The sequence below is a fragment of the Enterobacter sp. TMH.L2 genome (assembly GCF_050847315.1).
Taxonomy (GTDB): domain Bacteria; phylum Pseudomonadota; class Gammaproteobacteria; order Enterobacterales; family Enterobacteriaceae; genus Cedecea.
Window position 1 is genome coordinate 1,600,036 of the sequence record NZ_CP193791.1, and the last position, 57,671, is coordinate 1,657,706.

General features: G+C 52.0%; 54 protein-coding genes and 1 other annotated feature (2 of these 55 only partly in view). Of the genes, 43 read left to right on the forward strand and 11 right to left on the reverse strand.

The window, feature by feature from the left end; genetic code table 11:
• Positions 1-1,188, forward strand: partial view of a polysaccharide biosynthesis protein gene (locus ACREYP_RS07615; RefSeq protein WP_498881395.1) — the 3' portion only. Its footprint begins 711 nt before the window's first position; 1,188 of the gene's 1,899 nt are visible here — the last part of the coding sequence; its start codon lies off the left edge, out of view; the stop codon is at positions 1,186-1,188.
• A 123-nt stretch (positions 1,189-1,311) separates the two neighbouring features.
• Here ACREYP_RS07615 and ACREYP_RS07620 read toward each other — a convergent pair whose 3' ends face one another.
• On the reverse strand, positions 1,312-4,644 hold the full coding sequence (locus ACREYP_RS07620; RefSeq protein ID WP_336817962.1) for a diguanylate cyclase: 3,333 nt from the start codon (positions 4,642-4,644) through the stop codon (positions 1,312-1,314).
• A 355-nt stretch (positions 4,645-4,999) separates the two neighbouring features.
• Here ACREYP_RS07620 and udk point away from each other — a divergent pair, with 355 nt between their 5' ends.
• The 3 genes from udk (at position 5,000) to asmA (ending at position 8,246) form a co-directional block, all read left to right on the forward strand.
• On the forward strand, positions 5,000-5,641 hold the full coding sequence (gene udk / locus ACREYP_RS07625; RefSeq protein WP_008455103.1) for a uridine kinase: 642 nt from the start codon (positions 5,000-5,002) through the stop codon (positions 5,639-5,641).
• A gap of 123 nt (positions 5,642-5,764) precedes the next feature.
• On the forward strand, positions 5,765-6,346 hold the full coding sequence (dcd, locus tag ACREYP_RS07630; protein ID WP_008455101.1) for a dCTP deaminase: 582 nt from the start codon (positions 5,765-5,767) through the stop codon (positions 6,344-6,346).
• A 46-nt stretch (positions 6,347-6,392) separates the two neighbouring features.
• Positions 6,393-8,246 (forward strand): outer membrane assembly protein AsmA, encoded by a 1,854-nt coding sequence (asmA, locus tag ACREYP_RS07635; protein ID WP_336817964.1) that lies wholly within the window; start codon positions 6,393-6,395, stop codon positions 8,244-8,246.
• A 30-nt stretch (positions 8,247-8,276) separates the two neighbouring features.
• Here the strand turns inward: asmA and ACREYP_RS07640 are convergent, their stop codons facing one another.
• Positions 8,277-9,860, reverse strand: a complete 1,584-nt coding sequence (locus ACREYP_RS07640; RefSeq protein ID WP_336817966.1) for a TerC family protein — start codon at positions 9,858-9,860, stop codon at positions 8,277-8,279.
• Between the two features lie 726 nt (positions 9,861-10,586).
• On the opposite strand from ACREYP_RS07640, the gene ACREYP_RS07645 reads away from it, so the two are divergent.
• The 34 genes from ACREYP_RS07645 (at position 10,587) to wzzB (ending at position 47,839) form a co-directional block, all read left to right on the forward strand.
• Positions 10,587-11,726: a polysaccharide export protein gene (locus ACREYP_RS07645; RefSeq protein WP_008455095.1), complete on the forward strand. Its 1,140-nt coding sequence runs from the start codon at positions 10,587-10,589 to the stop codon at positions 11,724-11,726.
• A 6-nt stretch (positions 11,727-11,732) separates the two neighbouring features.
• Positions 11,733-12,176, forward strand: coding sequence for a low molecular weight protein-tyrosine-phosphatase Wzb (wzb, locus tag ACREYP_RS07650; protein ID WP_008455093.1), 444 nt, complete (start codon positions 11,733-11,735; stop codon positions 12,174-12,176).
• 2 nt (positions 12,177-12,178) lie between these two features.
• Positions 12,179-14,347, forward strand: coding sequence for a tyrosine-protein kinase Wzc (gene wzc, locus ACREYP_RS07655; protein ID WP_008455091.1), 2,169 nt, complete (start codon positions 12,179-12,181; stop codon positions 14,345-14,347).
• 10 nt (positions 14,348-14,357) lie between these two features.
• Positions 14,358-15,206 carry a colanic acid biosynthesis glycosyltransferase WcaA gene (wcaA, locus tag ACREYP_RS07660; protein WP_008455089.1) on the forward strand — a complete coding sequence of 283 codons (849 nt, stop codon included), beginning with the start codon at positions 14,358-14,360 and terminating at the stop codon, positions 15,204-15,206.
• A gap of 2 nt (positions 15,207-15,208) precedes the next feature.
• Complete coding sequence (wcaB, locus tag ACREYP_RS07665) at positions 15,209-15,694, forward strand: colanic acid biosynthesis acetyltransferase WcaB (protein WP_336817968.1); 486 nt, start codon at positions 15,209-15,211, stop codon at positions 15,692-15,694.
• The gene (locus tag ACREYP_RS07670; RefSeq protein WP_008455085.1) at positions 15,691-16,908 is read left to right on the forward strand and encodes a glycosyltransferase; all 1,218 of its coding nucleotides are present in this window, start codon (positions 15,691-15,693) and stop codon (positions 16,906-16,908) included. Before wcaB ends, ACREYP_RS07670 begins: the two co-directional genes overlap by 4 nt.
• Complete coding sequence (gene wcaD, locus ACREYP_RS07675) at positions 16,883-18,115, forward strand: colanic acid polymerase WcaD (protein WP_008455083.1); 1,233 nt, start codon at positions 16,883-16,885, stop codon at positions 18,113-18,115. The genes ACREYP_RS07670 and wcaD overlap by 26 nt, the downstream gene beginning before the upstream one ends.
• A complete protein-coding gene (gene wcaE / locus ACREYP_RS07680; protein ID WP_008455081.1) occupies positions 18,115-18,867 on the forward strand; it encodes a colanic acid biosynthesis glycosyltransferase WcaE in 753 nt (250 codons plus the stop codon). Before wcaD ends, wcaE begins: the two co-directional genes overlap by 1 nt.
• Before the next feature lie 17 nt (positions 18,868-18,884).
• Positions 18,885-19,424 carry a colanic acid biosynthesis acetyltransferase WcaF gene (gene wcaF, locus ACREYP_RS07685; protein WP_336817971.1) on the forward strand — a complete coding sequence of 180 codons (540 nt, stop codon included), beginning with the start codon at positions 18,885-18,887 and terminating at the stop codon, positions 19,422-19,424.
• Positions 19,425-19,527: 103 nt separating this feature from the next.
• Positions 19,528-20,649 carry a GDP-mannose 4,6-dehydratase gene (gmd, locus tag ACREYP_RS07690; RefSeq protein ID WP_336817972.1) on the forward strand — a complete coding sequence of 374 codons (1,122 nt, stop codon included), beginning with the start codon at positions 19,528-19,530 and terminating at the stop codon, positions 20,647-20,649.
• 2 nt (positions 20,650-20,651) lie between these two features.
• Positions 20,652-21,617: a GDP-L-fucose synthase gene (gene fcl / locus ACREYP_RS07695; RefSeq protein WP_166991250.1), complete on the forward strand. Its 966-nt coding sequence runs from the start codon at positions 20,652-20,654 to the stop codon at positions 21,615-21,617.
• A 2-nt stretch (positions 21,618-21,619) separates the two neighbouring features.
• A complete protein-coding gene (locus ACREYP_RS07700) occupies positions 21,620-22,099 on the forward strand; it encodes a GDP-mannose mannosyl hydrolase (RefSeq protein ID WP_008455075.1) in 480 nt (159 codons plus the stop codon).
• Positions 22,096-23,316, forward strand: coding sequence for a colanic acid biosynthesis fucosyltransferase WcaI (gene wcaI, locus ACREYP_RS07705; RefSeq protein WP_336817973.1), 1,221 nt, complete (start codon positions 22,096-22,098; stop codon positions 23,314-23,316). Before ACREYP_RS07700 ends, wcaI begins: the two co-directional genes overlap by 4 nt.
• Before the next feature lie 3 nt (positions 23,317-23,319).
• Positions 23,320-24,762, forward strand: a complete 1,443-nt coding sequence (gene cpsB / locus ACREYP_RS07710; RefSeq protein WP_336817974.1) for a mannose-1-phosphate guanyltransferase — start codon at positions 23,320-23,322, stop codon at positions 24,760-24,762.
• A 74-nt stretch (positions 24,763-24,836) separates the two neighbouring features.
• Positions 24,837-26,207 (forward strand): phosphomannomutase CpsG, encoded by a 1,371-nt coding sequence (cpsG, locus tag ACREYP_RS07715; protein ID WP_336817975.1) that lies wholly within the window; start codon positions 24,837-24,839, stop codon positions 26,205-26,207.
• A 195-nt stretch (positions 26,208-26,402) separates the two neighbouring features.
• A complete protein-coding gene (gene wcaJ, locus ACREYP_RS07720) occupies positions 26,403-27,797 on the forward strand; it encodes an undecaprenyl-phosphate glucose phosphotransferase (RefSeq protein ID WP_166991262.1) in 1,395 nt (464 codons plus the stop codon).
• A gap of 12 nt (positions 27,798-27,809) precedes the next feature.
• The gene (locus ACREYP_RS07725; RefSeq protein WP_336817976.1) at positions 27,810-29,288 is read left to right on the forward strand and encodes an MOP flippase family protein; all 1,479 of its coding nucleotides are present in this window, start codon (positions 27,810-27,812) and stop codon (positions 29,286-29,288) included.
• Positions 29,289-29,344: 56 nt separating this feature from the next.
• On the forward strand, positions 29,345-30,625 hold the full coding sequence (gene wcaK, locus ACREYP_RS07730; protein WP_498881229.1) for a glycosyltransferase family protein: 1,281 nt from the start codon (positions 29,345-29,347) through the stop codon (positions 30,623-30,625).
• Positions 30,622-31,842 carry a colanic acid biosynthesis glycosyltransferase WcaL gene (gene wcaL / locus ACREYP_RS07735; RefSeq protein ID WP_498881230.1) on the forward strand — a complete coding sequence of 407 codons (1,221 nt, stop codon included), beginning with the start codon at positions 30,622-30,624 and terminating at the stop codon, positions 31,840-31,842. The genes wcaK and wcaL overlap by 4 nt, the downstream gene beginning before the upstream one ends.
• Before the next feature lie 26 nt (positions 31,843-31,868).
• Positions 31,869-33,293 (forward strand): colanic acid biosynthesis protein WcaM, encoded by a 1,425-nt coding sequence (wcaM, locus tag ACREYP_RS07740; RefSeq protein WP_498881231.1) that lies wholly within the window; start codon positions 31,869-31,871, stop codon positions 33,291-33,293.
• A gap of 174 nt (positions 33,294-33,467) precedes the next feature.
• The gene (galF, locus tag ACREYP_RS07745) at positions 33,468-34,367 is read left to right on the forward strand and encodes a UTP--glucose-1-phosphate uridylyltransferase GalF (RefSeq protein WP_336981521.1); all 900 of its coding nucleotides are present in this window, start codon (positions 33,468-33,470) and stop codon (positions 34,365-34,367) included.
• A 399-nt stretch (positions 34,368-34,766) separates the two neighbouring features.
• The gene (gene rfbB, locus ACREYP_RS07750; protein WP_498881232.1) at positions 34,767-35,849 is read left to right on the forward strand and encodes a Rossmann-fold NAD(P)-binding domain-containing protein; all 1,083 of its coding nucleotides are present in this window, start codon (positions 34,767-34,769) and stop codon (positions 35,847-35,849) included.
• A 56-nt stretch (positions 35,850-35,905) separates the two neighbouring features.
• Positions 35,906-36,298, forward strand: a complete 393-nt coding sequence (locus tag ACREYP_RS07755; RefSeq protein ID WP_498881233.1) for a hypothetical protein — start codon at positions 35,906-35,908, stop codon at positions 36,296-36,298.
• A 52-nt stretch (positions 36,299-36,350) separates the two neighbouring features.
• The gene (gene rfbC / locus ACREYP_RS07760) at positions 36,351-36,890 is read left to right on the forward strand and encodes a dTDP-4-dehydrorhamnose 3,5-epimerase family protein (RefSeq protein ID WP_498881234.1); all 540 of its coding nucleotides are present in this window, start codon (positions 36,351-36,353) and stop codon (positions 36,888-36,890) included.
• On the forward strand, positions 36,887-37,705 hold the full coding sequence (locus ACREYP_RS07765) for an NAD-dependent epimerase/dehydratase family protein (protein ID WP_498881235.1): 819 nt from the start codon (positions 36,887-36,889) through the stop codon (positions 37,703-37,705). Before rfbC ends, ACREYP_RS07765 begins: the two co-directional genes overlap by 4 nt.
• A 25-nt stretch (positions 37,706-37,730) precedes the next feature.
• The gene (locus ACREYP_RS07770; RefSeq protein ID WP_498881236.1) at positions 37,731-38,957 is read left to right on the forward strand and encodes an MATE family efflux transporter; all 1,227 of its coding nucleotides are present in this window, start codon (positions 37,731-37,733) and stop codon (positions 38,955-38,957) included.
• The gene (locus ACREYP_RS07775) at positions 38,944-39,918 is read left to right on the forward strand and encodes a glycosyltransferase family 2 protein (protein WP_498881237.1); all 975 of its coding nucleotides are present in this window, start codon (positions 38,944-38,946) and stop codon (positions 39,916-39,918) included. The genes ACREYP_RS07770 and ACREYP_RS07775 overlap by 14 nt, the downstream gene beginning before the upstream one ends.
• A 1-nt stretch (position 39,919) precedes the next feature.
• Complete coding sequence (locus ACREYP_RS07780; protein ID WP_498881238.1) at positions 39,920-41,068, forward strand: O-antigen polymerase; 1,149 nt, start codon at positions 39,920-39,922, stop codon at positions 41,066-41,068.
• On the forward strand, positions 41,061-41,597 hold the full coding sequence (locus ACREYP_RS07785; protein ID WP_498881239.1) for a serine O-acetyltransferase: 537 nt from the start codon (positions 41,061-41,063) through the stop codon (positions 41,595-41,597). The genes ACREYP_RS07780 and ACREYP_RS07785 overlap by 8 nt, the downstream gene beginning before the upstream one ends.
• Before the next feature lies 1 nt (position 41,598).
• Positions 41,599-42,588: a CgeB family protein gene (locus tag ACREYP_RS07790; protein WP_498881240.1), complete on the forward strand. Its 990-nt coding sequence runs from the start codon at positions 41,599-41,601 to the stop codon at positions 42,586-42,588.
• A 65-nt stretch (positions 42,589-42,653) separates the two neighbouring features.
• Complete coding sequence (gene rfbA / locus ACREYP_RS07795) at positions 42,654-43,523, forward strand: glycosyltransferase family protein (protein WP_498881241.1); 870 nt, start codon at positions 42,654-42,656, stop codon at positions 43,521-43,523.
• A 69-nt stretch (positions 43,524-43,592) separates the two neighbouring features.
• Positions 43,593-45,059, forward strand: coding sequence for a glycoside hydrolase family 1 protein (locus tag ACREYP_RS07800; protein ID WP_498881242.1), 1,467 nt, complete (start codon positions 43,593-43,595; stop codon positions 45,057-45,059).
• 143 nt (positions 45,060-45,202) lie between these two features.
• Complete coding sequence (gene gnd / locus ACREYP_RS07805; RefSeq protein ID WP_498881243.1) at positions 45,203-46,612, forward strand: NADP(+)-dependent, decarboxylating phosphogluconate dehydrogenase; 1,410 nt, start codon at positions 45,203-45,205, stop codon at positions 46,610-46,612.
• 231 nt (positions 46,613-46,843) lie between these two features.
• Positions 46,844-47,839: an LPS O-antigen chain length determinant protein WzzB gene (gene wzzB / locus ACREYP_RS07810; RefSeq protein ID WP_498881244.1), complete on the forward strand. Its 996-nt coding sequence runs from the start codon at positions 46,844-46,846 to the stop codon at positions 47,837-47,839.
• Between the two features lie 59 nt (positions 47,840-47,898).
• Here wzzB and hisIE read toward each other — a convergent pair whose 3' ends face one another.
• The 9 genes from hisIE to hisL form a co-directional block, all read right to left on the reverse strand.
• On the reverse strand, positions 47,899-48,510 hold the full coding sequence (gene hisIE / locus ACREYP_RS07815) for a bifunctional phosphoribosyl-AMP cyclohydrolase/phosphoribosyl-ATP diphosphatase HisIE (protein ID WP_008455044.1): 612 nt from the start codon (positions 48,508-48,510) through the stop codon (positions 47,899-47,901).
• Positions 48,504-49,280 carry an imidazole glycerol phosphate synthase subunit HisF gene (gene hisF / locus ACREYP_RS07820; RefSeq protein ID WP_213712473.1) on the reverse strand — a complete coding sequence of 259 codons (777 nt, stop codon included), beginning with the start codon at positions 49,278-49,280 and terminating at the stop codon, positions 48,504-48,506. Before hisF ends, hisIE begins: the two co-directional genes overlap by 7 nt.
• Complete coding sequence (hisA, locus tag ACREYP_RS07825; RefSeq protein WP_008455040.1) at positions 49,262-49,999, reverse strand: 1-(5-phosphoribosyl)-5-[(5-phosphoribosylamino)methylideneamino]imidazole-4-carboxamide isomerase; 738 nt, start codon at positions 49,997-49,999, stop codon at positions 49,262-49,264. Before hisA ends, hisF begins: the two co-directional genes overlap by 19 nt.
• A 3-nt stretch (positions 50,000-50,002) precedes the next feature.
• Positions 50,003-50,593 carry an imidazole glycerol phosphate synthase subunit HisH gene (gene hisH / locus ACREYP_RS07830; protein ID WP_039295104.1) on the reverse strand — a complete coding sequence of 197 codons (591 nt, stop codon included), beginning with the start codon at positions 50,591-50,593 and terminating at the stop codon, positions 50,003-50,005.
• Positions 50,593-51,660, reverse strand: coding sequence for a bifunctional histidinol-phosphatase/imidazoleglycerol-phosphate dehydratase HisB (gene hisB, locus ACREYP_RS07835; protein ID WP_498881245.1), 1,068 nt, complete (start codon positions 51,658-51,660; stop codon positions 50,593-50,595). Before hisB ends, hisH begins: the two co-directional genes overlap by 1 nt.
• Entirely contained in the window at positions 51,657-52,739 is a 1,083-nt protein-coding gene (gene hisC / locus ACREYP_RS07840) for a histidinol-phosphate transaminase (RefSeq protein ID WP_498881246.1), read from the reverse strand. The genes hisB and hisC overlap by 4 nt, the downstream gene beginning before the upstream one ends.
• Complete coding sequence (gene hisD / locus ACREYP_RS07845; RefSeq protein ID WP_498881247.1) at positions 52,736-54,043, reverse strand: histidinol dehydrogenase; 1,308 nt, start codon at positions 54,041-54,043, stop codon at positions 52,736-52,738. Before hisD ends, hisC begins: the two co-directional genes overlap by 4 nt.
• A 4-nt stretch (positions 54,044-54,047) precedes the next feature.
• Complete coding sequence (hisG, locus tag ACREYP_RS07850; protein ID WP_008455029.1) at positions 54,048-54,947, reverse strand: ATP phosphoribosyltransferase; 900 nt, start codon at positions 54,945-54,947, stop codon at positions 54,048-54,050.
• Positions 54,948-54,984: 37 nt separating this feature from the next.
• Positions 54,985-55,107, reverse strand: a sequence feature (His leader region).
• Positions 55,083-55,133: a his operon leader peptide gene (hisL, locus tag ACREYP_RS07855; protein ID WP_126358378.1), complete on the reverse strand. Its 51-nt coding sequence runs from the start codon at positions 55,131-55,133 to the stop codon at positions 55,083-55,085. Its footprint overlaps the feature before it by 25 nt.
• Positions 55,134-55,333: 200 nt before the next feature.
• Here hisL and ACREYP_RS07860 point away from each other — a divergent pair, with 200 nt between their 5' ends.
• The 5 genes from ACREYP_RS07860 to ACREYP_RS07880 all read left to right on the forward strand — a co-directional run.
• The gene (locus ACREYP_RS07860) at positions 55,334-56,161 is read left to right on the forward strand and encodes an SDR family oxidoreductase (RefSeq protein WP_008455027.1); all 828 of its coding nucleotides are present in this window, start codon (positions 55,334-55,336) and stop codon (positions 56,159-56,161) included.
• Positions 56,162-56,187: 26 nt separating this feature from the next.
• Positions 56,188-57,102, forward strand: a complete 915-nt coding sequence (locus tag ACREYP_RS07865) for a LysR substrate-binding domain-containing protein (protein ID WP_008455025.1) — start codon at positions 56,188-56,190, stop codon at positions 57,100-57,102.
• Between the two features lie 36 nt (positions 57,103-57,138).
• Complete coding sequence (locus ACREYP_RS07870) at positions 57,139-57,375, forward strand: hypothetical protein (RefSeq protein WP_166991324.1); 237 nt, start codon at positions 57,139-57,141, stop codon at positions 57,373-57,375.
• Positions 57,376-57,477: 102 nt separating this feature from the next.
• A complete protein-coding gene (locus tag ACREYP_RS07875; RefSeq protein WP_494493252.1) occupies positions 57,478-57,540 on the forward strand; it encodes a hypothetical protein in 63 nt (20 codons plus the stop codon).
• On the forward strand, positions 57,530-57,671 hold the 5' portion of the coding sequence (locus tag ACREYP_RS07880) for an APC family permease (RefSeq protein WP_166872643.1). The gene runs 1,223 nt beyond the window's last position; the window shows 142 of its 1,365 coding nt (coding positions 1-142); its start codon is at positions 57,530-57,532; the stop codon falls past the right edge of the window. The genes ACREYP_RS07875 and ACREYP_RS07880 overlap by 11 nt, the downstream gene beginning before the upstream one ends.

The window sequence follows — 57,671 nt, forward strand, 5'->3', positions numbered from 1 at the left end:
GTTGATCTGGTGGAAGGGAAAGCCAGCATTGCTACGCTGAAAAAAGTCTCTATTACCGACCTTTTAGGACGTGACCCCGTGGCGCCTGTACCTGAGTTAATTGCCCGGAATATCCAGGATAAGTCGGTCATGGTGACAGGGGCGGGTGGATCCATCGGCTCAGAACTTTGTCGCCAGATTATTTTGAACGGGCCGAAAGCGTTAGTTCTCTATGAGATCTCTGAGTTTTCGCTTTACGCTATCGAGCGCGAATTATCTGAGATGATCAAGAGCAAGGGATTGACGATCAAACTCTATCCTGTGCTGGGTAATGTGCAAAACCAGGCTCATCTGGAGCGGGTTATCGGGAGTTTCGGTATCGAAACTATCTACCACGCCGCGGCTTATAAACACGTACCTTTAGTTGAGTATAACGTTGCCGATGGCGTCAGAAATAACGTCTTTGGTACGCTGGCCTGTGCACAGGCAGCAATCCGCTGCGGTGTCCCGAAATTTGTATTGATCTCTACGGATAAAGCTGTTCGCCCGACCAACACGATGGGGGCAACAAAACGCATGGCGGAGCTTGTGCTGCAGGCATTGGCGGTACAGCAGTCAGGTACCTGCTTTAGCATGGTGAGATTTGGTAATGTGCTGGGGTCTTCAGGTTCTGTTGTTCCACTCTTTGAAAAGCAGATAGCTAAAGGGGGGCCAATTACGTTGACACACCCGGACATTATTCGCTACTTCATGACGATTCCAGAGGCCGCGCAGCTGGTTATACAGGCTGGTGCGATGGGCAACGGCGGAGACGTTTTTGTCCTCGATATGGGCGATCCGGTAAAAATCATCGACCTGGCAGAGCGTATGGTTTCTTTAAGTGGCTTTACCTTACGTGATGATTCGAATCCGGAGGGTGATATTGAGATTAAAACCACCGGATTGAGACCAGGTGAGAAGCTCTTTGAGGAACTCCTCATTGGTGACAATGTGATGACGACGCAGCACCCACGAATCATGGCCGCCAGTGAAGTGAAGCTTTCATGGGAGGAGCTTAACGTTTATCTCACCGACATGAACGACGCCTGTGGACATTATGACATGGATACCATTCGTTCCATTTTGCTCAAGGCGCCTACAGGCTTTAATCCTAGCGATGATATTTGCGATATCGTATGGAAAAATGCTTCCTGCAATATGCCCAATTAAAGTCAGGATGAAGGTCACGAGCTGAACTCAGCGGTGACTAAGCCAGTTCTGGCTGGCAGACGCTAAATAAAAACCCCTGAATCGGTCAACCGGACAGGGGTTTTTTTATTGGGGTGGGGCTGGTCAGTTAATGCCAAAATAACTATTCGTCAGCAGCAGCTCCAGCGGCTGCGGCTGGGCGATGGTTTCCCCATAGATTAAATCAATGCCAATGCCCGACAGCGTATCCATTACCAGAGGCATATCCGCCGGACCGGCGATAGTTTGCAGCGCCATGCGTTGGGCGTGACCATGCACAATCGTCACCATCATTTCGTCCATCAGATTACAGTGCACGTTGAGGATCAGGTCCGGGTCTAACATCACGTAGTCGAACAGATGATGGCTCAGGGTATTAAACAGTTCCAGATCGCGCCCAACGTGGCTCAGCACCATGCGGCAACCGGCTTTGCGCAGCCGTTTCAGGCTGGCATAAGCGCGCTGTGGCTCGGTGAGCAAGTCGCTGCTTTGAATCGTCAGGTGCAGCAGACGGGCCGGCATTCTGCTGGAGGAAAGCTGTTCCAGCAGCTCATTGACGAAGGTGTCGCTGGCCAGGCCCGCACCGGAAACGGGCAGCGCGACGCCAAAACCTTTCCTTGCGACCTGAGCGGCATACTTGTCAAAAAATTCGCTAAATACGCGGCGATCCAGCGCATGGTGAAGTGCCGGGTCGGCGAGGCCTGAGCGGAATGCGGGTTCGTTGATAACGTCCCCTTCGTTGCCCCAGAAGCGCAGGGTCAGGAGATAGAAACAGGTCGATTCCGGGATGCGCGGCGGCGCAATCGCCATCGCTATCATCAGCATGGGATTGTCTTTGATCACCTGCCACTGCTCGTCGAGGGGCATGGTGTCTCGTCCTTGCTCCATGTAGTGGCGATGCGGTTCATAAACCGTGACCTGGCCGCGGCCGTTGTTCTTCGAGGCGTAGCAGGCGATATCGGCCTGGGAGAGCACTTCAGACGCGATAGCATTATCGCCGTCAATGTGCGTGATCCCGGCGCTGGCGCCGATGCGGTGCAGACGGCCATCCCACATAAAGTGGTAGTCGTTGATACTGCGAATAATGCGCTCAGAAATATAACGTGCGTTTTCAGTGGAACAATCTGGCAGCAGCAAACCAAATTCGTCGCCGCCGAGGCGAGCAAGGAAATCCCCCGTGCGCAGCATACTCAGCATCATCGCCGCCAGCTCCCGCAGCAAAGCATCACCTGCGGCATGGCCCGCGGAGTCGTTTACGGCTTTAAAACGGTCGAGGTCAATGAACACCAGGGCATGGCGCTGACGGTGTTCAACCGCACCCTGCAGTAAGCGCTTCAGGTGATTCTCAAAGCTTACCCGGTTGGCCAGGTGCGTCAGGCTATCGTGCGAGGCGCTGTAGCTCAGCTGTTTGAGCATTTTCCGGGACTCAGTCACATCCTGGATAACCAGCACGGAGCCAATGCTTTGGCCGTCCAGCGTAGTCAGCGGCGTAATGGTGTAGTGGATGTCGTAGCTACCGCCGTTGCGGCAATGCAGCACGACATCCTGCTCTATAGCGCTCCGGGAAAAATCGCCGCTGTGTATGTTTTCCATCACCGGGCCGTTATCACCGAAGGTGATGCGCAGAATCGCCAGAATGTGCTGGCCGATGGCCGCCTCCTGCGCCCAGCCGCTGAGCTTCTCGGCAATCGGGTTCATAAAGGAGACATTCATGTCGACGTCGGTGCAAATTACCGCTTCGCCGATCGAGTCCAGCGTGATGTGCAGCCGCTCTTTTTCCTGGTACAGCGCTTCGTTGAGCTGCTTAACTTCGGTCATGTCCATATTGATGCCCAGCAGCCGTTCCACGTCGCCGTTCTTATTCAGCACGCGGTTAGCCAGGGAGCGGATATGGCGGATACCGTCTTTGACATGGATACGAAATTCAAGCTTAAACGGCAGGCGATTTTTTAACGACTCGCGAATAACGGTTTCCGAGTGGGCGAGATCTTCTTTCACCAGCCTGTTCAGCCAGAGCTGGTAGGTGGGTTTGGTATGCGGCGGCACGTCGTAAAGCTCAAACATCCGCTTATCCCAGCTGATGACATCGTTGGTCAGATCCCACTCCCAGATGCCGATGCCGCCGGCTTCATTGGCAAGCGTAATCCGCTCCATCAGCCGCTTGTTGATCCACTCGGTATGCTTCAGGTCGTTGATGTCTTCAATCTGGGCGATGTAGTAGAGCGGCGTGCCGTCGGTATGACGCACAACGGACGCCGTGAGCATGGCCCACACGACATTGCCCGCGCTGGTGTAATAGCGCTTTTCCATTGAATAGCTATTGATGTGCCCGGCCTCGAGCTTGCTCAGGTGCTGAAGATCGAGATTCAAATCTTCGGGCCAGGTAATTTGCTGGAAGGTGAGATCGCTCAGCTCTTCGCTGGAATAGCCGAGGAACTTACATAATGACTTATTGACCTGCAGCCATTTGCCCTCGGTAGAGACCAGCGCCATGCCAATAGCCGAGTATTCCATGGCGTTACGAAAGCGCGTTTCGCTTTCGGTGATGTGTTTACGCTCTGTGCGGGAGGAGTACATCACCATTGTGATGACGTTTGCCGGCAGCAGAATCAGCAGAAACGGCAGCCACGGCGCATATTCCAGCACGCGCGGGTGGGGCGTTAACATCGGGAGCTTGCCGATGGCTATCATCGCCGAGACCATCATCAGCGTGGCAAGGAAAATAATAAAGGCTTCCAGACGCGGCAGCCGAATGGCGCTCCACATCAGAATGACGATGATAAAAGTGAACGGCCAGGGCAGATAAATTAATGAAAAATAGCTGAGTGCCAGCGTGACGGCGAAGGTTGCCACGGTTTCGAACAGCAGGGCCGCTTTGCGGTGACGAAGCAAATAATAAGGTTTAAACAGCAGCCCTGCCGGCATCAGCGCCAGCGCCCCGATGGATTCAGACAGCACCCATATAAAGAAGGTTTTCAGCGACGAGGAGTCAACCGGTATCGGCAATAGCGTCACCAGCAGGCCGCCGACCAGCGGAGGGATTACCGCACTGCACACGGCAAGTCGTGACCAGTTATTGAGGTTTTGTAAGGGGTTTTTCCGCGGCAAAAAGCGACGTAACAAAAGCGCGCCCAGCAGAGCCTCAAACAGGTTTATTGCGGTTAACGAGATATTCAGACCGCTAAATGAAAAAACGGCGGCGCTGGCTGCCATGCTGCCCAGTGCACAGACGGCGGCAATGAACGGCCATTGATGGAGAGGAGAACGGAAAAATGCCGCCATCATCACCGAGGTGGTAAACCAGATAGGCACCAGATCGGTGCCTTTTAACGTCAGCTCAAGGGAATAGAGGGTGAAAACAAAGCTGAGTAACCCCAAGCCAGCCAGCAGTATCAGTGAATGGACGGCGGCTTCTGTTTGTCTGTTTTTTCTAATCATTACCGCAAATCCGCTTGGACACTGCCGCCAGGAGTCATGCCCGGATGCATATAAATAAAGAATCGGTTTATGCTAGTACAAACAATTTACAATTCCTATGCTCGGTTGTCAGAATTTACCTACAGAGTGTCAGAAATTGCGTAGTCAAATCACGTAATTAAATAATTCCACTTTACCCGTTGCCTGGCGATGGTGCGCTGTCATGCCTTTGTCACTTTGTTGGCCCTTTGCCGCGTAATTTCACGATTGCAGGGGGTAAGAGGCTGGTATCAAAAGGCGGTTGTCCCTATAATTGCGGCGTTTGACGCCTCCGCGTCGTCCTTCCAACACTTTTCGTATTCAGGCCGTAAATAATATGACCGATCAGTCTCATCAATGCGTCATCATCGGGATAGCCGGCGCATCGGCTTCAGGGAAAAGCCTCATTGCCAGCACGTTGTATCGTGAACTGCGCGAGCAAGTCGGCGATGAACACATTGGTGTCATTCCAGAAGACAGTTACTACAAAGATCAAAGCCATCTGTCGATGGAAGAGCGTGTTAAAACCAACTACGATCACCCCAGCGCAATGGACCACAACCTGCTTTTCCAGCATTTGCAGACGCTGAAGTCCGGCAAAGCTATCGAACTGCCGGTTTATAGCTACGTGGAGCACACCCGCACCGACCAGACCGTGCATTTGGTCCCGAAGAAGGTGATCATTCTGGAAGGCATCCTGCTGCTGACCGATGCGCGCCTGCGCCAGGAAATGAACTTCTCTATTTTTGTTGATACACCGCTGGATATCTGCCTGATGCGCCGTATGAAGCGCGACGTTAACGAGCGCGGCCGTTCAATGGACTCCGTGATGGCGCAGTATCAAAAAACGGTACGCCCAATGTTCCTGCAGTTTATTGAGCCTTCCAAACAATACGCCGATATTATCGTGCCGCGCGGGGGCAAGAACCGCATCGCAATCGATATTCTGAAAGCCAAAATCAGTCAGTTCTTTGAATAAAGACCTTTGCGGGCGCGCGTAAGCCGCTCGCTTTTACGTTGAATCCCTCATCCATTGCCAATTGGCTATCGTCGACGCTCTGTGGCAGTGTGTGTAAACTGAGATTGATAAGGAGAATCTGCGATGCGCCTTTGCGATCGTGATATCGAAGCCTGGCTGGATGATGGCCGTTTAGCGATTACCCCCCGTCCTCCGGTTGAACGCATTAACGGTGCCACCGTGGATGTGCGCCTCGGCAATAAATTCCGCACGTTTAGCGGGCATACCGCACCTTTTATCGATCTCAGCGGCCCTAAAGATGAAGTCACCGAAGCGTTAGAGCGCGTGATGAGTGATGAGATTGTGCTGGAAGAAGGTGAAGCTTTCTTTCTACATCCCGGTGAACTGGCGCTGGCGGTAACGCTGGAATCTGTCACGCTGCCGGACGACCTTGTGGGCTGGCTGGATGGGCGTTCCTCGTTAGCGCGCCTGGGCCTGATGGTACACGTCACCGCCCACCGCATCGATCCGGGCTGGCATGGCTGTATCGTGCTTGAGTTCTACAATTCAGGGAAGCTGCCGCTGGCGCTGCGTCCGGGCATGATGATTGGCGCGCTGAGCTTTGAACCCCTCTCCGGGCCAGCGGCTCGCCCTTATAATCGCCGTCAGGATGCCAAATACCGCGACCAGCAGGGTGCGGTAGCAAGCCGTATCGATAAAGACTGAATTGCAGTGAGTTGTTCGCCCTCTGGCGAATGATATGGAGAATGTTATGAGACGACTATTAACCACGTTGATGATTCTGCTGGTTGTGCTGATAGCCGGCCTGACCTCACTCGTGTTGTTGGTTAACCCTAACGACTTCCGTGGTTATATGGTTCGTCAGGTTGAGGCCCGCAGCGGCTATCACCTTGAGCTGGAAGGGCCGCTGCGCTGGCATGTCTGGCCGCAGCTGAGTATTTTGTCTGGCCGCATGTCACTGACTGCGCCGGGTGCCAGTTTGCCAATGGTTAGCGCGGAAAATATGCGTCTGGATGTAGCGCTGATTCCGCTGCTTTCTCACCAGCTTCAGGTTCGCCAGGTCATGCTGAAAAGCGCGGTGATTCAGATGACGCCGCAGGCTGAAGCGAAGCTTTCGGCTAACGCGCCGGTAGGGCCAAAAGACACCATTAGTGAACCGGATACCGGGCGTGGCTGGTCCTTTGATGTTGCGAAGCTTAAGGTCGTCGACAGCGTGCTGGTCTTCCAGCATATCAATGACGAGCAGGTCACCGTCCGCAATATTAACCTGCAAATGACGCAGGATGATAAGCGCCAGGCGCATATTGAACTCAGCAGCCAAATCAACCGTGACCAGCGGGATTTAACGCTTTCGGTCACCGCAGATATCGATCTCCATGACTATCCGCAGCAAATCAACGCCACGTTAAGCCAAATTGACTACCAGCTGCAGGGCGCCGACCTTCCGGCTGGCGGCATCGGCGGCTCGGGTTCGCTTCAACTGGGCTGGAAAAACACGGGCAGCCAGCTTTCGCTGTCAAATATGCAGCTCACGGCCAACGACAGTGATTTACAGGGCAATGTCAGCGTGGCGATGCAGGATAAACCGCAGTGGACGGTGGATCTGCAATCTCGCCTGCTCAATCTCGACAAACTGGTGGCCAATGCACCCGTTGCGGATACCTCGATTAACCAACAGGCCCAGCAGGCTCAGCAACCGTCCCGCCCGGGCCCGGTGATTGCCGAACAACAGGGTGAAACCAACTACCACAGCCTGCGTAATTTTAATGCCGTACTGAATATCAAGGCCGGTGAAGTGCGCTGGCGCGGCCTGGCGTTCAGCGATGTGCAGACCGCGCTGGTGAATCAGGAGGGTAAACTCAGTATTAACCAGCTCAACGGCAAGCTGGGGCAGGGCACGCTCTCGCTGCCGGGCTTCCTGGATGCCAGCGGCAAGACGCCTGAGCTTGCCTTCCAGCCGCAGGTGAAAAATATTGAGATCGGCAAAATTCTGACCGCGTTTGATTACCCGATTGCGTTAACCGGGCAGTTTTCTATGACGGGTGATTTCAGCGGTGAACGCCTTGATGCGGAGGATTTCCGCAGTAACTGGCAGGGAGACGCCCAGCTTGAGCTGGTCCATTCCCGCCTCGAGGGGATGAACTTCCAGCAGCTGATTCAGCAGGCGGTCAGTCGGAACAATGAGGGCGTGGATGCGCAGCAGAATGTTCAGAACGTCACCGAGCTTGATCACTTCTCCACGTCTGCGTCGCTGGATAACGGGCTTCTGACGATGACGAAGATGGTCGGTGAGTCCAGCGTATTGTCCCTGACCGGCGAAGGCACGATGGATCTGGTGAAAGAGGTCTGCGACACCAACTTTGCAATTAAAGTCGGCGGCGGCTGGCAGGGCAGCGACAGTAAACTGATTGAAGTGCTAAAAAACACGGCCGTTCCGCTCCGGGTTTATGGCCCGTGGCAGCAGCTGAATTACACGCTGCAGGTTGACCAGGTGCTGCGTAAGCAGCTGCAGGATGAAGCTAAGCGTCGGCTCAATGACTGGCTGGATAAGCATAAAGAGAGCGACAAGGCGAAAGACGCTCAGCAGTTACTGAATAAGCTTTAACGACAAAAAAACCGGCTCTCGCCGGTTTTTTTATACCTCATAATCCAGCAGAGTATCGTCTTGTTCGAGCGGGATGATTTGTACTTTGTTGACCCTGTGATTCACCACCTCCAGCGTTTTGAGCAAATAATTCCCCACTTCAACGCTCTCGCCTTTGGCTGGAATATGCTGCAAATGCTCCATCAGCAACCCGGCAATGGTGTGGTATTCCCGTTTCTCATCCAGGGGAAGGGCGATGTACTGCACCAGGTCGTCCAGCGGCATGTGGCCGTTAGCCGTCCAGCTGCCGTCCTGATTTTTCTGGATATCGTGGCGGGCATCTATCTCTTCCACTTCGTTCGGCAGATTACCGGCGATGGTTTCCATCACGTCGCTCAGGGTGACAATGCCTTCCACCGAGCCAAACTCATCGACGACAAAAGCAAAATGGGTGCGCGCGTTACGGAACTGTTCTAACGCCTGCAGCAGCGGTAATGCCTCCGGGAAAACCAGCGGCTGACGAATCAACGGCGTAATATTCAGCGCTTCGCCGTGCAGCGATTGCTGCAATAAATCGATAACGTGCACCACGCCGAGGATGTCATCGTCATTGTCCGTGACCACGATACGCGTGTGCTGGTTTTTATTCAGAAGTTCGCGAACCTCGGCTTCCGGGGCGGTAATGTCCAGATGCTCGACGTCGTGGCGGGAGGTCATGATACTGCTGACGCTGCGCTGGTTCAGGTGCAGCACGCGCTCGATCATCCGCGTTTCCTGCGGGTTAAAAACATCGCTGTTAATGCCGCTGTCGGCAATAAGTGAGGCGGTCTGGGCATCCAGTTCCGCGTCTTCTTTCTTGCCGTTCAACAGCCGCAGCACGGCTTCGGCGGTGCGCTCCCGCAGCGACTGATTTGCGGAAAGAAAACGTCGGCGGTTAAATATCGCCAGCTGATTGAGTGATTCAATCATCACCGAGAATCCGATGGCAGCATAGAGATAGCCTTTCGGGATTTGATAGCCAAAGCCGTCGGCCACCAGGCTAAAGCCAATCATCAGCAGGAAACTCAGGCACAAAATCACGATGGTCGGGTGGCTGTTCACAAACCGAGTCAGCGACTTGCTGGCCAGCACCATCAGCCCGATGGCGATGATAACCGCGACCATCATGACCGCCAGATGGTCGACCATGCCAACGGCGGTGACCACCGAATCAAGGGAAAACACGGCGTCAAGAATGACGATTTGCGCCACAACGGGCCAGAATTTGGCCCCCCGTTTTTGCGTGTGATGCTCGCTGTCTTTGCCCTCCAGCCGCTCATTCAGCTCCATCGTGGCCTTGAACAGCAGGAACATACCGCCCAACAGCATGATCAGATCCCTGGCGCTAAAGCTAAGGTCGTGAAGGGTGAATAGCGGTCGGGTAAGCGTCACCAGCCACGAAATGGAGGCCAGCAGCAGCAGGCGCATAACCATCGCCAGCAGTAAGCCCGTGACGCGGGCACGATCGCGCAGTTTAGGAGGCAGCTTTTCGGCGAGGATGGCAATAAAAACGAGGTTATCAATGCCCAGAACCAGTTCTAAAACGACCAGGGTAACTAACCCGGCCCAGACTGAGGGGTCGGCAATCCATTCCATACGGGGTTTATAGCCTTTAACTTACGGGCAAATGCCACACGGAAATGATGGATAATTGTCGGACAAAAAGCAATGTTTGTCTGAGAATAATCCGTAATGACTTATAGAATTTTCAGCATTAAATGAATGCCCGGCAAATTATTGCGGATAATATTTAAAGAAGCATTTGAGTTATATATTTTATATATGAATACGCCGCTATGAGATAGTTCTGCATATTTTCCCAGGCATTGTCTTATTATTTTTATTGTCAATATAAAGAAAATCCTAAAATGTTATTATTGCGTGGTTCATATTATTCTTAAAAGTCCGCCTCCAGCCTTTTGTCTCCTTGCCTGCTGAGTTTTAAGCTGCAACAATCTTTGGCGATGATTAGCAATGAATGTGTGATTACTCGTTTAGTAATAGTTTGTCCCAGCATTGTCATAAGACCTGATTCATTTTTTTCAATATTTTTCGGATATTAGAGAATCTCAGGTTATTAGGATTATTTACCTTTTTCAGTGGGTTGGTGACTGTGAGCCAGGGGCGGTAGCGTGCCCGGATGCGGCCAGATAACAGCAAGTGATGGCGTCATCAGAATGTCGGGGAATAAGCTTATTTTAGGAATAATGCCAGTTTTCTCATTCTCTGAATATATTCAATTCTGCACTTCGTTCTCACGGTTAATTGCTTGCCTGTTTTATTCGCTCAGGATAATTACTCTGCCATAGTGATAAATATTCAATGATAAAATACAAACTGAAGTTGATGCCATTATTGGTGTCAGTCACCCTGATGAGCGGCTGCACGATATTTCCCGGCAGCAATATGTCTACGTCGGGAAAAGACGTCATCAAACAACAGGATGCCGATTTCGACCTTGACCGAATGGTCAACGTTTATCCTTTAACGCCGCGACTGGTAGAGCAACTGAGGCCTCGTCCAGTGGTTGCCCAGCCGAATGCCGGGCTGGATAAAGATATCGCCAATTACCAGTACCGCGTCGGGCCGGGGGATGTATTAAACGTCACGGTCTGGGATCATCCGGAACTCACCACGCCTGCGGGGCAATATCGCAGTTCAAGCGACACCGGTAACTGGGTACAGCCCGATGGCACCATGTTCTATCCGTATGTGGGCAAAATCAGCGTGACCGACAAAACGCTGGCAGAAATTCGCAGCGATATTACCAGCCGTCTTGCGCAGTACATTGCCCAGCCGCAGGTGGACGTTAATATCGCTGCCTTCCGCTCGCAAAAAGCCTATATCTCCGGGCAGGTAAATAAATCCGGCCAGCAGCCCATCACTAACGTACCGCTGACTATCCTCGACGCGATCAATGCCGCAGGCGGTTTAACCGAAGTAGCCGACTGGCGTAACGTCGTTCTGACCCATAACGGGCAGGAAAAACGCATTTCTCTACAGGCGCTGATGCAAAACGGCGACCTCAGCCAAAACCATTTGCTCTACCCCGGCGACATTCTGTTTGTGCCGCGTAATGACGATCTGAAAGTGTTTGTGATGGGGGAAGTGAAGAAGCAAACCACCCTCAAAATGGACTTCAGCGGCATGACGCTTACCGAGGCGCTCGGCCAGGCCGAAGGTATCGATCTCACCTCGTCCAACGCCAGCGGCATCTTCGTGATCCGTCCGCTCAAAGGCCAGACGCAGCAAAACGGCAAGATTGCCAACATTTATCAGCTCGATATGTCCGATGCGACTTCGCTGGTGATGGGCACCGAGTTCCAGCTCCAGCCGTATGACGTGGTGTACGTCACTACCGCCCCAGTTTCTCGCTGGAATCGCCTGATCAACCAGCTTCTGCCAACCATCAGCGGCGTGCGTTACATGACCGATACCGCCAAAGATATTCACACCTGGTAACGCGCTATGTTCAACAAAATACTTGTGGTTTGCGTGGGGAACATCTGCCGTTCCCCCACGGCTGAACGGCTGCTCAAACGTTACCATCCGGAGCTTAGCGTCAGCTCAGCCGGGCTGGGAGCGCTGGTCGGCAAGGGCGCTGACGCCGGTGCTGTTGAGGTTGCCGGGCGGCACAACCTTTCGCTTGAGGGGCATTTAGCCCGCCAGGTTTCGGGGCGTCTATGCCGGGAGCACGATCTGATTCTGGCGATGGAAAAACGCCACATCACCACGCTGTGCGAAATGGCACCCGAAATGCGCGGCAAAGTGATGCTGTTTGGCCACTGGGATGCCGGCAGAGAAATTCCTGACCCCTATCGTAAAAGCCGTGACGCCTTCGAAGCGGTCTACAGCATGCTCGACCTTTCTGCCCAAAAGTGGGCTAACGCACTCAACGCTCATCAGGGATAACAATGACAGAGAAAGTACGCCGTTCGAGCGCCCCGACCGAGGGCAATGACGAAATTGATATTGGCCGTTTGTTTGGCACCGTGCTGGAGGCTCGCTGGTGGGTGATCGGCATTACGGGGCTGTTTGCCGTGCTGGCCGCGGTTTATGCCCTGTTTGCCACGCCGGTCTACAAGGCCGATGCGCTGGTGCAAATCGAACAAAATGCCGGTAACACGCTGGTGAACGACATCAGCTCCGCGCTCAGCAATAAGCCACCGGCGTCTGCCGCAGAAATTCAGCTGATCCAGTCCCGCATGGTGCTTGGGAAAACCGTTGATGACCTGAATCTGGACATCTCGGTGACTAAGAACACCTTCTGGCTGTTCGGCGCCGGCTGGGACCGCCTGCAGGGGCACCAGAACGACACGGTGAATGTCACCACGTTTACGCTGCCGGCAGCGATGAACAAAGACACCTTTACCCTGGAAGTGCTGAACGATAAACAGTATCAGCTGACCAGCGACAATGGCTTTAGCGCCAAAGGGGAAGTGGGCAAGCTGCTGAGTAAATCGGGCGTCACGATGCAGGTGGAGGGCATCCAGGCGCAGCCTGGTGACAATTTCACGGTGGTGAAATATTCCACGCTGGGGATGATCAACCAGCTGCTGGGCAACCTGACGGTGACTGAAAACGGCAAAGATACCGGCGTGCTTAGTTTGTCCTACACCGGGGAGGATAGAGATCAGATCCGCACCATTCTCGACAGCATCACCCGCAACTATCTGGCGCAGAACGTGCAGCGCAAATCGGAAGAGGCGGCCAAAAGCCTGAAGTTCTTGGCCGAGCAGTTGCCTGAAGTGCGTCGCAATCTGGATGCCGCAGAGAACAAACTGAATGCCTATCGTCAGCGCCAGGATTCGGTGGATCTTTCTCTGGAGGCCAAATCGCTGCTGGATTCCGTGGTCAACATCGACGCTCAGCTGAATCAGCTGACCTTCAAAGAAGCTGAAATCTCCAAGCTGTACACCAAAGCCCACCCGTCCTACCGCACGTTGCTGGAGCAGCGCCGAACGCTGGAAGATCAGAAAGCTCGCCTGACTAACAGCATCGCCGCGATGCCCAAAACCCAGCAGGAAATTGTGCGCCTGACCCGCGATGTGGAGTCCGGGCAGCAGGTTTATATGCAGCTGTTGAACAAGCAGCAAGAGCTGAAAATCACCGAAGCCAGTACGGTGGGTGATGTGCGCATCGTCGACCCGGCGATTACGCAGCCTGGCATGGTTAAACCTCAGCGCGTGCTGGTGGTGCTGGGCAGCATCATTCTGGGCCTGATTGTGTCTGTGATCGGGGTGCTGCTGCGCTCGCTGTTTAACGGCGGCATTGAAAGCCCGACCGTGCTGGAAGAGGCGGGGCTCAGCGTGTATGCGAGCATTCCGCTCTCCGAATGGCAGAAAACCCGCGACCAGGCCAACCTGCGCAACGTCAAAGGCACTAAGCGCTTCAAACAGAGCCAGTTGCTGGCGGTGGGTAACCCGACCGACCTGGCCATTGAAGCCATTCGCAGCCTGCGCACCAGCCTGCATTTCGCCATGATGCAGGCCCCCAACAACGTCCTGATGCTCACCGGCGTTAGCCCGTCTATCGGTAAAACCTTTGTGTGCGCCAACCTCGCGGCGGTGATCAGCCAGACCAACAAGCGCGTGCTGCTGATGGACTGCGACATGCGCAAAGGCTATACCCACGAACTGCTGGGGACCACCAACGTTAACGGGCTGTCCGATGTGCTGTCAGGGCAGGGGGATATTACCCGCTGTGCGCAGAAAACCTCCGTGCCGAACTTTGACCTTATCCCACGTGGGCAGGTCCCGGCTAACCCGTCCGAACTGTTGATGAACGAGCGCTTCTCTCAGTTGGTGAAGTGGGCCAGTGAAAATTATGACCTGGTGCTGATAGATACGCCGCCGATTCTGGCCGTCACCGATGCGGCGATTGTGGGGCGCCATGCGGGCACCACGCTGATGGTGGCTCGCTACGCGGTGAACACGCTGAAAGAAGTGGAAACCAGCCTGAGCCGCTTTGAGCAGAACGGCATTGCCGTGCGCGGCGTGATCCTTAACTCGATTTTCCGCCGGGCCACGGGCTACCAGGATTACGGGTATTACGAATACGAATATAAGTCGGATGCTAAATAAGGTGATAGCCATGAACAGCAGCGCAACTCGCCCGCTTATCTCTATATATATGCCGACGTGGAACCGCCAGCAGTTGGCCATTCGCGCCATCAACTCGGTGCTGCGGCAGGATTATGACCACTGGGAAATGATCATCGTCGATGACTGCTCCGCCAGCTTCCAGCAGCTGGAGCAGTTTGTTGCAGACCTCGGCGATCCTCGGGTGCGTTACATTCACAACGACATGAACAGCGGTGCCTGCGCGGTACGTAACCAGGCCATTGGGCTGGCGCAAGGGCGTTTTATCACCGGCATTGATGATGATGACGAATGGACGCCGAACCGGCTGTCGGTGTTTCTGTCCCACCAGAATCAGTTGGTCACCCACGCGTTTTTATATGCCAACGACTATTTGTGTGAAGGGCAGGTCTACTCGCAGCCGACCAGCCTGCCGCTGTACCCGAAGTCGCCGTATTCCCTGAAGCTGTTCTACAAGCGCAATATCATCGGCAATCAGGTCTTTACCTACGCCGAACGCTTTAAAAGCAGCCTGTTTGATACCGAGCTGAAGGCGGCGCAGGATTACGACATCTTCCTGCGCATGGTGGTGGCGTTCGGCCAGCCGTGGAAGGTGGAAGAGGCGACCCAAATTCTGCACGTTAATCACGGCGAAATGCAGATAACCAAATCCCCCAAGAAATTTGCCGGTTATTTCCACTTTTACCGCAAGCACAAAGCCAAGTTCGACCGGGCCAGCAAGAAATATCAGCTGTATACGCTCTACCAAATCCGCAATAAGCGCATGTCGTGGCGCACCCTGTTAGCTCTGCTGACGGTGCGCAACGGCAAGCGCCTGGCCGATAGTCTGCGGGGGAGGTAAGCGTGCTGGAGGATATTCGTGCCAATAGCTGGAGCCTGCGCCCGTGCTGCATGGTGCTGGCCTATCGCGTAGCCCACTTTTGCTCGGTGTGGCGCAAGAAAAACGTCATCAACAACCTCTGGGCTGCGCCCGTGCTGCTGGCCTACCGATTCATTACCGAATGCCTGTTTGGCTATGAAATTCAGGCGGGAGCCACCATTGGCCGCCGGTTCACTATTCATCACGGCTATGCGGTGGTTATCAATAAGTTCGTCGTCGCCGGGGATGATTTCACCATCCGCCACGGCGTCACCATTGGTAACCGGGGGGACAGTCTCGCCTGCCCGGTGATTGGCAACGGCGTTGAGCTGGGCGCCAACGTGATCATTGTGGGCGATATCACCCTCGGCAATAACGTGACGGTAGGCGCGGGCAGCGTGGTGCTGGACAGCGTGCCGGACAATGCGCTGGTGGTCGGTGAAAAAGCTCGGGTGAAGGTGATCCAATGAACATCATGCAATTTAATGTCCGCCTGGCCGAAGGCGGTGCGGCGGGTGTGGCGCTCGATCTGCACCAGCGTGCACGCCTGGCCGGGCTGTCCTCACGTTTTATCTACGGCTATGGCAAAGGCGGCAAGAAAAGCGCCAGCCACGACATTTATCCCGACGTTGAGAAACACACGCCTCGCCTGGTGTCGGTTGCCAATATCGCGCTGTTCCGTTTTCTGAACCGCGATCCATTCGGCAATCTGAATAAGCTTTACCGTCGGGTCATCCGCAGCCCACAGCCGGTTGTGCTGCACTTCCATGTGGTGCATAGCTATTGGCTGAACCTGGACGAAATGGTGTCGTTTTGCCAGCGGGTGAAGGCGCACAAGCCGGATGTTACCTTCGTCTGGACGCTGCACGATCACTGGAGCATTACCGGGCGCTGCGCCTTTCTGGACGGCTGCGAAGGCTGGAAAACCGGCTGTGTTAAATGCCCGACGCTGAACAACTATCCGCCGGTCAAAGTGGATAAGGCGCACCAGCAGGTGGCGGGCAAGCGCCAGCTGTTCCGCGAGATGCTGGCGCTGGGCTGCAAGTTTATTTCCCCCAGCCAGCACGTCGCAGAGGCTTTTAATCAGCTTTATGGTGCCGGGCGCTGCAGCATCATTAATAACGGTATTGACGTTGCCACCGAGGCGATTCTGGCGGAGCTGCCTGAAAGCGGCGTCGCGACGGTGAAACCCCGCGTGGCTATTGTGGCCCACGACCTGCGCTATGACGGCAAAACCAACCAGAAACTGGTACAGGCAATGATGGCGCTGGGCGACAAAATTGAGCTGCATACCTTTGGCAAATTCTCGCCGTTTGAAGGCGCTAACGTGGTGAACCACGGCTATATGACCGACAAGCGCGCGCTGATGAGCGAGCTGAACACGATGGACAGCCTGGTGTTCAGTTCCCGCGTGGATAACTATCCGCTGATCCTGTGCGAGGCGCTGTCTATCGGCGTGCCGGTGGTGGCGACGAGCAGCGAGGCCGCGGATGAAGTTCTGCGTAAAGTGGGGGGCAAAACCTTCACCCCGGAACACGTTCTGGCGCTGGTGCAGCTTAAAAAAACGCAGCTGGCAGAGCAGGTTTTCGCGACTGATTTAGCGACCTTCCGTGCAGCCAGCCGCACGGCCTATAGCGGCAAGCAGATGCTGGAGGAATATGTCTCGTTCTATCAGGGTCTGTAGCTATCTGCTGCTGCCGTTCATCTATCTGGTGGTGAACATTAAGCTCGCCTCGCTGGGGGAGAGTTTCCCGATAACCATCGTGACCTTCCTGCCGGCGATTTTGTTTCTGTATATCGAGCGCATTAACCTTAAAAAATTGATGATTGCGTTGGGTGTGGGGGCGGGACTGACGGCATTTAACTACATTTTTGGCCAGTCGCTCGACCCGGCCAAGTATGTCACCTCGATGATGCTGTTTGTCTATATTGTGCTGATATTGGGCATGACATGGAGCTGCCGATTCAAAACTATTTCTCAGCGCAATCACCGCAAGATATTACGGTTTTTCTATGCCGTGGTGGGCATTATTGTGGCGCTGGCGGCGGCGGAAATGGCTCAGATTATTCTGACCGGCGGCAGTAGCCTGATTGAGAAAATTTCAAAGTTTCTCATCTACAGCAACAGTTACGTGCTCAACTTTATTAGCTTTGGTGGGCGGCGCACTACGGCGCTCTATTTCGAGCCCGCTTTCTTCGCCCTGGCATTAATCTCAATTTGGCTCAGCATCAAACAGTTTGGTATCAAAACGCCGAAAACTGATGTTATGATTCTTTTAGGGATAATCCTGTCAGGATCTTTCTCCGGGGTAATGACGTTTATTTTGTTTTATCTGCTGGAGTGGGCGTTTCAATATCTTAATAAAAGCGCCATTAAAAAGAAGTTGCCATTAGCAATTATTTCACTGGCTGTTTTTTTAATCGGTTTGGTATTCGCTTTCCCTTATATCGCAACCCGTGTTGGTGATTTGGGAACCGAAGGGTCGTCATCGTATTACCGTATTATTGGTCCATTGGCGATGGTTGGTTACTCTCTGGCAAATGTTGATGGCGTAGTACGGTTTGGTTCTCTCTATGAATATGTCGCATCATTCGGAATATTTAACGGTGCGGATGTAGGGAAAACCGTGGACAATGGACTGTATCTGCTGATTATTTATTTCTCATGGTTTGCAGTATTAATGACCGCTGGCTATATGTGGCGAGTCATGAAAATGATGCGCAATGCCTTTGGCAATAATGAGAATTATCGTGTTCAGCTTTGGTTGTTTATGCCTGTATCTTTGTTCTTTACCGGTTCTATTTTTAGCCCGGAATATGCATTTTTAATTGTTTGCCCATTTATTTTGCGTAAAGCAATTAAGCATTCGCTGCCAGGAGGTGCGCAATAATGTTATTAAGTGTTATTACAGTGGCATGGCGTAACCATGCCGGGGTCGTGAAGACCTGGCAATCGCTGGCGCACCTGGCACAGGCCAAAGGCATCGAGTTCGAATGGATTGTGGTGGACGGCAACTCTCCAGACGGCACGGCTGAGTTTCTTGCTGGCCTGCAGGGCCAGTACAACCTGCGCTTTGTCAGTGAGAAAGACAGCGGCATTTACGACGCGATGAACAAAGGCATCGCCATGGCGCAGGGGCGCTATGCGCTCTTTCTGAACTCCGGCGATGCTTTCCACCCTGAGATTGCCGAGGTGATTTATCAGCTGGCAGCCTTAGGCGAGCGCGATGACGCGATGGTGATTGGTGACGCGCTGCTGGACTTTGGTGACGGCAATAAAATTCGCCGCAGCGCCAAGCGGGGCTGGTATATCTACCACAGCTTGCCGGCCAGCCATCAGGCTATCTTTTTCCCGCTCTCTGGACTGCGTAAATATCCCTACGATCTGCAATATAAAGTCTCATCCGATTACGCGCTGGCGGCAAAAATGTATAAAAACGGCTATGCCTTTAAGCGTATCAAAGGGCTGGTGTCTGAATTTTCAATGGGCGGCGTGTCTACCTCTAACAATATTGAATTGTGCCGTGATGCGAGACATGTTCAGCGAGAAATATTACGTGTGCCGGGCTTTGTTGCCGAACTCTCTTTCCGACTCAGGTTAAAAACAACCGGCAAAGCAAAAGCGCTTTATAACAAAGCTTAAAGCTCACAGGAAATATTATGCAGGATTTAAGCGGCTTCAGTGTACCGAGGGGATTTCGCGGCGCGAGCGGCATTAAAGTGCAGTTGTGGTGGGCGGTTCAGGCCACTTTATTTGCCTGGTCTCCGCAAGTTTTATATCCGTGGCGTGCCTTTTTATTACGTGTTTTTGGGGCGAAGGTAGGCAAGAAGGTTGTTATTCGCCCCTCGGTGAAAATTACCTACCCATGGAAGTTAACGCTCGGAGATTATGCCTGGGTTGGCGATGATGCCGTGCTCTATACCCTCGGTGAAATTAGCATCGGCGCAAATTCCGTGGTGTCGCAAAAATGTTATTTGTGCACCGGCAGTCACGATTATATGAGTCAGCATTTCGATATTACCCAGTCACCGATTGTTATCGGCGAAAAATGCTGGCTGGCAACGGATGTATTTGTTTCCCCGGGCATCACGATAGGCGATGGCTGTGTCGTGGGAGCCCGGAGCAGCGTTTATAAATCATTACCGGCGAATGCCGTTTGCCGGGGAAACCCGGCAGTAAAAATACGCGACCGCGCGTAATGCTTTCACCCTTGCTCTGCTTGTGACTGTTCATCTCCCTCTGCGGAGAGACAGGGAGTGAGGGGTAAGGGCCAATAAAAATGTTCACAGAGGATAAATTATCATGACTAAAGTAGCTCTCATTACGGGTGTCACCGGACAAGACGGCTCTTACCTGGCGGAATTCCTGCTGGAAAAAGGCTATGAAGTCCACGGTATCAAGCGCCGCGCCTCTTCTTTCAATACCGAACGCGTGGACCACATTTATCAGGATCCGCACGCGGGTAACCCAAAATTCCATCTGCACTATGGCGACCTGACCGATACCTCCAACCTGACCCGTATTTTGTCCGAAGTGCAGCCGGATGAAGTCTACAACCTGGGCGCGATGAGCCATGTCGCGGTTTCTTTTGAGTCACCGGAATACACCGCGGACGTGGATGCGATGGGCACCCTGCGCCTGCTGGAAGCCATTCGCTTCCTCGGCCTCGAAAAGAAAACGCGCTTCTACCAGGCATCCACTTCAGAGCTGTACGGCCTGGTGCAGGAGATCCCACAGAAAGAAACCACGCCTTTCTACCCACGTTCCCCCTACGCAGTTGCCAAGCTTTACGCCTACTGGATCACCGTCAACTACCGTGAATCCTACGGCATGTATGCCTGTAACGGCATTCTGTTCAACCACGAATCTCCGCGTCGCGGCGAAACCTTCGTCACTCGCAAAATTACCCGCGCGATTGCCAACATCGCTCAGGGCCTGGAGAAGTGCCTGTACCTCGGCAACATGGATTCCCTGCGCGACTGGGGCCACGCCAAAGACTACGTGAAAATGCAGTGGATGATGCTGCAGCAGGAAAAACCGGAAGACTTCGTGATCGCCACCGGCGTGCAGTACTCCGTGCGTCAGTTCGTAGAAATGGCGGCGGCTCAGATCGGCATCAAACTGCGCTTTGAAGGTCAGGGCGTGGAAGAGAAAGGCATTGTGGTTTCCGTCACGGGTCACGACGCACCGGGCGTGAAACCAGGCGACGTTATCGTCTCCGTTGATCCGCGTTACTTCCGTCCTGCGGAAGTGGAAACCCTGCTGGGCGACCCAACCAAAGCGCACGAAACGCTTGGCTGGAAGCCGGAAATTACCCTGCAGGAGATGGTTGGTGAAATGGTAGCCAAAGACCTTGAAGCGGCGAAGAAACACTCTCTGCTGAAGTCCCATGGTTATGAGGTCGCCATCGCGCTGGAGTCCTGAGCATGAATAAAAAACGTATCTTTGTTGCCGGTCACCGTGGGATGGTCGGCTCGGCCATCGTCCGCCAGCTCGGGCAGCGCGATGACGTTGAACTGGTGCTGCGCGGGCGCGATGAGCTGAATCTGCTGGACGCAGGGGACGTTAATGCCTTCTTCGCCAGCGAGAAAATCGACCAGGTTTACCTGGCGGCGGCAAAAGTGGGCGGTATCGTCGCCAATAACACGTTCCCGGCAGAGTTTATCTACGAGAACATGATGATCGAAAGCAACATTATTCATGCCGCGCACACGCACGGCGTGAACAAACTGTTGTTCCTCGGCTCATCCTGTATTTACCCGAAGATGGCGAAGCAGCCGATGGCCGAAAGTGAGCTGCTGCAGGGCACGCTTGAAGCCACGAACGAGCCGTATGCGATTGCCAAGATTGCCGGGATCAAGCTGTGCGAGTCCTACAACCGCCAGTACGGGCGGGATTACCGCTCGGTGATGCCGACCAATCTGTACGGGCCGAACGACAACTTCCACCCGAGCAACTCTCACGTTATTCCGGCCCTGCTGCGCCGCTTCCATGAGGCCACCCAGGAGAATGCCCCGGACGTGGTGGTATGGGGCAGCGGCACGCCGATGCGTGAGTTCTTACACGTCGACGACATGGCGGCAGCCAGCATTCACGTGATGGAGCTGGATCGGGAAGTGTGGCAGGAGAATACCGACCCGATGCTGTCGCATATTAACGTCGGCACCGGCGTGGACTGCACTATCCGTGAGCTGGCGCAGACGCTGGCCAAAGTGACCGGCTACCGGGGGCGCGTGGTGTTTGACGCCACCAAACCTGACGGCACGCCGCGCAAGCTGCTGGATGTATCCCGCCTGCATCGCCTCGGCTGGTATCACGAGATTTCCCTGGAGGCGGGCCTCGCCAGCACTTACCAGTGGTTCCTCGAAAATCAGCAGCGGTTCCGGGGGTAAGCATGTTTTTGAGCGCGGAAGATTTTGCCACCGTAGTGAGCGCCACGCCGCTGATCTCCATCGACCTTATCGTCGAAAACCAGGCGGGCGAATTCCTGCTGGGTTTGCGGACCAATCGCCCTGCGAAGGGCTTTTGGTTTGTGCCGGGGGGCAGGGTGCTGAAGAACGAAACGCTGGCGAATGCTTTTATTCGTCTCACCGAGGCTGAGCTGGGCAAATCGTTCACTCTGCTGGACGCGGAGTTTTACGGCGTCTGGCAGCATTTCTACGGCGATAACTTCTCCGGGAAGGATTTCTCGACCCATTACGTGGTGCTGGGTTTCCGCCTGCGGGTGGACGACAAACAGCTGAATCTGCCTGCTGAGCAGCACAAAGCGTACTGCTGGCTGACGCCGGAAGCGCTGCTCAAGCGGGAAGACGTGCACGACAACAGCCGTGCTTACTTCATCACCCAGGGGAAAGGGAAGGTACCGGGCTTATGAAAATTCTGGTCTACGGCATTAACTATTCCCCGGAGCTGACCGGCATCGGCAAGTACACCGGTGAAATGGTGGAGTGGATGACCAGCCGGGGCCATGAGGTGCGGGTGATCACCGCGCCGCCTTATTATCCGGTCTGGCGCGTGCACCCGGACTACTCGGCGTGGAAATACAAAAAAGAGCCGGGGAAAGCGACCGTCTGGCGCTGCCCGCTGTATGTGCCGAAGCAGCCTTCGACGCTGAAACGCCTGATTCACCTGGGCAGCTTCGCGCTGAGTTCATTTTTCCCGCTTCTGGCGCAACGCAGCTGGAAGCCAGACCGGGTCATTGGCGTGGTGCCGACGCTGTTTTGCGTGCCGGGGATGCGCCTGCTGGCAAAACTGAGCGGGGCGCGCACGCTGCTGCACATTCAGGACTACGAGGTGGACGCGATGCTCGGCCTCGGTATGGCCGGAAAGACACCGGGAAAAATTGCTCGCCTGGCCCAGCGCTTTGAAAAAAGCGGGCTGCACAACGTTGATAACGTCTCCACCATTTCTCGCTCGATGATGAACAAGGCTACCGAGAAAGGCGTCGACCCACAGCGGGTGATTTTTTTCCCTAACTGGTCGGAAGTGGCGCGTTTCCGTGACGTTGATCCGGCGCAAACCCAGGCCGTGCGCCAGGCGCTCAACCTGCCGGAAGATAAAAAAATCATTCTTTACTCCGGCAACATCGGCGAAAAACAGGGGCTGGAAACGGTGATTGAAGTGGCGGGCCGCTTCTCTGAGAGCCCGTATCTGTTCGTGATTGTGGGCCAGGGCGGCGGTAAAGAGAGGCTCGAAAAACTGGTGCACGTTCACGGGCTGAGTAACGTGGTGTTCCACCCGCTTCAGTCTTACGACGCGCTGCCCGCGCTGCTCTGCCTGGCCGATTGTCATCTGGTTATCCAGCGCCGGGGAGCGGCGGACGCCGTCCTGCCGTCAAAACTTACCAATATCCTGGCCGTCGGCGGTAATGCGGTGATTACCGCCGAGCCTGAAACAGAGCTGGGCCAGCTTTGCGAAGCGTATCCGGGCATTGCGGTTTGCGTGATGCCTGAATCCGCCGATGCGCTGGCGGCGGGCATTGAACGCTGTCTGCAGCTGCCACAACACAACACGACGGCACGTGAATATGCCGAACGCACGCTCGAAAAAGAGAACGTGTTAAGCCAATTTATTGCTGACATTCGGGGATAAATGATGAGTCAGTCACAACTCTATCCGGTGATCATGGCGGGCGGAAACGGGAGCCGTCTCTGGCCGCTGTCCCGCGTGCTGTACCCCAAGCAGTTCCTCTGCCTGAAAGGGGATCTGACCATGCTGCAAACCACCATTAATCGCCTGAACGGGGTAGAGTGCGAAAGCCCGGTGGTGATTTGCAATGAGGAACACCGCTTTATTGTCGCCGAGCAGCTGCGCCAGCTAAGTAAACTGACCGAAAATATCGTGCTGGAACCGGCCGGGCGCAACACCGCGCCAGCCATTGCGCTGGCCGCCCTGGCCGCGCTGCGTAACCAGCCGCAGCAGGACCCGCTGATGCTGATCCTCGCCGCCGATCACGTCATCCAGAATGAAGAAGCCTTCCGCGAGGCGGTGCGGTGCGCGATGCCTTATGCGGAAGCAGGCAAGCTGGTGACCTTCGGGATCGTCCCCGACCTGCCGGAAACGGGCTACGGCTATATTCGCCGTGGCGCAGTGGCGACGCCGGAAAACGGCGCCGATGCCCTGGCGTTTAGCGTCGCGCAGTTTGTCGAAAAACCCGATCTCTCCACCGCCCAGGCCTATGTCGCCTGCGGCGAATACTACTGGAACAGCGGCATGTTCCTGTTCCGCGCGGGCCGCTATCTGGAAGAGCTGGCGAAGTTTCGCCCCGACATTCTGGCCGCCTGCGAAAAAGCCATGGCGGGCGTTGACCCGGATCTGGATTTCGTTCGCGTGGATGAGCAGGCGTTCCTGGCCTGCCCGGATGAGTCTATCGACTATGCGGTAATGGAAAAAACCGCCGATGCGGTGGTGGTGCCGATGGACGCCGGCTGGAGCGATGTGGGCTCGTGGTCCTCGCTGTGGGAAATCAGCGCCAAGAGTCCGGAAGGGAACGTACATCACGGCGATGTCATCAGTCACGAAACCGAAAACAGCTACATATATGCCGAATCCGGCCTGGTCACTACCGTGGGGGTGAAAGACCTGGTCGTGGTGCAAACCAAAGATGCGGTGCTGATTGCAGACCGTGACCACGTACAGAACGTGAAGAAAGTGGTGGAGCGCATCAAAGGTGATGGCCGCCACGAGCACCATAACCACCGGGAAGTTTACCGCCCGTGGGGGAAATACGACTCCATCGACGCCGGGGAGCGTTACCAGGTGAAGCGCATCACCGTTAAGCCTGGCGAAGGGCTCTCGCTGCAAATGCACCACCACCGCGCCGAACACTGGATTGTGGTGGCGGGCACCGCCAAAGTCACGCTGGGGGATGAGATTAAGCTGCTGGGTGAAAACGAGTCTATCTACATTCCGCTCGGCATGACCCACTGCCTGGAAAACCCCGGCAAAATTCCCCTCGACCTGATTGAGGTCCGCTCCGGTACCTATCTGGAAGAAGACGACATCGTCCGCTTCCAGGATCGCTACGGACGTATTTAATCCCTGACTAAAAAACAAGCTCCACGGGCCAAAGACCCGTGGGTTGGGTAACTGTTGCCCGAAGGAGCGAAATCATGCAGCAACTGACCTGTTTTAAAGCCTACGACATCCGCGGCCGCCTGGGCGACGAGCTAAATGAAGACATCGCCTGGCGCATTGGCCGCGCCTACGGCGAGTACCTGAAGCCAAAAACTATCGTGCTGGGCGGCGACGTACGTTTGACCAGCGAATCGCTGAAGCAGGCGCTGGCGCGCGGCCTGCAGGATGCGGGCGTGGACGTGCTGGATATTGGCCTGTCCGGTACCGAAGAGATTTACTTTGCCACCTGGCACCTGGACGTGGACGGCGGCATCGAAGTGACCGCCAGCCACAACCCGATGGACTACAACGGCATGAAGCTGGTGCGCCAGGGGGCACGCCCCATCAGCGGTGACACCGGCCTGCGGGACGTGCAGCGCCTGGCGGAAGCCAACGACTTCCCGCCGGTGAATGAGGCGGCGCGCGGCAGCTATCAGAAAGTGTCGGTGGTAGACGCTTATCTCGACCATCTTTTCTCGTACATCAACGTCAGCCACATCAAGCCGCTGAAGCTGGTGGTGAACTCCGGTAACGGCGCGGCCGGCCCGATTGTGGACGCCATCGAAGCCCGCTTTAAGGCACTTAATGTCCCGCTGACGTTTGTGAAGGTGCACAACACGCCGGACGGCAATTTCCCGAACGGCATTCCTAACCCGCTGTTGCCGGAGTGCCGCGCCGATACGCGCGACGCGGTGATTGCGCACGGGGCGGATATGGGCATCGCGTTTGACGGGGACTTTGACCGCTGCTTCCTGTTCGACGAGAAAGGGCAGTTTATCGAGGGGTACTACATCGTGGGCCTGCTGGCGGCGGCGTTTCTTGAGAAACAGCCTGGGGCAAAAATCATTCACGATCCGCGCCTGTCCTGGAACACGGTCGATATCGTCGAGCGTGCGGGCGGCCAGCCGGTGATGTCGAAAACCGGGCATGCGTTTATCAAAGAGCGGATGCGTGAAGAGGATGCCATTTACGGCGGGGAGATGAGCGCCCATCACTATTTCCGCGATTTTGCCTATTGCGACAGCGGGATGATCCCGTGGCTGCTGGTGACCGAATTGCTGTGCCTGAAGGGCAAAACGCTGGGCGAGCTGGTCGAGGATCGCATGGCGGCGTGGCCGGCCAGCGGTGAAATCAACAGCAAGCTGGAAGCGCCGGCAGAGGCGATTGAACGTGTTCGCGCGCATTTCGGCCCGCACGCGGCAGAGATTGACCACACGGACGGCATCAGCATGGCGTTTGGCGACTGGCGCTTCAACCTGCGCAGCTCTAACACCGAGCCTGTGGTGCGCCTGAACGTGGAGTCTCGCGGAGACGAGGCGCTGATGCAGGCGCGAACGCAGGAAATTATGGCTCTGCTGAACCAATAATCTGCCGTATTGAGGTGTTTAACCCTCACCCTGACCCTCTCCCTGGAAGGGAGAGGGAATATCAAGTGCCAGCTTTTCTCGCACTCTCCAGTGGAGAGGGAATAGTCAGGTGCCAGCTTTTCTCCCTCTCTCCCGTGGGGAGAGGGCTGGGGTGAGGGGGAAAACACCGATGCGACAACTTTCAAAGGTAAAACGATGACAAATCTAAAAAAGCGCGAGCTGCCAAAAACCAACGCATCGTTGATCTCTATGGTGCAACGTTTTTCTGACATCAGCATCATGTTTGCCGGGCTATGGATGGTTTGCAAGGCTAACGCTTTGCCTTTTCTCTATATGCATTTGCTGATGGCTTTATTAACCCTCGTTGTGTTCCAGATGATCGGTGGGATGACGGATTTTTACCGTTCATGGCGCGGGGTGAAAATGTCCAGCGAGCTATTCCTGTTGCTGCAAAACTGGACGCTGAGCGTGGTTTTCAGCGCTGGGCTGCTGGCGTTTAACAGCGATTTTGATGGCTCTTTCTGGGTTTATCTGGCCTGGTATGCCTTGGCCGGTGTGGGGATGGTTATCTGCCGGTCATGGATCCGTTTTGCTGCAGGCTGGCTGCGTAATAAAGGTTTTAATACGCGACGCGTTGCCATTGCGGGCTCTCTGCCGGTCGGACAGATGCTGGCGCAGAGCTTCAAGAATGAACCGTGGCTCGGCTTCAACGTGCTTGGCGTGTATGACGATGAGCCGCCTGCAGGTGCCCTGGTTAGCTATATTGGCAACTTCAATACGCTGGTGGCGGACGCCCGCAGCGGCCAAATCGATAAAGTCTATATCGCGATGGAAATGAGCCACGAGTCGCGCATTAAAAAGCTGGTGAGTGAGCTGGCGGATACCACCTGTTCGGTACTGCTGATCCCCGATGTTTTCACCTTTAATATCCTTAATGCCCGCACCGAAGAGGTCAACGGCGTGCCGGTTGTGCCGCTGTTTGAAACGCCTTTGAGTGGCTTTAACAGCGTACTCAAACGGCTGGAAGATATCGTGCTCTCCTCTTTTATCCTGCTGCTCATTTCCCCTGTTCTGCTTTGTATTAGCCTGGCGGTGAAACTGACTTCGCCCGGGCCGGTTATTTTCCGCCAGACGCGCTACGGCATGGACGGCAAGCCTATCAAAGTGTGGAAATTCCGCTCTATGAAGGTGATGGAAAACGACGCGGTGGTTGTGCAGGCCACGAAAGGGGATTCGCGCATCACGCCGGTAGGCAGCTTTCTGCGCCGCACCTCCCTCGACGAACTGCCGCAGTTTATCAACGTGCTGCTGGGTGGTATGTCCATCGTCGGCCCTCGTCCCCATGCCGTGGCCCATAACGAGCAATATCGCGCGTTAATAGAAGGCTACATGCTGCGCCACAAGGTCAAACCGGGCATTACCGGCTGGGCGCAAATTAACGGCTGGCGCGGGGAAACGGATACGCTCGACAAGATGGAAAAGCGCGTGGAGTTCGACCTGGAATACATTCGCGAGTGGAGCCTGTGGTTCGACATCAAGATTGTCTTCCTGACCGTTTTCAAAGGCTTTGTTCACAAAGCGGCATACTGACCGGAATCCAACATGAGCCTGAGAGAAAAAACCATCAGCGGGGCGAAGTGGTCCGCGATTGCAACGGTGATCATTATTGGTTTAGGGCTGGCGCAGATGACGATTCTGGCCAGAACTATTGATAACCACCAGTTTGGCCTGCTGACGGTGTCGCTGGTGATCATCGCCTTGGCCGATACGCTGTCTGATTTTGGTATCGCCAACTCGATTATTCAGCGCAAAGAGATAAGCCAGCTGGAGTTGACCACGCTCTACTGGCTGAATGTCGGGCTGGGCGTGCTGATGTGCATCGCGGTGTTTTTACTGAGCGATGTGATTGCCAGCGTGCTGCATAACCCGGACCTGTCGTCGCTGATTAAAACGCTGGCCTTTGCTTTTATTGTCATCCCTCACGGGCAGCAGTTTCGCGCCCTGATGCAAAAGGAGCTGGAGTTTTCAAAAATCGGCTCGATTGAGACGGTGTCAGTGCTGGTGGGGTTCAGCGTCACCGTGACGGCGGCGATGTACTACCCGTTTGCCATCACGGCAATCATCGGTTACCTGGTGAATACCGTCGTTCGTACCTCACTGTTTGGCTTCTTTGGCCGCAAGATTTACCGCCCTGGCTTCCACTTCTCCCTGAAGTCGGTGAATTCCAACCTGAAGTTTGGCGCCTGGCTGACCGCCGACAGCGTGATCAACTACGTCAATACCAACCTTTCCACGCTGGTACTGGCGCGTATTCTCGGGGCTGGGGTCGCCGGCGGCTATAACCTGGCTTATAACGTGGCCGTCGTGCCGCCGATGAAGCTCAACCCGATCATCACCCGCGTGCTGTTTCCGGCGTTTGCCAAAATTCAGGACGACACGGCGAAGCTCCGGGTGAATTTTTACAAGCTGCTGTCGATTGTGGGCATCATTAATTTCCCGGCGCTGCTCGGGCTGATGGTGGTCTCCAATAACTTCGTCCCGCTGGTGTTTGGGGAGAAGTGGCAGTTCATCACGCCCATCCTGCAGCTGTTGTGCGTTGTTGGCCTGCTGCGTTCCATCGGGAATCCCATCGGTTCGCTGCTGATGGCCAAAGCGCGCGTGGACATCAGCTTCAAATTCAACGTGTTTAAAACCTGCCTGTTTATTCCGGCGATTATTGTCGGCGGCCAGCTCGGCGGCGCGCTCGGCGTGACGCTCGGTTTCCTGCTGGTTCAGGTTGTGAACACCGTGCTCAGCTATTTCATCATGATTAAACCCGTGCTGGGCTCCAGCTATCGGGAATACATCCTCAGCATCTGGCTGCCTTTTTATCTCTCACTCCCAACGCTGATTGTCAGCGCCGGGCTAGGCATCGCGCTGACCGGGCATTTGCCTCTGGCGATGTTGCTGGCGGCACAGGTCGTCGCGGGAGCGGCGGCGTTTATCGTGATGATTATTTTGTCCCGCAATGCGCTGATCGTTGAACTGAAGCGGCAGTTTTGCCGCAGCGAACGCCTGAAAGCGCTGCTCCGCGCTGGCTAAGAACAACAAAGAGGGGAAACCACATTTTCCCCTTTGTCATAAAGTTAGAGGTCGATATGAAATTACTTATTCTTGGCAACCATACTTGCGGCAACCGCGGTGATAGCGCCATTTTGCGCGGGTTGATTGACGCCATCACGACGCTTGATGACAGCATTCATGTGGATGTGATGAGCCGCTACCCGGTCAGTTCTGCCTGGCTGCTGGGGCGCCCGGTGCTGGGTGACGGGCTCTACAAGCAGATGAAGCGGTATAACAACGCCGCCGGGCTGGTCGGGCGGGTCAAAAAAGTCCTGCGCCGTAAATATCAGCACCATGTGCTGGTAGCGAAAGCAAGCAACACCGGGCGGCTGCGTAACATCGCCATCCCACAGGGGTTTATTGATTTTGTGAAATCGCTGCAGGAATACGACGCGATTATTCAGGTGGGCGGCTCTTTCTTTGTCGATCTTTATGGCGTCACGCAGTTTGAGCACGCGCTGTGCAGCTTCATGGCCCGCAAGCCGGTTTATATGGTTGGCCACAGCGTGGGGCCGTTCCAGGAGCCGCAGTTTAACCAACTGGCGAACTACGTCTTTGGGCACGCTAAATCCCTGATTCTACGCGAAACCGTAAGTCTGGCGTTGATGAAGCAAAGTCAAATCGACACCAGCAAGGTGGAACAGGGCGTCGATACGGCGTGGCTGGTGGCGCAGCATGAAGAGGATTTTGTGCCGGGTTATGCGGTTAAGCACTGGCTGGGCGTGGTCGAGAGAAAGAGAACCGTGGCGATTACGCTCCGCGAACTGGCGCCGTTTGATAAACGCCTCGGCACCACCCAGGAAGCCTACGAGAAGGCCTTTGCCGAAGTGGTAAATCGCACGATTGAACAGGGCTATCAGGTCCTGGCACTTTCCACCTGTACCGGCATCGACAGCTATAACAAAGACGACCGCATGGTGGCGCTCAATATCTGCCAGTACATCAACCAGCCCGATGACTACCACGTTGTGATGGACGAGCTGAACGACCTGGAAATGGGCAAGATTTTTGCTGCCTGCGAGCTCACGGTGGGCACGCGTCTCCACTCGGCCATTATTTCGATGAACTTCGGCACGCCGGCTATCGCCATCAACTACGAGCACAAATCTGCGGGCATCATGCAGCAACTGGGGATGCCAGAAATGGCTATTGATATTCGCCAGTTGCTGGACGGCTCTTTGCAGGGCGTAGTGGCGGATGTTTTGGGGCAATTGCCCGCGATTAACCAACGTCTTACGGCGGCAGTGAGCGCTGAGCGTGCTAACGGCATGAACATGGTGCGCTCGGTGCTTGAGCGAGTTAAGGAGGATAAATGAAGGTCGGTTTCTTCCTGCTGAAGTTTCCCCTGGCGTCGGAAACTTTTGTGCTGAATCAGATAACCGCTTTTATCGACATGGGCCACGAGGTTGAGATTGTTGCCCTGCAAAAGGGCGACATGACCAATACCCACGCGGCGTTTAAAAGCTATGGGCTTTCGGAAAAAACCGTCTGGCTGCTCGACGAGCCAGAAGGTAAAGTCGCGAAGCTGAAAAACCGGGCGTGGAATACGCTGCGGGGGGCTTTGCGAGGCAACACATGGCGAGCGCTTAACCGCACGCGCTATGGCGATGAAGCCCGCAATCTGATCCTGTCCTCGATTTGTGGCCGGCAGAAACAGCCGCTTGAGGCCGACGTTTTTATTGCTCACTTTGGCCCGGCGGGCGTTACGGCCACCAAGCTGAAGGAGCTTGGCGTGCTCAACGGCAAAATTGCCACCGTGTTTCACGGGATTGATATCTCGCACCGGGATGCGCTGGCTCACTATACGCCGGAATACAGGCAGCTGTTTGAGCGCGGGGACTTAATGCTACCCATCAGCAATCTCTGGGCCAGCCGCCTGAAGAACATGGGCTGCCCGGAGAGCAAAATTGCGGTCTCAAGGATGGGCGTGGATATGGACAAGTTTTCTTTAAGACCCATGAAAACGCCGGGGGCGACGCTGGAGATTATCTCGGTGGCGCGGCTGACGGAAAAAAAAGGGTTACATTATGCCATTGAAGCCTGCCGCCTGCTGAAGGCGCGCGGCGTGGCATTTCGCTACAACATTTTAGGCATTGGCCCCTGGGAGCGTCGTCTGAAGACGCTGATTGAGCAATTGCAGCTGGAGGACGTGGTCTTTATGCCCGGTTTTAAGCCGAGCCATGAAGTGAAGGCGATGCTGGACCAGGCCGACCTGTTCTTGCTTCCTTCGGTGACCGGCGAAGACGGGGATATGGAAGGCATCCCCGTGGCGCTGATGGAGGCGATGGCCGTTGGCATTCCGGTCGTGTCTACCGTTCATAGCGGTATTCCTGAGCTTATCGACGCCGATGAGTCGGGCTGGCTGGTGCCGGAAAAGGATGCTTTTGCGCTCGCCGATAAGCTACAGGTTGCGGCTTCTGTGCCAGAAAGTGACCTGCAGTTAATACTGGCTCGGGCAAGAGAGAAAGTCGCCGGCCAGTTCAATCAGCAGGTTATCTACCAGCAGCTTGCCCGTCAGCTTCAGACGCTATAAATCACCGAATCTTATGCTGAGGACTTATGTCGAAAAGCAATTCACTGAAGCATCTTCCTTTCTCTGCGTCTCGCCGCAAACTGCTCGCCGCAGGCTCTGCGTTAGCAGCGACATCCCTTATTCCCGGCACGGTAAACGCCATTGGCCGGGGAACACAGGTAAACATCAAAGATTTCTACCAGGCCGATTGGATCGCCGCGTTTAACAAGGCGTTTGCCGCAGCGGATGTGGTTGAAGTCCCGGCAGACGTTGTCTGTGACAGCATGAATACCGCCATTTTTATGCCGCAGGGGAAAACGCTTCATGTGGCTGGTGGGCTGAAAGGGAATGGCAAAGGGCGATTTGTACTGCAGGATAGCTGCCAGATAGTCGGGGAGGGAAAAGGGCGATTTAACAACATCACGCTGGATGTGAGGGGATCCGACTGTACGATCAAGGGCATAGATATGAGCGGGTTTGTCAATGTGGCGCAGATTTACATTGGCGGGAAAGATAACCGGACTATGCGCAATCTGACTATCGACAACATCACGATACATGATGCCAACTACGCCATCCTGCGGCAGGGGTTTCACAACCGGATGGAGAATGTGCGTATCACCAACGGCCACTTCAGCCATCTGCAAGGGGATGCCATTGAGTGGAATGTGGCGATCAACGACCACGACCTGCTGATTTCCGACCACGTTATTGACAACATTAACTGTACTAATGGAAAGATTAACTGGGGAATAGGTATTGGGCTGGCGGGCAGCACATATGACAATAATTATCCCGAAGATCAGGCGGTAAAAAACTTCGTTGTGGCCAACATTACCGGCAGCAACTGCCGGCAATTAGTCCATGTTGAGAATGGGAAGCATTTCCTTATACGTAACGTAAAGGCGCGCAATATTAATCCGAGCTTTAGCCGTACGGCAGGGATTGATAACGCAACCGTGGCAATATATGGCTGCGATAACTTTGTCATTGACGATGTGGATATGGTTAACAGCGCCGGGATGCTGATTGGTTATGGCGTCATTAAGGGAAATTACCTGTCTATTCCGCAAAACTTTAAGTTAAGCGATATTAAACTCGATAATAGCGAACTGAGTAGCCCTCTGCGCGGCATTCAGATCTCATCCGGGAACGCAACCTCCTTTGTGGCACTGAATAACGTCACACTCAAGCGCGCCTCGCTTGAGTTTCATAACAAACCTCAGCACCTTTTCATGCGAAATATCAACGTAATGCAGCTTTCTACGGCAGGACCAGCCCTGAAGCTGAACTTCGACCTCCGCAAGGACGTGCGCGGCAAGTTCATGGCCAAAGACGGCACGCTGCTGTCGCTGGCGAATATTCACGCGGTAAATGAAAGGGGGCAAAGCTCGGTAGACATAGACCGGATCGATCAGCTGCACGTCAACGGTGAGAATCTTAATTTTACGCTCTCAAAAGTAAGTAAATAATAATGCAACCCCTTTTACGACAATTCTGAGTCAACGAAGGCTGAAATAGCGGCATTGACATATTTCGTTGACACTTCTATGGCGCTAGCATGAATCATTCGTTTAATAAATTCATGCTGGCATCAGAGCACGAAAAGACTATAATCTTCCAACCATTTAGAGGTGGGACTAAGAATGACTAATTTAAAAGCAGTTATCCCGGTAGCCGGTTTGGGCATGCATATGCTGCCTGCCACTAAGGCGATTCCTAAAGAGATGCTGCCTATCGTTGATAAGCCGATGATCCAGTACATTGTCGACGAAATTGTTGCCGCTGGTATCAAAGAAATCGTGCTGGTAACCCACTCTTCCAAGAATGCTGTTGAAAACCACTTCGACACCTCATACGAGCTGGAAGCCCTGCTTGAGCAGCGCGTTAAGCGTCAGCTGCTGGCCGAAGTCCAGTCTATTTGCCCGCCAGGCGTCACCATCATGAACGTTCGTCAGGCCCAACCGCTTGGGCTGGGGCACTCTATACTTTGCGCACAGCCTATCGTGGGTAACAATCCTTTTGTTGTGGTACTGCCGGATGTTGTGCTTGATGGTGCTAGTGCCGACCCGCTGCGCTATAACCTGGCTGCCATGGTGGCTCGCTTCAATGAAACGGGGCGAACTCAGGTTCTTGCTAAGCACATGCCAAATGAAGATCTGGCGGCATATTCTGTAATCACCACGAAAGAACCGCTGCAGAATGAAGGGCAGGTGAGCCGTATGGTCGAGTTTGTTGAAAAACCTGACCAGCCGCAAACGCTGGACTCCGATCTTGCAGCCGTTGGACGTTATGTGCTTTCGGCTGATATTTGGCCGTTGCTGGAAAAAACAGAACCGGGTGCATGGGGGCGTATTCAGCTCACGGATGCCATCGCGGTATTGAATGAAACTCAGCCGGTTGAAGTGACGCAGATGACCGGCGAGAGCTACGACTGTGGTAAGAAAATGGGCTATATGCAGGCGTTCGTCCAGTACGGGCTGCGCAACCACAAGGAAGGCCAGAAGTTTCGCGAAAGCATTCAGAAGCTGCTAGCTAAGGCATAAATTCTGTTTTAAGTCGCTGTCATGGAGGAGAGCGGGGTAAACGGTGGCATGGCGTTCAGTCTTAGGCAGGCTTTGAACGTTGAGCCGCCGTTTTTGCTTTATAAATCGACAGTGAAATTCAAGTTTTTCATGGGCTTATCATTTTTTGGTTGAACTGTATAGACCAAAATTTTTACTTGAGAATCTTTACATGAAAGATGAGAATTCCCGGAATTTATCCTGAATACATTCCGAAAGACCTCTCGCGAGTTGTACAGTGGACTGGTAGCTGTTGAGCCAGGGGCGGTAGCATGGCCGATCGCCAAATGTGATATACGCAGCGATAACATATATTTGAAAAATATTATATTTCATGGTTTGCATGGACTGTAATGATAAGACTATAGAGAGACTGCTCAAGTGAAAATTCTTGTTACCGGTGGGGCGGGTTTTATTGGCTCAGCCGTTGTTCGACACATTATAAATAACACCCAGGATAGCGTAGTTAACGTCGATAAATTGACCTACGCCGGTAATCTGGAGTCTTTAGCAGACATCGCCGCTAATCAGCGCTATTACTTTGTACAGGCTGATATTTGTGATGCAGCTGAAATGGATCGAATTTTCTATGAACATCAACCAGATGCCGTCATGCATCTGGCAGCTGAAAGCCATGTAGATCGCTCTATTACCGGCCCGGCGGCATTTGTTGAAACAAACATTATTGGCACTTATGTCCTGCTGGAAGCCGCACGTCGCTACTGGTCTGAACTGAGCGGCGAGAAAAAAGCAGCGTTCCGCTTCCATCATATTTCCACTGATGAAGTGTATGGCGATCTTCCCCATCCTGATGAAGTAGGGCAGGGCGAGACATTACCCCTGTTTACTGAAACAACAGCCTATGCGCCAAGCAGCCCTTATTCTGCCTCTAAAGCCTCCAGCGACCACCTGGTCCGCGCCTGGCTGCGCACCTATGGCCTGCCAACTATCGTTACTAACTGTTCTAATAATTATGGCCCATATCATTTCCCTGAGAAATTGATCCCGCTGGTTATTCTGAACGCGCTGGAAGGTAAGCCGCTGCCGATTTACGGTAAAGGCGACCAGATTCGTGACTGGCTTTACGTCGAAGACCACGCGCTCGCGCTGTATACCGTGGTGACTCAGGGTAAGATTGGCGAAACCTACAATATTGGCGGCCACAACGAGAAGAAAAACCTTGATGTGGTAGAAACTATTTGCTGTCTGCTGGATGAAATCGTTCCAAAGGAAGGCTCCTACCGCGACCAGATCACCTATGTGGCCGATCGCCCGGGGCACGATCGCCGTTACGCGATCGATGCCGAGAAAATTGGCCTGGAGCTGGGCTGGAAACCACAGGAAACCTTCGAAAGTGGGATCCGTAAAACGGTGGAATGGTATCTGGCCAATACTCAATGGGTTGATAACGTTAAGAGCGGTACTTACACATCATGGATTGAAGCGAACTATCAGAATCGCTAACGGCGAGCGTTTCATTTCAAAAGGACTGTCCGGGTTATCAGGTGGCCGGGAATGCAATGAAAGTATTGGTGTCGGGGGATGCAATCTATGCCTGGCGCCAGTGCATTTTTATAGCATTCAGGCATGAAGTTAGTTTTAGAGATAAAGAAAGCTGCGTCAATGCAGGTCTGATGATTTTGGGCCCAGATCGACACGGGTGTACGTTTTGTGAGGTGTCCACCACCCAGCATTCTCACATCAGGGCGGCCAATGAAGTGATGTTGCGTGGAATGAATGTCCATCATCATGAAGTTTACGGGCTGAACCTTTCATACGTTCGATACCATCACATACGTGAGATCCTGTTGAAAGTGCTGGTCGCTTTCAATCCAACCGATGGTATCCGTAATGTTATCTTCAAAGAAAAATTATTTCAGCTCGTTAAAAACTTTCACAGCATTAAGCGTTAACTTTTAATTTATTATTTAGGCTGGAAAGAACTTTCCAGATGAAGGAACAAAAATGAACATTATTAATACACCTTTAAAAGATTGCATTATTATTGAGCCGAAAGTTTTCGGCGACAGCCGGGGATTTTTTCTAGAAGCATGGCATAAAGAAAAATATGAACAGGCCGGTATTAAATATGATTTTGTTCAGGACAATCGTTCTCGTTCCAGCCGTAATGTACTGCGTGGATTACATTTCCAGCGGACAAAACCACAGGGCAAGTTGGTGAGCGTGATTAGCGGTGAGGTATATGACGTTGCAGTAGATCTTCGTCCTGGCTCAGAAACCTTTGGTCAGTATGTTGGGGTTATCCTTTCTGGCGAGAAAAATAATCAATTGTATGTTCCACCGGGATTTGCGCATGGTTTCTGTGTATTAAGTGAATATGCTGATTTTCATTACAAATGCACTGATTTTTATGACCCTACTGACGAAGGCGGTATCATCTGGAACGATCCAGATATAGGCATTGAATGGCCTGTAACATCACCGCTGCTGTCTGATAAAGATATTAAGTTGATGACTCTTGCAGAATACGGAAATTCATTATGAAACCACATTATACTGTAATCGGTGGGCGTGGTTTTATCGGCAGCGAGATTGTTGAAAACCTGCAGGCTAAGGGTGAAAGCGTTGTGGTGCCACAGCGTGATGATAGCTCTTTATTCAATAGTGAACTGGGAATTGTCATCTATGCTGCCGGCAACGGCGATTGTGTAAATGCTCCCTTCGATGTTTATGAATCTAATACCAAACTTCTGGCGGCGCTTTTAGAAAAAGCGAACTTTCAAAAATTTATCTATATTTCCTCAACCCGGCTTTATATGGAGCAGGAAGGCGCAAGCGAATCCGATGATTTGACTGTTTGTACCAATGACAACAGAAGATTATTCAATCTCACCAAGTTGGTCAGTGAGGAATTGTGTCTTAAAAGTTCTCGTGACACCATTATTGTCAGGCCTAGTAATGTCTATGGTCTCGCATTAAAGAGCAAATTGTTCCTGCCGAGCATTATCAGAAATTCCATTTCAAACCATCATATTGATATGTATGTAGCGCCTGAATATGCGAAAGACTATGTTGCCGTAAGTGATGTCGCAGAAATTATTTACCAAATCAGTTGTCGCAGTAAACATAATATTTATAACATCGCTTCGGGGGCTAATACTACTGCTGCGGATATTGCCGGCCTTATTTCAGATAAAACAGGTTGTACCATCCAATGGCATGAAGGCTTCAAGGGAGAATATTTTCCACCAACGGATAATTCAAGGACAGTAAGCGAATATAGTCATGTATACAGAAACGTTCTGGCTGACATTGAGATAATGATTGATAATTTCAAAAAGAATATGACTAATGTCTAATTTTTTATTGTCAAGAATCAAAAATATGGCCGCAGATGATGACAAAAGGAAAGTGTTTATTAATTTCTTTTATCTAAGTCTTGAGAGAATTACTCAGCTTGTTGTTATTATTGTCATTAATAGACTCATCATTAATCATTATGATTTCGGTGATTTCAGTAGCTGGCAATATTCGCTGGTTGTACTGGCCATCTTTATGACCGGTACGTGGATATGCGGAGCTGAGATCGTTATCCCGAAGCTACTCGATAATCCATTGAAAATAAATGGCATAATTAGCAACGTTGTTTTTCTTAGATTAATTGCTGGGTTTATTGTTGCATCTGGCATGGTTGCCTGGGGGCTGTTGGCGACCAGCGGCCTCGCCAGACAATTTATCATGGGACTGGCCATATCAGTTGCTTTACGAGAATCAATGATTGTCGGCTTAACATGGTATCAGAGTCAGGCCCGACTTAAATTACCGTGTCTGGTGTTAATCTGTGCCTCTATTGTTAAGCTATTATTCATATATATTGGGATTGAATATCATCTTTCAATAAAATATCTTTGGGTGGCATGGGTAATTGAATCACTGTTGCCATGCATTTTTATTTTTTATGCGTTTAGAAAAGCAACTGGCTTTCGATTCATAAAAGTTGATGCTGAAATAATATCATATTTAAAAATTGGCGTTGCAGTATGGTTCTGTTTGGTAATGCAACAGGTAACTATGAAGTTTGATAGAGTCTATCTCGAAGGTAAAATATCTGGGGAAACTTACTCAAACTATGCTGCAGCGCTGCAACTGGTTGACAACTGGTATGCGATTTGCATTCTCTTTGTTCAGGCAATAGCTCCGATTTTTATATTTAAATATATTGATATTAAAACTATAAAACAAAAGCTACCATTCTGCATTTTTGCAACGCTCGCAGTAACGAGCGTCGGTGCGATTGCCACGACTCTGTTCTCAAATGTTATTATTCATATTCTATATGGAGCTAAATTAGTTGAGGCACATAGCTATTTAAAAACATTCATCTGGTTAACGCCAATTCTAGCCATCGATCAGCTACTAAGTATGGTTTTAATTAGAATAAAACTATTAAAGTTGCTTGCAGTTAAATGGTTAGTTGCGTTCGGTCTGGTGTTGATTATTGTACCTTCAGTTTTCCATTTCTTGGGTGTGAATAATATTTACATCGGTTTATCTGTAGTGTATGCGTTTAATATAATTTATTCAGTGAGGTGCATTAGTGCAGTACGATGACAAGATATCAATTGTAGTTCCTGCCTATTGTGAACCGACAAAAGTTGTACGGTTCATGGATGCACTATTGAACGTTAAGTACCCAGATAACCTTATTGAGCTGATCCTTGTCGATGACTGTAGCCCAGTTTCCTTTGCTGAAGTAGTTAAACTCTACGCAGAAAAATTCAAAGGGAAATTAGAATTTATTTATCATCGTAATGAAGTTAATTCAGGCAGGGCAATATCACGAAATGTTGGTTATTCGTTATCGACATCGAATTTAATCATGTTTATAGATATTGATAACTTGCTAGAAGAAAATACTATAGCGAAGGTGGTTAGTTTCTTCAAAGGCAAGAAGTACACATCAGCAAGAATTAATATTCGAATTGATCCTGAGAGGCTTAAACAAAGCAACTATCTGCGTTATTTTGATAGCCGCTATCTTGGCGCCAGAAATATTTCTGAAGGATTAATAAGCACTCGTTTTTTTGCCAGTGATGGAATTATTCTCACACGTGATATTCTTGATTCTATTGGTGGTTTTGATGAAACATTTTATCATTACGGCTGTGAAGATGAAGAACTTGGTATCCGCGTGTCGCTAGCAAACTACGATTTCTACTTTTTACCGGACGCCAAAGCAGAAGATAGTGACACACCTACGCTAAGGCGTGCATCGGAGCGAATGGTTGTTTATGCATCCAAGTCCTTTCCTGTATTAAAAGAGATGCACCCTCAATGTGTGAAGGACAGTCTATTCTCCTTTTACGAAGTTTTACTGCAAGATAAGCGTATCTCTCGCAAATTAATCATCTCCTTTATCCACTTGATGCCCGTGCAGTCGATGAAAAAAATACTTCTATCTTTGTGTGAGAAACTCGATTCTGGGCAAGTTGTTGTACCCGGATTCTTATACAAGATTGTTTTAGCACTTTCATATATAGAAGGTGGCAGACTTCGATCGCAGAGGAAGTAAAATGAGCATTCTTTTACTATCACCCGGCTTTATTTATGCTGCTGTTTGGCTATTTACAATCGGGCTATATTCTCTTGGGTTAACTACTAATATTAGCCCTATTACAACTGATATGGCAATATTCTTAATGATTAATGTCTTATTGGGCTTGCTATTTGCTATTCCTTTTTGTAGGCAGGGTTCAATAAATAACGTTAGTTTAAAAGGCGTAATGCCGTCATGGCGTGCTACTCGGCTGTGGCTAATTATCTGGTGCTTCGCTATTATACCTGATGTGGTCGTAGCTGGCGGGATTCCCATGATAATGCAACTTCGTGGAGGCTATAACTATACAGAGTTTGGTATACCGACATATCACGGAATAGTGAATATGCTATTCTTGTTTGTATTCCCGTCGTTGTACTATCATTTCCTTTTATCAAAACGAAAAAAAATACTACTAATTCTATTCCTGATGTGCATCTGGGAAATGTTAGTATTTAGACGTGGAATTTTAATGTCTGGCATTGTAGAGGTGTTCTTTTTATATTTTATCTATAGAAGGCTCACCAAGAAAGTATTTGTGGTAACCGCTTTGTTTGTTGTTGCTATCGTACTGTTGTTTGGTGCCGTAGGTGATGTTCGCGGTGCAGCAAATCCTTATCAATATCTATTGTCGGCAAATGGTAAATTCCTTGCAGACTTACCATCTGGATTTACCTGGTTTTATGTTTACGTTACCGCTGGACTTGCAAACCTAGCCTATAATTTCTCACACATTGTTCCGGCGTACGATTTTGCAAGCTTCCAGGATCTCTTTCCTAGCGTTATCAGGAATTTGATATATAGCGACTTAGGGTTCCACGATAGTATGACCTTGGTAGATGACAACGCAAATGTTTCTACTATGTTTGAAAAGCTAATGCCAGATCTTGGCGTTGCTGGATCACTCATTGTAGTGACTTGCTTGCTACTGTTATTCACTATTGCCTACAAAAATTTATTGAAATCATACCGCTATAGCTTGTTCCCATATGCTATTGCTGTACAGTGTGCTATTTTTAGCGGTTTTTATAATCTATTTTTTATCCAGACATATTTCCTCCTCTTCATCGTAACGCTTGTGTTGGTAAGAATTAAAATTAAGTTGCGGAGTCATGTTCATGTTTGAGTTGGTAAAATCCGATATTCTTAGATATTACAATTTAACCGGGCGAAATAAGAATAAAGTTTCTTTCTTCGGAGTTGTTACGGCATTTTTAGGAATGAAAATGACTCCGGTAATTTTATATAGAATGAGCCATTTTTGCTTCATAAAAAAAATCCCGATAGTAGGGAAAATATTCTCATTAATGAATTTTGTGATCTTTGGGGTAGAGATAGCTGCTAATTGTAAAATTGGCGGTGGTTTTTTCATTCCTCATTCTCAAGGTATTGTTATTGGAGCCTCAGAAATTGGCATCAATGCCACTATTTATCAACAAGTGACGCTTGGAGCCAAAAATATTGACATCCCCTTTAATCATCATAACCGACCGGTATTGGGAGATAATGTCGTCGTTGCTTCTGGTGCAAAGGTTCTCGGCGGCATACGTATTGGTGACAACGTTATTATTGCTGCTAATGCCGTTGTCATGCAGTCTTGTGATGACAATGTGCTTTTGGTAGGGATCCCGGCCGTTGTTAAGAAGAGTATTTGATATGAATGTGTTGTTTTTAAGTCCCCGTTTTTTTAATTATGAAAGCGAAATTTCTGACGCATTAAGGCGTGCTGGTGCTGTAGTTGATTATTTCGATGAAAAACCATTTAATAATGTGTTCTTTAAAATCATTCTTAGATTGTGGAAAAATAGTGATTTTATTCGACGTATCTCGGATTCTTATTTTGATAAAATTCTCTCGCAGGCAAATAAACAGTATGATTATGTCATAGTATTAAAGGGTGAGTCTCTAGACAAAAAAAACCTACATAAATTTAAAGATAAATATAAAAATGCTAAGTTTATTTATTACGCTTGGGACTCCATCAGAAATTATCCCCATATTCAGAAATATCTTGGGCTGTTTGACCGTGTGTTTACATTTGATGACAACGACGCAAAGACATACGATCATATGACGCATTTGCCATTGTTCTTCTCGCCAGATTTCTATAGCAAGAAGCCGCGTTCTTTACCTCTTGGCGAAAAACCAATAATTGCTTTTCTTGGCACCGTTCACAGCGACAGATATAAGTTGTTGGGAGAGCTTTATTTAAAGCAAAAGAATGATTATAAACTAAAATTTGTCCTATTTTTTCCATCTATTGTTGTGCTCTTTGGTTTTATAGCTGCGAACATCAAAGATATTATGAAATATCGGCTTTATAATTTTACTCTTCGTTCGCGTAGCAAAACACAAATCGCAGAATTTTTCTCTGATGCAGATGCTGTTCTTGATATACAGCACCCAAAGCAGTCTGGTCTGACAATGAGAACTATCGAATGTTTGCCGTTGAAGAGGAAATTCATTACCACTAATACACACGTTAAGGATTATGATTTTTACTCTGCAAATAATTTTTACTTCATAAATCGTGTTGATGTTAAGATTGAATCCTCATTCTTCAGCACCCCTTATAATGACGAGCATGCTGCCGTTATAGACCAATATAGTGTGGACTCTTGGGTAAGAACATTGTGTTCGTTATAAGCTGAAGTAACCGGATTTAAATTTTAACTTTATTATTTTACAGTTTAAAGCATTGAGGTAGTGGAATGAAAGGCATTATTCTTGCTGGTGGTTCAGGGACACGTTTGCATCCTATTACTCGTGGTGTTTCCAAACAACTTTTGCCTATTTATGATAAACCAATGGTTTATTATCCGATGTCAGTTCTGATGCTAGCGGGGATTCGTGATATTTTGTTAATCACTACCCCCGAGGATCTTGCATCATTCCAACGTCTGTTAGGCGATGGCAGCCGGTTCGGCATTAACTTGTCTTACGAAGTTCAGCCTTCACCCGATGGTCTGGCCCAGGCCTTTATTATTGGTGAAGAGTTCATTGCCGCTGATAAATGTGCTCTGGTTTTAGGTGATAATATTTTCTTTGGTCAAAGTTTTGGTCGGAAGCTGGAGTCTGTTGTTACCAGTAATGCGGGAGCTACTGTCTTTGGCTATCAGGTTATGGACCCTGAACGTTTTGGTGTTGTAGAGTTTGATGACAACTTTAAAGCGCTAAGCATTGAAGAAAAGCCATTGCAGCCAAAATCCAGTTGGGCTGTAACAGGTTTGTATTTCTATGATGAAAACGTTGTTGAAATGGCTAAACAAGTTAAGCCTTCACCTCGCGGTGAACTTGAGATCACAACGCTGAACCAAATGTATCTCGAAAAGGGAAGTTTGCAGGTTGAACTCTTGGGAAGAGGTTTCGCGTGGCTGGATACGGGTACTCACGATAGCTTAATCGAGGCATCCCAGTTTATTCATACCATTGAAAAACGTCAGGGATTCAAGGTTGCATGCCTTGAAGAAATCGCTTATCGCAAAGGTTGGCTGACACCTGAAGAGGTTATCTCTTATGGCAATGATATGTCTAAAACTAGTTACGGGCAGTATTTATTGAATTTAATTAAAAACCAATAAAATATAATTATTATATATCGTTTCTTATTTTTCTATGTTTTTCAGTCAATCTGATTTTGGTGGATTCCTATGAAATTTAAATGCCTTTTGCTGTCTTCCTTTTATTTTATATCTCCAGCATTTTCAGCGGAGCATCAGCAGTGTGATTTCTTGTGGGGAACGGCATCCTCCTCCTACCAGGTTGAGGGGGGGTGGGATAAAGATGGGAAGGGACCTTCTAACTGGGATTACTTTACACACAAAGAAGTGACTAAATATATAATTGGTAAAGTAGAAAATGGTGATGTAGCGATAAATCAGTATTCACGAGATGTCTATTTAAAGGATATAGCGCTGATGAAGCAGTTGGCCGTTAATTCCTATCGATTCTCTATCTCCTGGTCAAGGGTTATGCCCGATGGTAAGACCGTGAATAAACAAGGCTTGGCCTATTATTTGAAATTGGTTTCAGACTTGCAAGCGGCAGGCATTGAACCTGTTATAACACTTTATCACTGGGACATGCCCTTAGCCTTGTATCAAAAGGGAGGATGGGCAAACCCGGAATCCCCGATCTGGTTTGAAAATTATGCAAATGTAATCTTCCAGAATTTTGGTGATAAGTCGAAGTATTTTATCACTTTTAATGAGCCAGAGGGCTACGTTTTCACTTTAGAACCGTTGGCTGAAAATCTTATAAATCAAAAGCCTGATGGTTATAATGACGTTCTGTCTGTTGCATCTCGCGCGAAACAAGCAGTGTCTTTACATCATCTACTCCTGGCAAATGCAAGGGCAGTTACTGCTTATCATAAATCAAAATATGCTGGTTCTATTGGTATTGCGCTGAATTTATCTCCCTGCATCGATACTGAACATCAAGGCAGCGATACTGAACGGCTTTGTAATAATTTGCATAACAACTGGATTCTGGAAGCTTTATATAAGGGGAAATATCCTAAGGATGTAAATGATATATATACTGCGGCTAATCCAGGTTTTTCCCCTACAAATCAAGAAATGAAGTTTATTAATAGTGGGAAGCCTGATTTTATTGGCGTAAATTATTATTCTCCAACCTTAGTTAAATTCGAAAAGAACCAGCCATTTGGCATTGGGAATGTCGCCAATCCCGATAAGCAGCCTTCAGTTAATGGGCCGATATCTCCAGATGCGCTCATTAAAATGATGAAAGAACTAGATGTTAAATACCAACATCCTAAGTTCATTATTACTGAAAATGGTGCAGGGTTCGGCCCCGGGGATGAGAAACTTAAAGACGGAGTGATTTCAGATAATCTGAGAGCTGATTACCTTAAGCGTCACGTGGAAGCTGTTATGAATGCTAAAAAAGAAGGTCTTAAAATAGAAGGCTATCTTTTCTGGAGTTTGTTAGACAACTTTGAATGGCTTTGGGGTTACCAGAATCGCTTTGGGCTGATAGGCGTTGATTTTAACAGCAAGCAGCTTACACGGACGCCAAAAGCAAGCTATTTCCAATACCAGCGGCTTATAAAAGAGTACACCGCAACGAACAAATGTAGCTTAGAACATTGATTTTAATAGGGCATTTCTTTTTCGTGTTTACTGTGATCCAAGACACAAATGGCTATCCCTGTGCCTGAATTTTGAGTTAAGATTCTTGTTAATTATATCTGCCGGGGTTACCCGACAGTGATCACACCTGACAGGAGTATGTAATGTCCAAGCAGCAGATCGGCGTTGTGGGTATGGCCGTGATGGGGCGCAACCTGGCGCTGAACATCGAAAGCCGTGGTTATACCGTTTCCGTATTCAACCGCTCCCGTGAGAAGACTGAAGACGTTGTCGCAGAGAACCCGGGCAAGAAACTTGTTCCTTACTACACCGTAAAAGAGTTCGTTGAGTCCCTCGAAACACCACGTCGCATTCTGTTGATGGTGCAAGCGGGCGCAGGTACCGATGCTGCCATCGACTCCCTGAAGCCTTACCTCGATAAGGGCGACATCATCATTGATGGCGGGAACACTTTCTTCCAGGACACTATTCGTCGTAACCGTGACCTGTCTGCTGAAGGCTTTAACTTCATCGGGACCGGTGTTTCCGGAGGTGAAGAGGGCGCCCTGAAAGGCCCATCTATCATGCCTGGCGGCCAGAAAGACGCTTACGAACTGGTTGCGCCAATCCTGACCAAAATTGCTGCGGTTGCGGAAGACGGCGAGCCTTGCGTAACGTACATCGGTCCTGATGGCGCTGGCCACTACGTTAAAATGGTTCATAACGGCATCGAATACGGTGACATGCAGCTGATTGCAGAAGCCTACTCCCTGCTGAAGCATGGCCTGGATCTCTCCAACGAAGAGCTGGCTGAAACCTTCACAGAGTGGAACAAAGGCGAGCTGAGCAGCTACCTGATCGACATCACCAAGGACATCTTTACTAAAAAAGATGAAGAGGGTAAATATCTTGTCGATGTGATCCTGGATGAAGCGGCCAACAAAGGTACCGGGAAATGGACCAGCCAGAGCTCTCTGGATCTCGGTGAGCCGCTGTCTCTGATTACCGAATCTGTGTTCGCGCGCTATATCTCTTCTCTGAAAGAGCAGCGTGTGGCGGCGTCTAAAGTGCTGAGTGGCCCGCAGGCCAAGCCATTCACCGGTGACAAAGCTGAGTTCAGCGAGAAAGTTCGTCGCGCACTGTACTTGGGTAAAATCGTATCTTATGCTCAGGGCTTCTCCCAGCTGCGTGCCGCGTCTGAAGAGAATAACTGGGATCTGAACTACGGTGAAATTGCGAAGATTTTCCGTGCGGGCTGCATCATTCGTGCTCAGTTCCTGCAGAAAATCACCGATGCCTATGCTGAAACGCCAGCTATTGCGAACCTGCTGTTGGCCCCTTACTTCAATAAGATTGCCGACGATTACCAGCAGGCCCTGCGTGATGTGATCTCTTACGCTGTGCAGAACGGTATCCCAACGCCGACCTTCTCCGCGGCGATTGCCTACTACGACAGCTACCGCGCAGCGGTTCTGCCGGCTAACCTGATCCAGGCTCAGCGTGACTATTTCGGGGCGCATACCTATAAGCGCACGGACAAAGAGGGCGTCTTCCACACCGAGTGGCTTGACTGATTCTTTTCACGTTCTGATAAAAGGCCCTTCGAGGGCCTTATTTACATTTGAGGCCTGGTCGAATATCACACAGCTTATTTTTGTGATTTTTTGACATTCGGTCTCTATGCTAATTTTTCAGCAAATTCCGATCTTTTCCTTACAAATCATTAAGGTCTTTTGCCCATTATCTTTCTATACTATAAATCTGATGAATATACGTAGCTGTTCTCATTTTTTTCAAAGGCAATTATGAATCGAGCTGACTTAAATGTGGCGAAAGAACACGCCAGCAATAAACAGGAAAATATTGATTTAATTGATCTTCTTATCCAGCTATGGCGAGGCAAAATCGCCATTGCGGCAGCAATGATTTTAGCCATCTTAATCGCTATTGCTTATCTCACTTTTGCAACAGAAAAATGGACTTCTGAGGCGATAGTTACGCTCCCGGATACCGGGCAGATTTCGAACTACAGCAATGCCATGAGCGTTCTTAATGCCCAGTCTCCAGAGGCTGTGCCCTCGCTGGCCGAGATCCAACAGCGTTATTTTGGGCGATTCAACTCTGCCATTTCGGCCCTCTCTGAGCAGTTGGCCAATCAGCAAATACCAGAAAAACTGACCATAGAACCCGCCGGAAAGGATCAACCGCTGCCGCTCAAGATTAGCTATGTGGCGAGTTCTGCTGAGCAGGCGCAGACAACACTGAATACTTATCTCCAGCAGATTAATAAGCGGACTGTCGCTGAGCTGGATGATGACCTTAAAACTTCCGTTGACGCAAAAATAAGCGATTTAAAAGACCTGCTCGCCACAAAAGAAAAAGTTGCTAAGGAGAAACAGCAAAAGCGTCTGGATGAGCTGAACCAGGCGCTGTTGGTGGCTCAGCAATCTAATATTACTAAGCCTGCCGTTTCACAGGCTGAAACAATGTCTGAAGATACGCTGTTTGTTCTGGGAAGCGAGGCGCTTTCTTCGATGATCAAGAACGAAGCGTCCCGACCGCTGCCTTTAGATAACTCTTATTTTAACGCCCGTCAGTCGCTCCTTGCGGTGAGTGAATTAAGATCGACGCCGGAAACGACCTATGCGTTTCGGTATGTCATGAAGGCAACTTTGCCGGTGCGTAAAGACAGCCCGAAAAAAGGCCTGACGCTGGTGCTTGCCGCCTTGTTGGGCATTATTGTCGGCTCGGGCTATGTCCTTGGGCGCAACGCGCTGCGTAACTATAAATCAGCAGCCTAAGCTTGCTAAAAAAAACAAAAAGGCCGCATTAGCGGCCTTTTTTACATCTGTTCCAGGGCTTATTTATGCCGGGCCCGTAAATTCTCAATCACCGTACTCAAGTCCAAATCCTGATCCTGCAGCAGCACCAGCAGGTGATACATCAAGTCAGAAGCTTCGTTGGTCAGTTCGTGACGATCGTTCACGGTTGCTGCCAGCGCGGTTTCCACGCCTTCTTCGCCTACTTTCTGCGCAATACGCTTGGTGCCGCTGGCGTACAGTTTGGCGGTATAGGAACTGGCGGGATCGGCAGTTTTCCTTGAGGCCAGCAACTGTTCAAGTTCAAACAGGAAAAGCCAGTCGTGGTGAGTATCCCCAAAGCAGCTTGAGGTGCCGAGGTGGCAGGTTGGGCCTATGGGGTTAACTAGCACCAGCAGTGTGTCGTTATCGCAGTCTGGCGCAATACGCACCACGTTCAGGAAATGGCCTGACGTTTCACCTTTAGTCCACAGGCGCTGTTTGGTGCGCGAGAAGAAGGTCACTTTGCCGCTTTCCTGAGTTTTTGCCAACGCGTCCTGGTTCATATAGCCGAGCATCAGGACTTCACCGGACACCGCGTGCTGAACGATAACCGGCATCAGGCCATCGGTTTTTTCCCAGTCCAGCTGGGCTAGCTGTTGTTCTGTTAACACACTCGAATCTCCACGCCTTGCTGAACCAGAAACGCCTTCAGTTCACCAATATTGATAATTTGCTTATGGAACACGGAAGCTGCCAGAGCGCCGTCAACGTCCGCATCGCGGAAGGCCTCATGGAAGTGTTCCATGGTGCCTGCACCACCGGAGGCGATAAGCGGCACGTGACACACTTCACGCACTTTCTTCAGTTGCGTCAGGTCATAGCCGTTACGCACGCCATCCTGGTTCATCATATTCAGGACGATTTCCCCGGCGCCGCGCTTCTGCACTTCCTGCACCCAATCCAGCGTTTCCCACTTTGTTACGCGGGTGCGGCTTTCATCGCCGGTGTATTGATTCACGTGGTATTTGCCGGTTTCTGCGTCAAACCAGGTATCAATGCCGACCACGATGCACTGCACGCCGAAGCGATCCGCCAGGCGAGTGATAAGCTCAGGATCGGCCAGGGCAGGGGAGTTAATGGAAATCTTATCCGCCCCGAACGACAGGATCTGCGCGGCATCCTCCACGGATTTGATCCCACCCGCCACGCAGAAAGGAATATCGATCACTTCCGCCACGCGAGTCACCCAGCTTTTGTCTACCACGCGGCCATCGCTCGAGGCGGTGATATCATAAAACACCAGTTCGTCTGCGCCTTCCTGAGCATAGCGCTGCGCCAGCGGCACGATGTCGCCGATGATTTCGTGATTACGGAATTGCACGCCTTTCACGACCTGGCCGTCACGCACGTCCAGGCAAGGGATTATCCGTTTTGCCAGCATGAAATCGCCTCCTTCACGTTAAATTTACCTTCCAGAAGCGCGCGTCCAACAATCACGCCTTTCACGCCGCTGCCGCGCAGGGCGGCAATATCATCCAGCCCGCCAATACCACCCGAAGCCTGAAAGGCGACCTGCGGGAAGCGGGCACACACTTCCTGATAAAGCTCGACGTTTGAGCCTGCCAGCGTGCCGTCGCGAGAGATGTCGGTGCACAGCACATGCTTCAGGCCAAACGGCAGGAACTCATCGACAAGCTGTTCCAGCGTGGTGCCGGAGGTTTCCTGCCAGCCGCTCACCGCGACCTGTTTGTTACCTTCGGCATCAATACGCACGTCCAGCGCCAGCACCAGAGCATCGGCGCCAAAGCGTTTAAACCAGCGTTGTACCAGTGCCGGAGATTTTACAGCGGTGGAGCCAACAACAACGCGAGCGGCACCCGCATCCAGCAGGGCTTCAACATCCTGCTCGGTACGCACACCGCCGCCAACCTGAACCGGCACGCTCACGCCAGCCAGCAGTTTTTGCAGCAGAGGAATTTGGCGGGCCGCCGGATCTTTAGCCCCGGTCAGGTCAACGAGGTGCAGCACTTCCGCACCCTGAGCCTGATAATCCTGTAAACGCGGAAGCGGATCGCTGCCGTAGTCACGCTGCTGGCCGTAATCTCCCTGATGGAGACGCACCACGTTGCCGTCAATTAAATCAAGAGCCGGAATGATCATCGTCTACATCTCCAGAAAGTTTTTCAGCAGCTGAGCCCCAGCCGCACCGGAACGTTCGGGGTGGAACTGAACGCCCCAGAAATTATCTTTTTGCACCGCCGCGGTGAAGGCTTCACCGTAGTTTGCCTGGGCGATGGTGTTTTCGCAGACCGGCATCGCGTAGCTGTGAACGAAGTAGAAATACGCCCCGTCTTCAATGCCGCGGAACAGGCGGTCGCCCGCCTTCGGGTAAACGCGGTTCCAGCCCATGTGCGGCAGCGGCAGGCCGAAGTCTTTCATCTGCAATACCGGCTGGTCGATAATGCCCAGCATTTCCACGCCGTGGCTTTCGTCACTGCGGCTGCCGAGAAGCTGCATTCCCAGGCAAATACCCAGCACGGGCTGGGTACAGGCTTTAATCAACTCCACTAAATCGCGCTCGATGATTTGGTTCATGGCCGCCTGCGCGGTGCCTACGCCCGGCAGAAAAAGCTTATCGGCGCGCAGCACCACGTCCGGGTCACGGCTGACCAGCGGCTCATAGCCGTGGCGCTGAATGGCCGATTTCACCGAATGCAGGTTGGCGCAGCCCGTGTCGAGGATCACCACGTTCATCAGAGCACTCCTTTCGAGGAGGGGAGCGTATCGCCCTCTACGCGAATCGCCTGGCGCAGGGTGCGGCCAAAGACTTTAAACAGGCTTTCCACGCGGTGGTGATCGTTCTTGCCTTTGGTCTTCAGGTGCAGCGTCACGCCCATGGTGTAAGAGAGCGAGCGGAAGAAGTGTTCCACCATTTCGGTGCTGAGATCGCCCACGCGCTGGTAGTTGAACTCGGCTTTATATTCAAGGTGCGGCCGGCCGGAGATATCCAGCGCGCAGCGGGCGAGGCATTCGTCCATCGGCAGCACAAAGCCAAAGCGGGTGATGCCACGTTTATCGCCCAGCGCCAGCTTAAGCGCTTCGCCCAGCGCCAGGCCGGTATCTTCCACGGTGTGGTGATCGTCGATGTATAAATCGCCTTTCACCGCGATCTCCATGCGGAAGCCGCCGTGGGTGCAGATCTGGTCCAGCATGTGATCAAAGAAACCGACGCCGGTGGCGATCTTGCTGCCGCCTTCACGATCCAGCCACACCTTCACGTCAATCTGCGTTTCTTTGGTGTTGCGCTCCACGTGGGCGTAGCGATCGCGCTTAGTGAGTTTCTCGGCGATTTGCTTCCAGTCCAGGCCATCGCTGTTGTAGCGCAGACCCTGAATGCCCATGTTTGCGGCCAGCTCAATGTCCGTGGCGCGGTCGCCAATCACGTAACTATTGGCTTTATCCAGCGCGCCGTCCTGCAGGTAGCCAGTGACCAGCGCCAGCTTCGGCTTGCGGCAGTCGCAGTTGTCCGCCGGCAGGTGAGGGCAAATCAGCACCTCATCAAAAAGAATGTCCTGTGAGGTCAGCACCTGCATCATCAGGTTGTGCGGGCCGTCGAAATCGGCCTGAGGGAAGCTGGCGGTACCCAGGCCGTCCTGGTTGGTGATCATCACCAGACGGTAACCCGCCTTTTGCAGCTGCAGCAGAGCCGGGATCACCGCAGGCTCAAAGGCGAGTTTCTCCATGCGGTCGACCTGGTAATCGCTCGGTGGCTCGGAAATCAGGGTCCCGTCGCGGTCAATAAAAAGTACTTTCTGGCTCATTTGCTCTCCGTGGCCTGCAGGCCGGGTTGCTGACGCAGCGCCTCAATGGCGCGCTGGCACTCTTCTCGCGTGCCGATGCTGATGCGCAGGCAGCCGCTTAACGTCGGTTGTTTATTCTGGTCACGTAAGATAATGCCCTGATCCCACAGTGATTTAAAGACTGCGCTGGAGGCGGTCATTCTGGCGATGACGTAGTTGGTTTCGCTGTCGAAAACCTGCTCAACGCAAGGGACGCTTTTCAGCTCATTGATCAGATACTGGCGATTAAGTAGCACTTCGGCCACGCGCTCACGCATCGCGTTGATGCCCTGCGGGCTTAGCGCCTGGGCGGCGATGTCAGCTACCGGTGTAGAAAGCGGGTAAGGGGCGATGACTTTTAGCAGCAGGTTAATCACTTCCTCATTCGCCAGCGTAAATCCGCAGCGCAGGCCTGCAAGCGCAAATGCTTTGGAGAGCGTCCGCAGCACGACCAGGTTGGGATATTCCTGAAGCCAGCCTGCCAGCGTCGCCTGGGGGCAAAACTCGATATAGGCTTCATCGGCAACGACCAGCGCTTTATCGCGGGTCATTTCCAGCAGCGCGCGCAGATCCTGCGGATTAATCAACTGGCCGGTTGGGTTGTTTGGGCTGCAAACATAAACAACTTTTACGCCGTCGAGCTTCTCTGCAATCGCCGGAAGATCCAGTTGCCAGTTATCCAGCGTGGCCACGGTGCGGCACTCTACGCCAAAGGTTTCGGCACTGACGGTGTACATGCCGTAGGTCGGCGGACAATAGAGAATCGCGTCTTTGCCCGGTTCGCAGAACGCGCGAATCAGCAGTTCGATACCTTCATCCGCGCCGCGGCTCACCAAAACCTGCTCAGGCTTCACGCCTGCGTAGCTGGCATAGTTGGCGATGACCTGCTTTGGCTGGCACTCCGGGTAGCGGTTCAGCGTCTGCGCGGTTAACTGGAACTCTACCGGCGTCGGGTATTCGTTGGCGTTCAGCCAGACGTCACCGTTCCCGCCCAGGCGGCGGGCAGACTGATAAGGGGTCAGGGCGCGAACGTTGGCGCGGGCTAACTCTTCGAGGCTCATGCTTGCTCCTTCAGGGCGGCTACGCGGAGGGTAACGGCGTTTTTGTGGGCGGTCAGCTGCTCGGCGGCGGCCAGGGTTTCAATGGTTTTTGCCAGAGAAGCAAAACCCTGCGGAGACAGCTCCTGCACGGTCATGCGCTTCTGGAAGTCCGCCAGCCCGAGGCTTGAGCAGGTGGAGGTGTAACCGTAGGTCGGCAGGACGTGGTTTGTCCCGGAGGCATAATCCCCGGCGGATTCCGGCGACCAGTCGCCCAGAAATACCGAGCCTGCGCTGGTAATATCGTCCACCAGTTCACGGGCGTTGCGGGTCTGAATGATCAGATGCTCTGGACCGTATTGGTTGGAAATCTCAATGCACTGCGCTAAATCACGGGCAACAATTAAGCGACTGCTTTCCAGCGCTTTGCGTGCGGTTTCTGCGCGCGGCAGGGCGGCAAGCTGGCGCTCAACGGCATCGGCAACGGCCAGGGCCATGGTGCTGTCTGGGGTCAGCAGAACCACCTGAGAATCCGGGCCGTGTTCCGCCTGAGAAAGCAGGTCGGAGGCGACAAAATCAGGCGTGGCGCCGCTGTCGGCGATCACCAGCACTTCCGATGGGCCAGCAGGCATATCAATAGCTGCGCCGTCGAGACGCTGACTGACCTGGCGCTTTGCTTCGGTGACGAAGGCGTTGCCAGGCCCAAAAATCTTGTCCACTTTCGGAATGCTTTCTGTGCCTAGCGCCAGCGCGGCAATAGCCTGGGCGCCGCCGACCTGAAACACTTCCTGTACGCCGCAAAGCTGGGCCGCGTAGAGAATCTCATCGGCAATTGGTGGCGGGGAGCAAAGGACGACTTTTTTGCAGCCAGCAATGCGGGCAGGCGTGGCCAGCATCAGCACGGTGGAGAACAGCGGGGCGGATCCACCGGGAATGTACAGGCCCACGGAGGCTACAGGGCGAGTCACCTGCTGGCAGCGCACGCCGGGCATGGTTTCCACATCCACCGGGGCAAGCTGCTGCGCGAGGTGGAATTTTTCGATGTTAGCGACGGCCACGGCCATCGCCTCTTTAATCTCGCTGCCGAGTCTCGCGACGGCTTCATCGATTTGCTGCTGAGTGACCTGCAGCTGCTTCACTTCAGTTTTATCGAACTTCGCGCTGTATTCACGCAGGGCGGCATCGCCGTTGCTTTTAACGTTGTTCAGGATTTCCGCCACGGTGCGAGTGATGCTGTCCGAAGCGGAGATAGCCGGGCGCATTAGCAGCGCGCGTCGCGCGCCTTCGTCGCAGGCGTTCCAGTTAATCAGCGTGTTGAAGTTGCTCATCACATCACTCCATCATCTTCTCAATCGGCAGCACCAGAATGGAACTGGCACCCAGCGCCTTCAGTTTTTCCATGGTTTCCCAGAACAGCGTTTCGCTGCTCACCATGTGCATCGCCACGCGCTGCTGATCGCCGGCCAGCGGCAGAATGGTTGGACGCTCGGCGCCCGGCAGCAGGGCAATCACTTCATCCAGGCGCTCGGTTGGCGCGTGCATCATGATGTATTTGGACTCGCGAGCCTGAATCACGCCCTGGATACGGGTCAGCAGTTTGTCGATCAGCTGCTGCTTGGCTGCCGGCATTTCGCCGTCACGCTGGATCAGGCAGGCTTTGGAGCGGTAGATAACTTCGACTTCACGCAGCCCGTTGGCTTCAAGGGTTGCGCCGGTAGACACCAGGTCGCAGATGGCATCGGCCAGACCGGCGCGTGGGGCCACCTCCACCGAGCCGTTCAGCAGGCAGGATTTAAACTGCACGCCTTTCTGGTCGAGGTAGCGCTTCAGCAGGTGCGGGTAAGAGGTCGCAATGCGTTTGTTGTTGAGGCTGGCCGGGCCATCCCACGGCTCGTCTACGGCGGTGGCCAACGACAGGCGGCAGCCGCCAAAGTCCAGGCGACGCAGCGTGTAATAACGCGGATCTTCGCCCTGGGCGCGGCGCGTCAGCAGCTCTTCTTCGAGCACGTTTTCACCGATGATGCCGAGGTCCACGACGCCGTCCATCACCAGCCCTGGAATGTCGTCATCACGCACGCGCAGGATGTCGATGGGCATGTTTTCGGCCAGCGCAATCAGGCGTTGGGTGTGCAGGTTAATTTTTATGCCGCAGCGGGCGAGTAATTCGCGTGAATCATCGCTAAGACGGCCAGATTTCTGCATAGCTATGCGTAAACGGTTGTTGTCGGTCATCGGTAGTTACCCCTTATCAATTCCTGTCTGACGCCCAATAAAAAAGCCCCCGGAAGATATCTTCCGGGGGCTTTTTCTCGCGTTCACGCACCACTGGAAGATCTTTTCGTCTCCCAGCACCAATCGCCTGAAAGACTAGTCAGGGTGATGGTGATGATGGTGGTTTTTAAACTGAGCGCGTGTCATAAAATTCTCGTATGAATGACTATTCATTATGTGCCAATTAACGTAAACCAGATGACGCACCGAGCGCAAGGGGTTTTTTCCTCGCTGATTAATATTCTGTAAGGCTGAGGGAATTGTCAGTTCTGCCCGGGTGGCGTAGCCTTAACGGAGAGCTAAATTCACTCTTCAGAAGATAATGCTGCAAGGTCAGGAGACAAGGCATGAAAAGGGTCGCAATAGTCGGGTTGGGGTGGTTGGGTATGCCGCTGGCGCTCTCATTGTCAGCGCGCGGTTATCAGGTTACCGGCAGCAAAACCACGCTGGATGGCGTAGAAGCAGCTCGCATGTGCGGGATCGAAAGTTATCAGTTGAATCTGCAGCCGGAACTGGTTTGCGACAGTGAAGACCTGGAAGCGCTGCTGAACGTTGACGCGTTAGTGGTGACGCTGCCCGCCCGTCGCACTGGAGAAGGCGATGATTTTTATCTGCAGGCGGTGCAGGAAATAGTCGACAGCGCGCTGGCGCATTCCGTGCCGCGCATTATTTTTACCAGCTCGACCTCCGTGTATGGGGAAGGCGAGGGTAGCGTAAAAGAGACGTCCCCGCTTAAACCTGTCACCGCCAGCGGGAAAGTGCTTAAAGAGCTGGAAGACTGGCTGCACAAACTCCCGGGGACGTCCGTGGATATCCTCCGCCTAGCGGGGCTGGTGGGGCCGGAACGCCATCCTGGGCGTTTTTTAGCGGGGAAAAGGGACGTGGCAAACGGGCAGCATGGCGTAAATCTCGTGCATCTGGAAGATGTGATTTCGGCCATCACGCTGCTGCTTCAGGCACCTAAAGGCGGGCGAGTCTATAATCTTTGTGCTCCGGCCCACCCAACGCGGGAAGAATTCTATTCGCTTATGGCGCGGCAAATTGGCCTTGAGGCCCCGTCGTTCCGTAAAGACGCGGCAACCGGCCACGGTAAGCTGATTGACGGCAGCCGCATCTGTAATGAGCTAGGCTTCGACTATCAATATCCTAATCCGCTGCTTATGCCTATGCAGTAAATTCAGCCGCACATCCGGGAGTGAATATGAAACCTTTGCTGGAGGTCCTGATCATTCTCGATGCGCTGGATAAAGAGGGGAGTTTTGCTGCGGCGGCGGCAAAGCTCTTTAAAACCCCTTCGGCGCTGAGCTACAGCGTGCAAAAGCTGGAAAGCGACCTCAATATTCAAATCCTCGACCGCAGCGGCCACCGGGCGCGCTTTACGCGAACCGGCCAGCTCCTGCTGGAAAAAGGCAGGGAAATTCTGCATTCGGTACGCGAGCTGGAAAAGCAGGCGATCAAACTCCAGCAGGGCTGGGAACACGAACTCACCATCGGCGTGGACAACGCCTTTCCCTTTTCCCTGCTGACGCCCTTAATCGAGGCGTTCTATCAAAGCTACAGCGTAACGCGGCTAAAATTTATCAACGATGTGCTTGGCGGCTCGTGGGAAGCGCTCACGGAAGGGCGGGCGGACATTATTGTCGGGGCGATGAGCGAGCCGCCTTCGCTGAGCGGTTTTGGCTTTACGCTTCTGGGCCGGCTGGAGATCGTCTTTGTTGTCGCCCCACATCATTCGCTGGCGAAAGCGGAGGAGCCACTGCCCAGACGGCTGGTTAAGCAGTCCCGGGCGGTGGTCGTCGGAGATACCTCCAGAATCGAGTCCGCCCGAGCGCTGCATTTGCTTGAAGAGCAGGAGGCGATCACCGTGTTTGATTTCAAAACCAAGCTCGAGCTGCAAATCAGCGGCATTGGCTGCGGGTATATGCCGCGCTATATGGCGCAGCGCTATATTGAGAGTGGTGCGCTGGTGGAAAAACAGGTTGCGGGGCAGGTGCCTTATGTACCGGTTTGGATTGGCTGGAATGAGCAAACGGCCGGGCTTGCCAGCGAATGGTGGCGAGAAAAAATCGTCGCCGACCCGCATATCGCCCAGGTGTATATGCCAGTAGAAAAATAGTGCCTTTTTGACTGGCGGAATTTTACTAACCTGGCTATGTTGAATGGCAGTCAGGCAGTGCGTTATGGCAGCGATGTGCCGGAACGGGATTATCTTCTTCTGCCGTGCTGGATGTGGGAGTTTTTACTTCCGCCAGGCGCTGAAAAAGAAATTGCCAAAGATGGCTTTAACATCTTGTCATTGTGCCTTCGTATGGTGCAAAATACGCGGCCTGCAAAAGAGAAAACTAACCGACGTTTAAGAGACGTCGGTTATTTTTTTGCAATCAATTAAGTCAGACAAACGGCATTTGCCAAAAAAACCAAGAGGCCGGGCTTCGTACCGGATAGATACTAGCTTTTAAAAAACGACAGTCGTGTCGCCGAGGAAATTAAGATGGGGCAGATTTTTGCTTTTGCGCAGGCTTTCTCCACTGAGGGAAACAACCATGTCGCTTAACGTCACCGCAGGTGCAAACACCCGCCCAGGTCTGCGTAAGACCCTGACGCTGGTACCGGTAGTCATGATGGGCCTTGCCTACATGCAGCCGATGACCTTGTTTGATACTTTCGGTATTGTTTCCGGGATGA

Excerpts from the sequence above, each read along its gene's own strand:
- ACREYP_RS07790 (WP_498881240.1), top strand. The coding sequence starts at position 41,599 with ATGAATGTGTTGTTTTTAAGTCCCCGTTTTTTTAATTATGAAAGCGAA.
- hisF (WP_213712473.1), bottom strand. The coding sequence starts at position 49,280 with ATGCTGGCAAAACGGATAATCCCTTGCCTGGACGTGCGTGACGGCCAG.
- hisC (WP_498881246.1), bottom strand. The coding sequence starts at position 52,739 with ATGAGCCTCGAAGAGTTAGCCCGCGCCAACGTTCGCGCCCTGACCCCT.
- dcd (WP_008455101.1), top strand. The coding sequence starts at position 5,765 with ATGCGCCTTTGCGATCGTGATATCGAAGCCTGGCTGGATGATGGCCGT.
- ACREYP_RS07755 (WP_498881233.1), top strand. The coding sequence starts at position 35,906 with ATGAAAGTATTGGTGTCGGGGGATGCAATCTATGCCTGGCGCCAGTGC.
- ACREYP_RS07865 (WP_008455025.1), top strand. The coding sequence starts at position 56,188 with ATGAAACCTTTGCTGGAGGTCCTGATCATTCTCGATGCGCTGGATAAA.
- ACREYP_RS07800 (WP_498881242.1), top strand. The coding sequence starts at position 43,593 with ATGAAATTTAAATGCCTTTTGCTGTCTTCCTTTTATTTTATATCTCCA.
- hisD (WP_498881247.1), bottom strand. The coding sequence starts at position 54,043 with ATGAGCAACTTCAACACGCTGATTAACTGGAACGCCTGCGACGAAGGC.
- wzb (WP_008455093.1), top strand. The coding sequence starts at position 11,733 with ATGTTCAACAAAATACTTGTGGTTTGCGTGGGGAACATCTGCCGTTCC.
- ACREYP_RS07725 (WP_336817976.1), top strand. The coding sequence starts at position 27,810 with ATGAGCCTGAGAGAAAAAACCATCAGCGGGGCGAAGTGGTCCGCGATT.
- fcl (WP_166991250.1), top strand. The coding sequence starts at position 20,652 with ATGAATAAAAAACGTATCTTTGTTGCCGGTCACCGTGGGATGGTCGGC.
- hisH (WP_039295104.1), bottom strand. The coding sequence starts at position 50,593 with ATGAACGTGGTGATCCTCGACACGGGCTGCGCCAACCTGCATTCGGTG.
- asmA (WP_336817964.1), top strand. The coding sequence starts at position 6,393 with ATGAGACGACTATTAACCACGTTGATGATTCTGCTGGTTGTGCTGATA.
- ACREYP_RS07645 (WP_008455095.1), top strand. The coding sequence starts at position 10,587 with ATGATAAAATACAAACTGAAGTTGATGCCATTATTGGTGTCAGTCACC.
- ACREYP_RS07870 (WP_166991324.1), top strand. The coding sequence starts at position 57,139 with ATGTTGAATGGCAGTCAGGCAGTGCGTTATGGCAGCGATGTGCCGGAA.
- wzzB (WP_498881244.1), top strand. The coding sequence starts at position 46,844 with ATGAATCGAGCTGACTTAAATGTGGCGAAAGAACACGCCAGCAATAAA.
- ACREYP_RS07700 (WP_008455075.1), top strand. The coding sequence starts at position 21,620 with ATGTTTTTGAGCGCGGAAGATTTTGCCACCGTAGTGAGCGCCACGCCG.
- ACREYP_RS07860 (WP_008455027.1), top strand. The coding sequence starts at position 55,334 with ATGAAAAGGGTCGCAATAGTCGGGTTGGGGTGGTTGGGTATGCCGCTG.
- rfbC (WP_498881234.1), top strand. The coding sequence starts at position 36,351 with ATGAACATTATTAATACACCTTTAAAAGATTGCATTATTATTGAGCCG.
- ACREYP_RS07640 (WP_336817966.1), bottom strand. The coding sequence starts at position 9,860 with ATGGAATGGATTGCCGACCCCTCAGTCTGGGCCGGGTTAGTTACCCTG.
- udk (WP_008455103.1), top strand. The coding sequence starts at position 5,000 with ATGACCGATCAGTCTCATCAATGCGTCATCATCGGGATAGCCGGCGCA.
- ACREYP_RS07770 (WP_498881236.1), top strand. The coding sequence starts at position 37,731 with ATGGCCGCAGATGATGACAAAAGGAAAGTGTTTATTAATTTCTTTTAT.
- wcaF (WP_336817971.1), top strand. The coding sequence starts at position 18,885 with ATGCAGGATTTAAGCGGCTTCAGTGTACCGAGGGGATTTCGCGGCGCG.
- wcaM (WP_498881231.1), top strand. The coding sequence starts at position 31,869 with ATGTCGAAAAGCAATTCACTGAAGCATCTTCCTTTCTCTGCGTCTCGC.
- ACREYP_RS07765 (WP_498881235.1), top strand. The coding sequence starts at position 36,887 with ATGAAACCACATTATACTGTAATCGGTGGGCGTGGTTTTATCGGCAGC.
- ACREYP_RS07785 (WP_498881239.1), top strand. The coding sequence starts at position 41,061 with ATGTTTGAGTTGGTAAAATCCGATATTCTTAGATATTACAATTTAACC.
- ACREYP_RS07670 (WP_008455085.1), top strand. The coding sequence starts at position 15,691 with ATGAACATCATGCAATTTAATGTCCGCCTGGCCGAAGGCGGTGCGGCG.
- wcaK (WP_498881229.1), top strand. The coding sequence starts at position 29,345 with ATGAAATTACTTATTCTTGGCAACCATACTTGCGGCAACCGCGGTGAT.
- cpsB (WP_336817974.1), top strand. The coding sequence starts at position 23,320 with ATGAGTCAGTCACAACTCTATCCGGTGATCATGGCGGGCGGAAACGGG.
- ACREYP_RS07620 (WP_336817962.1), bottom strand. The coding sequence starts at position 4,644 with ATGATTAGAAAAAACAGACAAACAGAAGCCGCCGTCCATTCACTGATA.
- wcaJ (WP_166991262.1), top strand. The coding sequence starts at position 26,403 with ATGACAAATCTAAAAAAGCGCGAGCTGCCAAAAACCAACGCATCGTTG.
- gnd (WP_498881243.1), top strand. The coding sequence starts at position 45,203 with ATGTCCAAGCAGCAGATCGGCGTTGTGGGTATGGCCGTGATGGGGCGC.
- wcaE (WP_008455081.1), top strand. The coding sequence starts at position 18,115 with ATGTTATTAAGTGTTATTACAGTGGCATGGCGTAACCATGCCGGGGTC.
- rfbA (WP_498881241.1), top strand. The coding sequence starts at position 42,654 with ATGAAAGGCATTATTCTTGCTGGTGGTTCAGGGACACGTTTGCATCCT.
- cpsG (WP_336817975.1), top strand. The coding sequence starts at position 24,837 with ATGCAGCAACTGACCTGTTTTAAAGCCTACGACATCCGCGGCCGCCTG.
- galF (WP_336981521.1), top strand. The coding sequence starts at position 33,468 with ATGACTAATTTAAAAGCAGTTATCCCGGTAGCCGGTTTGGGCATGCAT.
- wcaL (WP_498881230.1), top strand. The coding sequence starts at position 30,622 with ATGAAGGTCGGTTTCTTCCTGCTGAAGTTTCCCCTGGCGTCGGAAACT.
- wcaA (WP_008455089.1), top strand. The coding sequence starts at position 14,358 with ATGAACAGCAGCGCAACTCGCCCGCTTATCTCTATATATATGCCGACG.
- wcaD (WP_008455083.1), top strand. The coding sequence starts at position 16,883 with ATGTCTCGTTCTATCAGGGTCTGTAGCTATCTGCTGCTGCCGTTCATC.
- ACREYP_RS07780 (WP_498881238.1), top strand. The coding sequence starts at position 39,920 with ATGAGCATTCTTTTACTATCACCCGGCTTTATTTATGCTGCTGTTTGG.
- wzc (WP_008455091.1), top strand. The coding sequence starts at position 12,179 with ATGACAGAGAAAGTACGCCGTTCGAGCGCCCCGACCGAGGGCAATGAC.
- hisA (WP_008455040.1), bottom strand. The coding sequence starts at position 49,999 with ATGATCATTCCGGCTCTTGATTTAATTGACGGCAACGTGGTGCGTCTC.
- hisG (WP_008455029.1), bottom strand. The coding sequence starts at position 54,947 with ATGACCGACAACAACCGTTTACGCATAGCTATGCAGAAATCTGGCCGT.
- gmd (WP_336817972.1), top strand. The coding sequence starts at position 19,528 with ATGACTAAAGTAGCTCTCATTACGGGTGTCACCGGACAAGACGGCTCT.
- wcaI (WP_336817973.1), top strand. The coding sequence starts at position 22,096 with ATGAAAATTCTGGTCTACGGCATTAACTATTCCCCGGAGCTGACCGGC.
- hisB (WP_498881245.1), bottom strand. The coding sequence starts at position 51,660 with ATGAGCCAGAAAGTACTTTTTATTGACCGCGACGGGACCCTGATTTCC.